35 protein-coding genes, 3 pseudogenes and 2 riboswitches are annotated in these 53998 nt (G+C 39.9%); of the genes and pseudogenes, 27 read left to right on the forward strand and 11 right to left on the reverse strand.

The window, feature by feature from the left end:
- The coding region (locus N9I19_RS14355) for a nitroreductase family protein (RefSeq protein WP_317778168.1) at nucleotides 1–486 on the forward strand (486 nt) is incomplete at its 5' end.
- Between the two features lie 297 nt (nucleotides 487–783).
- On the forward strand, nucleotides 784–933 hold the full coding sequence (locus N9I19_RS14360; RefSeq protein ID WP_167555960.1) for a hypothetical protein: 150 nt from the start codon (nucleotides 784–786) through the stop codon (nucleotides 931–933).
- A gap of 299 nt (nucleotides 934–1232) precedes the next feature.
- On the opposite strand, the gene N9I19_RS14365 is transcribed toward N9I19_RS14360, so the two are convergent.
- Nucleotides 1233–2627 carry a glycerophosphodiester phosphodiesterase family protein gene (locus tag N9I19_RS14365; protein ID WP_317778169.1) on the reverse strand — a complete coding sequence of 465 codons (1395 nt, stop codon included), beginning with the start codon at nucleotides 2625–2627 and terminating at the stop codon, nucleotides 1233–1235.
- A gap of 511 nt (nucleotides 2628–3138) precedes the next feature.
- Here N9I19_RS14365 and N9I19_RS14370 point away from each other — a divergent pair.
- Nucleotides 3139–3267 (forward strand): annotated as a pseudogene (locus N9I19_RS14370) (VOC family protein); the annotation flags it as partial.
- A gap of 938 nt (nucleotides 3268–4205) precedes the next feature.
- Here N9I19_RS14370 and N9I19_RS14375 read toward each other — a convergent pair.
- The 3 genes from N9I19_RS14375 to N9I19_RS14385 are packed head-to-tail and all read right to left on the reverse strand — an operon-like array spanning nucleotide 4206 to nucleotide 8101.
- A complete protein-coding gene (locus N9I19_RS14375; protein WP_317778170.1) occupies nucleotides 4206–5420 on the reverse strand; it encodes a Ger(x)C family spore germination protein in 1215 nt (404 codons plus the stop codon).
- Nucleotides 5404–6507 carry a spore germination protein gene (locus N9I19_RS14380; RefSeq protein WP_317778172.1) on the reverse strand — a complete coding sequence of 368 codons (1104 nt, stop codon included), beginning with the start codon at nucleotides 6505–6507 and terminating at the stop codon, nucleotides 5404–5406. The genes N9I19_RS14375 and N9I19_RS14380 overlap by 17 nt, the downstream gene beginning before the upstream one ends.
- A gap of 25 nt (nucleotides 6508–6532) precedes the next feature.
- Nucleotides 6533–8101, reverse strand: coding sequence for a spore germination protein (locus N9I19_RS14385; RefSeq protein ID WP_411730448.1), 1569 nt, complete (start codon nucleotides 8099–8101; stop codon nucleotides 6533–6535).
- Nucleotides 8102–8865: 764 nt separating this feature from the next.
- Here N9I19_RS14385 and pbp4b point away from each other — a divergent pair.
- The 5 genes from pbp4b to N9I19_RS14410 all read left to right on the forward strand — a co-directional run bounded on the left by pbp4b (nucleotide 8866) and on the right by N9I19_RS14410 (nucleotide 15111).
- On the forward strand, nucleotides 8866–10239 hold the full coding sequence (pbp4b, locus tag N9I19_RS14390; protein ID WP_317778174.1) for a penicillin binding protein PBP4B: 1374 nt from the start codon (nucleotides 8866–8868) through the stop codon (nucleotides 10237–10239).
- Between the two features lie 115 nt (nucleotides 10240–10354).
- The gene (locus N9I19_RS14395; protein ID WP_317778175.1) at nucleotides 10355–10867 is read left to right on the forward strand and encodes a GNAT family N-acetyltransferase; all 513 of its coding nucleotides are present in this window, start codon (nucleotides 10355–10357) and stop codon (nucleotides 10865–10867) included.
- Nucleotides 10868–11278: 411 nt separating this feature from the next.
- A complete protein-coding gene (hutP, locus tag N9I19_RS14400) occupies nucleotides 11279–11728 on the forward strand; it encodes a histidine utilization transcription antiterminator HutP (RefSeq protein ID WP_317778176.1) in 450 nt (149 codons plus the stop codon).
- Between the two features lie 114 nt (nucleotides 11729–11842).
- On the forward strand, nucleotides 11843–13360 hold the full coding sequence (gene hutH / locus N9I19_RS14405; protein WP_061461238.1) for a histidine ammonia-lyase: 1518 nt from the start codon (nucleotides 11843–11845) through the stop codon (nucleotides 13358–13360).
- Nucleotides 13361–13713: 353 nt separating this feature from the next.
- Nucleotides 13714–15111: an amino acid permease gene (locus N9I19_RS14410; protein ID WP_317778190.1), complete on the forward strand. Its 1398-nt coding sequence runs from the start codon at nucleotides 13714–13716 to the stop codon at nucleotides 15109–15111.
- 569 nt (nucleotides 15112–15680) lie between these two features.
- Here N9I19_RS14410 and N9I19_RS14415 read toward each other — a convergent pair.
- Together N9I19_RS14415 and accD are read right to left on the reverse strand one after the other, a co-directional pair.
- Nucleotides 15681–16634, reverse strand: a complete 954-nt coding sequence (locus N9I19_RS14415; protein WP_317778177.1) for an acetyl-CoA carboxylase carboxyltransferase subunit alpha — start codon at nucleotides 16632–16634, stop codon at nucleotides 15681–15683.
- Nucleotides 16631–17485, reverse strand: coding sequence for an acetyl-CoA carboxylase, carboxyltransferase subunit beta (accD, locus tag N9I19_RS14420; protein WP_289319113.1), 855 nt, complete (start codon nucleotides 17483–17485; stop codon nucleotides 16631–16633). The genes N9I19_RS14415 and accD overlap by 4 nt, the downstream gene beginning before the upstream one ends.
- A 599-nt stretch (nucleotides 17486–18084) precedes the next feature.
- Here accD and N9I19_RS14425 point away from each other — a divergent pair.
- Both N9I19_RS14425 and N9I19_RS14430 read left to right on the forward strand, forming a co-directional pair.
- Nucleotides 18085–19056, forward strand: a complete 972-nt coding sequence (locus N9I19_RS14425; RefSeq protein ID WP_061461242.1) for a sporulation protein — start codon at nucleotides 18085–18087, stop codon at nucleotides 19054–19056.
- Nucleotides 19057–19118: 62 nt separating this feature from the next.
- Nucleotides 19119–19526 carry a sporulation protein gene (locus N9I19_RS14430; RefSeq protein ID WP_317778178.1) on the forward strand — a complete coding sequence of 136 codons (408 nt, stop codon included), beginning with the start codon at nucleotides 19119–19121 and terminating at the stop codon, nucleotides 19524–19526.
- A gap of 418 nt (nucleotides 19527–19944) precedes the next feature.
- Here the strand turns inward: N9I19_RS14430 and N9I19_RS14435 are convergent, their stop codons facing one another.
- From N9I19_RS14435 to N9I19_RS14445, 3 genes are all read right to left on the reverse strand, one after another.
- Entirely contained in the window at nucleotides 19945–20097 is a 153-nt protein-coding gene (locus tag N9I19_RS14435; RefSeq protein ID WP_317778179.1) for a hypothetical protein, read from the reverse strand.
- Nucleotides 20098–20218: 121 nt separating this feature from the next.
- Nucleotides 20219–21391 (reverse strand): beta-aspartyl-peptidase, encoded by a 1173-nt coding sequence (iadA, locus tag N9I19_RS14440; RefSeq protein ID WP_317778180.1) that lies wholly within the window; start codon nucleotides 21389–21391, stop codon nucleotides 20219–20221.
- Between the two features lie 28 nt (nucleotides 21392–21419).
- Entirely contained in the window at nucleotides 21420–22841 is a 1422-nt protein-coding gene (locus N9I19_RS14445; RefSeq protein ID WP_317778181.1) for a YfcC family protein, read from the reverse strand.
- 275 nt (nucleotides 22842–23116) lie between these two features.
- Between N9I19_RS14445 and N9I19_RS14450 the strand changes: the two genes are divergently transcribed.
- The 3 genes from N9I19_RS14450 to N9I19_RS14460 all read left to right on the forward strand — a co-directional run bounded on the left by N9I19_RS14450 (nucleotide 23117) and on the right by N9I19_RS14460 (nucleotide 29452).
- Nucleotides 23117–25150, forward strand: a complete 2034-nt coding sequence (locus tag N9I19_RS14450) for a sigma-54 interaction domain-containing protein (protein WP_061461246.1) — start codon at nucleotides 23117–23119, stop codon at nucleotides 25148–25150.
- A gap of 1364 nt (nucleotides 25151–26514) precedes the next feature.
- Nucleotides 26515–27720, forward strand: coding sequence for a quaternary amine ABC transporter ATP-binding protein (locus N9I19_RS14455; RefSeq protein ID WP_061461247.1), 1206 nt, complete (start codon nucleotides 26515–26517; stop codon nucleotides 27718–27720).
- A 4-nt stretch (nucleotides 27721–27724) separates the two neighbouring features.
- Nucleotides 27725–29452 carry a glycine betaine ABC transporter substrate-binding protein gene (locus N9I19_RS14460; RefSeq protein ID WP_317778182.1) on the forward strand — a complete coding sequence of 576 codons (1728 nt, stop codon included), beginning with the start codon at nucleotides 27725–27727 and terminating at the stop codon, nucleotides 29450–29452.
- Nucleotides 29453–29509: 57 nt separating this feature from the next.
- Here the strand turns inward: N9I19_RS14460 and N9I19_RS14465 are convergent, their stop codons facing one another.
- Complete coding sequence (locus N9I19_RS14465) at nucleotides 29510–29692, reverse strand: hypothetical protein (protein ID WP_317778183.1); 183 nt, start codon at nucleotides 29690–29692, stop codon at nucleotides 29510–29512.
- 386 nt (nucleotides 29693–30078) lie between these two features.
- Here N9I19_RS14465 and N9I19_RS14470 point away from each other — a divergent pair, with 386 nt between their 5' ends.
- The 7 genes from N9I19_RS14470 (at nucleotide 30079) to essA (ending at nucleotide 41342) form a co-directional block, all read left to right on the forward strand.
- Nucleotides 30079–30993, forward strand: a complete 915-nt coding sequence (locus N9I19_RS14470; protein WP_317778184.1) for a nucleoside hydrolase — start codon at nucleotides 30079–30081, stop codon at nucleotides 30991–30993.
- 432 nt (nucleotides 30994–31425) lie between these two features.
- Entirely contained in the window at nucleotides 31426–31716 is a 291-nt protein-coding gene (locus N9I19_RS14475) for a WXG100 family type VII secretion target (protein ID WP_089364189.1), read from the forward strand.
- A 97-nt stretch (nucleotides 31717–31813) separates the two neighbouring features.
- A complete protein-coding gene (yukD, locus tag N9I19_RS14480) occupies nucleotides 31814–32053 on the forward strand; it encodes an ESX secretion system protein YukD (RefSeq protein WP_061465940.1) in 240 nt (79 codons plus the stop codon).
- Between the two features lie 71 nt (nucleotides 32054–32124).
- Complete coding sequence (gene essB, locus N9I19_RS14485) at nucleotides 32125–33441, forward strand: type VII secretion protein EssB (protein WP_317778185.1); 1317 nt, start codon at nucleotides 32125–32127, stop codon at nucleotides 33439–33441.
- A gap of 30 nt (nucleotides 33442–33471) precedes the next feature.
- Nucleotides 33472–37953, forward strand: coding sequence for a type VII secretion protein EssC (gene essC, locus N9I19_RS14490; protein ID WP_317778186.1), 4482 nt, complete (start codon nucleotides 33472–33474; stop codon nucleotides 37951–37953).
- Nucleotides 37946–40873: a type VII secretion protein EsaA gene (gene esaA / locus N9I19_RS14495; RefSeq protein WP_317778187.1), complete on the forward strand. Its 2928-nt coding sequence runs from the start codon at nucleotides 37946–37948 to the stop codon at nucleotides 40871–40873. The genes essC and esaA overlap by 8 nt, the downstream gene beginning before the upstream one ends.
- Nucleotides 40860–41342, forward strand: a complete 483-nt coding sequence (gene essA, locus N9I19_RS14500; protein WP_289319123.1) for a type VII secretion protein EssA — start codon at nucleotides 40860–40862, stop codon at nucleotides 41340–41342. The genes esaA and essA overlap by 14 nt, the downstream gene beginning before the upstream one ends.
- 242 nt (nucleotides 41343–41584) lie before the next feature.
- On the opposite strand, the pseudogene N9I19_RS14505 reads toward essA, so the two are convergent.
- A pseudogene (locus N9I19_RS14505) lies at nucleotides 41585–41929 on the reverse strand (ABC transporter substrate-binding protein); the annotation flags it as partial.
- 453 nt (nucleotides 41930–42382) lie between these two features.
- On the opposite strand from N9I19_RS14505, the pseudogene N9I19_RS14510 reads away from it, so the two are divergent.
- The 7 genes and pseudogenes from N9I19_RS14510 (at nucleotide 42383) to ptsG (ending at nucleotide 53603) form a co-directional block, all read left to right on the forward strand.
- Nucleotides 42383–43335 (forward strand): annotated as a pseudogene (locus tag N9I19_RS14510) (AAA family ATPase).
- Nucleotides 43335–44528 carry a DUF58 domain-containing protein gene (locus N9I19_RS14515; protein WP_317778188.1) on the forward strand — a complete coding sequence of 398 codons (1194 nt, stop codon included), beginning with the start codon at nucleotides 43335–43337 and terminating at the stop codon, nucleotides 44526–44528. Before N9I19_RS14510 ends, N9I19_RS14515 begins: the two are co-directional and overlap by 1 nt.
- On the forward strand, nucleotides 44525–46720 hold the full coding sequence (locus N9I19_RS14520; protein ID WP_317778189.1) for a DUF4129 domain-containing transglutaminase family protein: 2196 nt from the start codon (nucleotides 44525–44527) through the stop codon (nucleotides 46718–46720). Before N9I19_RS14515 ends, N9I19_RS14520 begins: the two co-directional genes overlap by 4 nt.
- 36 nt (nucleotides 46721–46756) lie before the next feature.
- A riboswitch (purine riboswitch) is annotated at nucleotides 46757–46858 on the forward strand.
- A gap of 142 nt (nucleotides 46859–47000) precedes the next feature.
- A complete protein-coding gene (guaA, locus tag N9I19_RS14525; protein ID WP_061461258.1) occupies nucleotides 47001–48557 on the forward strand; it encodes a glutamine-hydrolyzing GMP synthase in 1557 nt (518 codons plus the stop codon).
- A 225-nt stretch (nucleotides 48558–48782) separates the two neighbouring features.
- Nucleotides 48783–48884, forward strand: a riboswitch (purine riboswitch).
- A gap of 107 nt (nucleotides 48885–48991) precedes the next feature.
- On the forward strand, nucleotides 48992–50323 hold the full coding sequence (locus tag N9I19_RS14530; RefSeq protein WP_284468952.1) for an NCS2 family permease: 1332 nt from the start codon (nucleotides 48992–48994) through the stop codon (nucleotides 50321–50323).
- Nucleotides 50324–50476: 153 nt separating this feature from the next.
- Nucleotides 50477–51319: a glucose PTS transporter transcription antiterminator GlcT gene (gene glcT, locus N9I19_RS14535; protein ID WP_284468951.1), complete on the forward strand. Its 843-nt coding sequence runs from the start codon at nucleotides 50477–50479 to the stop codon at nucleotides 51317–51319.
- Nucleotides 51320–51533: 214 nt separating this feature from the next.
- Nucleotides 51534–53603, forward strand: coding sequence for a glucose-specific PTS transporter subunit IIBC (gene ptsG / locus N9I19_RS14540; RefSeq protein WP_284468950.1), 2070 nt, complete (start codon nucleotides 51534–51536; stop codon nucleotides 53601–53603).
- The last annotated feature ends 395 nt before the right edge of the window (nucleotides 53604–53998 follow it).

A 53998-nucleotide genomic window follows, 5' to 3' on the forward strand; every position in this document is an offset into this window, starting at 1 on the left:
TACTTAATTATTGATGAACCAGACTTAAAAAATTTATTGCTACCTATAGCTTTTAATCAACATCAAGTGGTAGAAGCCTCAACTTTAATTGTTATGTTGGGTGATTATCAAGCATTTGATAAAGATAATATTTTTAAGATACATGAAGAAGGCTTTCAAGCAGGTTTTTTTGATGAATCGCTAAGAGATTATCTAGCGAATGCTGCAATAAAATATTATGAAAATAAATCAACTGAAGATCTAAAGTTAGAATTAACTAGAGATGTAAGTCTTGCGTCAATGTCATTAATTTTGTTAGCAAATGAAGCAGGTTTTGAAACAATTACTATGTCAGGCTATGATTCTAAGAAATTAAAAGCAATCTTAAATATTTCTGATAGGTATTTAGATGTTATGCTTATAGCTATTGGTAAAGGTACTAAAGCCGGTCATAATACCGTAAGGCATAATGTAAATAAGGTAATGTATAGAAACAAAATAATTTAGTGTTCTTATCTAATTATGTGAAATAGGTATACAAATAACTGTGCTATTCTTATTTCTCAATATCAGTTAATAGAAGATTTGTTGATTATTCAAGAATCGCTTTTCTTAATGAACTCTAACGGGTGCGTTAGCTTAGGAACGGAGCTATCTTTAAGGCAGATTTTTCTTTATTCAAACTATGGGGGCAGAATAGTTCAAGTACCATAGTTTATTCGAACTGTGCAACATAATCATTTGAAAGTTACTTTGGAATATTTTTTGATTTACTACGAATCCTAATTTTAGGAGGCGAAAAAAATGAAAAAACAAGAAAAATCAAAAAATCTTGGCCAAAAAGCCGATTCAATGAATGCCTTGGATCAAGGATTAAACTTGTTTCCACAAATAGTTAATAACGCTACTGGTATTGATAAGGGGAACGACGGTAAAATAAATAAAAATGATTAAACTGAACGCCTTTTTTGGGGCGTTTTTCTATCTTTTCTAATGATCTTCTCCATCCTACTCCCTCCTTCACTTGTCAACTCAACAATGAGTCTTATAGAACTATCAGGAGCGTTAGTTGATTAAGGAACACAAAAATGACTAATCCAATTAAATAGTAGAAGGGCATGTTTTGAACAATCTTTATTTCAAAACATGCCCTTCTATAAAAGCTACACCTAACTCCAAAAACCGAATGAATTTTGCCTTCTAGTATTTAAAAATTATCAAAAAGCTTAGACTTAATGGTATACAGGCTACAGTTAATCCTGCAAATCAAACTGAATATAATCAAGGTTGTAGGAACCTGGCCTTGTGACCTTTACTGTAAATACGTGAGTACCTTTTTTTAGGTAGCGGTACTCCAAATTCTGAAGTTTGAATGCACGTTTGTGTGTTGTATTTTTCAGCTCGATCTCCCCGCTTGTTTCGCCAGCCCAATCCAAGTTGATGGTGCCAGCCGGGGTAGATGCTGCAGAAACTCTGCCGGAGATTTTATATGTTCCTGACTTCTTAATATTCACTTTGTATTTCGCCCACTCTCCATCCATGTTATGGCTTACTGCAATAGCTCCATCGATTTCGCAAACATCAATTGAATCTTGATCGGCTGTATTACAGCGGTTGGCGTCCTGATCAAAATATCCGGTACCTTGTCCACCGCCAAGAGGGTCCTCAGCTTGAACCCGAACTGTACGGTTTCCGGTATCGTACTTCCAGTTTCGCATGTTGCCTCCATTACGCCAGTAATCAATAGCTCCAATATTGTCAGTTTGCATCATATTAACTCCAAGCTTTGTTACTGCTTTCCATCCAAGATTTACATCTCTTAGTGAAGCCTCATCTGTGTATTTTGCAGCAAGGCCATACCACATTACATTCACTAAGACCCTGCTATTTTTCTTGATTTGTTTCACCTTCTCTGGCTGAATCTGCGGATCTGCAAGATCATCAAAGACAATTTCATAACCGACCGGCTGACGGCCCGGGAACGTTCCTACAGTGTTGGCGCTGTCATCAAGGATAATGTGCATATATAGGATTTCTGGATCTTTTGCCATGAATTCGGCTGCTTCTTCAACATTTGGGCTGCCTTTAAACAGACCGTGATCTACTGTGTCGGTTTTAACGAGAACCTCGTACATTTTATCCCGGATCTCCCAGCCCTTATCCAGGTTTACGATTGCACGGTCCTTTACTGCAAGCATGACCTCTTTAAGCGTTGGAATTTTGTGCTTGGTGAGCGCTGCCGTCTTACCTCCGAGACCTTCCTTAAGGCGAAGATTCTTAATTTGAGCCAGTGTGAGGTCAGAAACCTTTCCCTTGCCATTGGTAGTACGATCAACGGTCGTATCGTGCATTAATACAGGTACACCATCAGCCGTTAGCTGGACATCTATTTCTACAATTTCGGCGCCATCTTCAATAGCCTCATTGATTGCTGCAAGCGAGTTCTCGGGATATTCACGCCATTGGCCCCGGTGAGCCAGGATCATGAGTGGTGCATCTTCACTATGGTCGAGCAATTCTGCGTGAATCTGTTCAAAGGACTTGCCTTCTCGGACAGCAATCGGATTAGAAGCGGTTGCTCCTGCTTGCTGTACCGGTACTAAGACAGACGCTATTAACCCTAATAAAAATAATTTTTTTAGCTTCATTATTGTTAATGCTCCTTTCAATTTTTAATCAATTAAAGATTGTTTTAATATTTTCAACCTCCCGACATAGTTATTGGATGCATCCACTTTTACAGTTTCATTATACTTTCACTATGTAATTAAATATTATAATTAGACAATTTTTTACAAATATTCACATAGGTTTTACAAAGTTGCCATTTGCTATCCTTGTTGGTTTAGTCAAAGGATTTAGGAAAACCGAGAGATGGTGCAAAAACTATAAAATTTCTAGTGAGCGATGAAACAGATTGAATTACATGTCAGATTATTCATTTTAGAAGGTGGATTTAAAAGGTAAATTAAACTAAAAAACGTTTTTGTTCTAGAACCTTTTTGTTGTATTAAATTCCAAGGATTGCACTTAAAACTAACAGGTTATGATCGGAGCTGTCTTTAAGGCAGATTTTTCTTTATTCCTAATAGAGTTTCAAAGGACAGAGATATATAAGTGGAGAATATTTTATTTATCAAATAAATGGAGACTAATTTGATGAATGGAAAATTATTAAGGGGACGTATTACTTATATACCAGTTACTGATGTAGAACTTACTTCGGAATGGTATGTAAGTAAATTGGGTGCGGAGTTAAGCTATAGAGATGAAGACAAAGCAATTCTTAAGGTACAATAGGTATCAATGAAGATATTCCTCAAAATATATGGAAGAATACAATATTAATAAATTACAAGTACAATTAACAAGTAAGACATAATCAAATTGTTATTAATGAGGATCAGTTAAAAACAAAAAAAAACGATTCAAACAAGAGCAGCTCAAAATGAAAAATTCAAAGATACTGGTGGGGAGATAAAAACTGGTATAACAATTCTCATACTGCAGCCAGTGTTTAGCACAGCGTAATATAGCTGCTGGTGGAGCAATAACTGCATTGGGAATGCTTGGATTTGGACCGGGTGTATTTACAGGTGTTGTAAGTGGACCTATGGGGGGACTCGGTTAGAGAATGGATGCACATAATGAAGGTAAAGGTGGAACACTTTTTAGTTAATTGGGTATAAGTCTTTACTGTAGTATCAAGATAAGGAGTATTTATGACATATACACAACAAATTTTTTTAATAATGATGATTATATTAAGCATATTTTATTCTCTAAAGTATGCTAAAAAAGATGCTCCTAAGAGGTCAATGTCTATTATGTTATTGTTCTTATTAGTAACGGTTACTTTAATATCTATTATAACTTTCACTATACTTTTATAGATTGAAAGAAAGTAAGTTTAGGATTGTTGAGCCGAAGGAACTTCAAAGTGACATTTTGCTATGGGGGTCGGATGCTTAGGCATCATATGAACATTTGGATGCAAAACTGGTTAACACAACACCTATTTCCAAACACCACCAAGTTAGTGAAAACCAGAATTCGACCAAAATCGTCAAGTTCTGGTTTTTTTGTTTGAGAAAGGGGGGATCCGAAATGGGAAAAAATAAAAGGACAAATACTGATGATTTGCAAGCATTTGTCCTCTTGTTTTTAAATTGTTTATTTTTCTCATTTAATGAAGGCTATAAGATTCAATGTGTTTATCCGAGGGCTCACTTTTTTGTTCCTCCTGATGTTCCATAATCTTTAATTGTTAATTTTACATTGTAGTTGATGGGGATTTCACTAAATGTTTGGTCCCAATCCTTTTTGACCTTCATCCATAATTTGGGGTTCTCGATTCTCAAGCGATTTCCGAAGCCAGCGACGTCCACTCGATATTCTTTTTGCATTTTTTCTAATGAATTCCTTACCAAACGTTTCACTTCTTTTTCCGCTGATTTTTCCGCTTTTTTTAGAAATTCATTTTTAAAGGGATCTCCCGAAACCACCCAATTTTCAGCTAGCCTTCCCTCTGATTCAATGTTTACATCAAAAGATATGTTGTTTCCTTTAACTCGAGGTTTAATAGTGCTTTTCATGGTCTCTACTTCATACACCATCAGCTGACCAGTCTTCTTATCAAAGCTCTTTACAACACCGCCTTTACCCTTTCCTGTAATCCATGTTACGCCTTCTAGTTCTTCCTCATTCAAAAAGCCCTTCATTTTATGTGTTTTTCCATCGATCACGGAAGCTCCCGCAAATTTGACTTCCCCATTAACTGAGTCTACATTTTGTAGCAAAAAACTGGATTCTGAATGAAGCTTGCTCTCTAATTTAAAAAGCGGCATAGGAGGCAAAATCCTCGATGTTCGAAAGGTATTATCTAAAATGCCAACCAGCCGAAACGCTGGAATTTCTCCTGCAGTCTTTGTTTCCAGTGTGCTCTTTGCTCTTCCTTTACTAATGAGCACAACACAGCTTGGTCTAAAATCGTTATCACGAAGATTTTCATCGAGTAATTGTTCCAAATCATACGATTTTGCAAGACTTTCACTGATAACAATCACTTTCATGTGGTGACTGGTTAATGCCTGTTCCCTTTCTAATGAAAATTCACGAATCATTTGAAGGACGGAATCCCCAGTTTGAGAAATATTAATATAAGATTTTTGTGAGGGTCCTGATTGTTTTGTGCTGGAACTTGCTACTTGTGGAGTGATGATTTGAAAGGTTGAGGTAATCAGGTCCTTTTTTGTATAACCCTCTCCTTTTTTGCTTAACTCTTTCTCAATTTTGGACTTCAAGCCTTTATCAAATGCCAAACCTATGCCTAAACTTTGCTCTTCAATTTCATGACTGCTCCAACATCCTGTAAGGGATACGAACAATAGAACGGAGAGGGAAATGAAGAGGGGCCGTATTTTGCTATGTGGTTGTTTCATATTTTCCTCCCTTTACTTTTTGAATAATAAGCAGGAGAAGCGGGAGTAAACCAAATAAATACAATGCGTAATTGCCGACGAAATCTCCAAGTTTAAAGATGTCATTCATATTTTTTGGAATCATGGAAATGATGTATAAAACCGGAAGCAAGGCAACCATAAAAGGGTGAATGTTCTTTTTTGAAAGTTGAGCAAACCCTAAAGCAGCAGCATAGTATGTGATGGTGAATGTGGCAAATATTTGCATGATCCATACCACAAGCAATAAAGATTCAAACCGTTCAAAGATCAAACCGGAGATCTCAAAACTGCGTATAAGATCAAGTGTCGGCCATGTTCTTGTGACCACTCCTTCAACAGATAATGCTCCGATAACCATTACGACCGTTAACACGTAAAAAATCAATGGAATGAAAATTCCAACAAGTATGGCTTTTACTGCTTTTTTGGGCTGATTCATAAACGGAATAAGCAGTAACATGATTTCAGGTCCTGTAAAAGCTAGAGCCGTCGTTTTTACTCCTTTTAGTGCAGGGATGACTCCTTCCCCTAATACCGGACGCAGATTATCAATCTCAAATATTTTAATGCTCATGAAGGCAACGGCCAAAAAAAGGATAACCGTCAAAGGTAATATAATTTCAAAAAGACGGGCAATCGGGTTAAGGCCGCCGATGACCAGATAGAGACTTACCCACATGAAAATCATCGAAATTGCCCATGTAGGGGTGCCTTCAAGAAGCAAATACTTTATTACTTCCGCCATAGAACGGAGCTGAAACCCGCAAGTAATAAGGAAATAACATATTAAAGCTAAACTGAGTAATTTGCCTAACCATTTTCCCACAATTTCATTGCTGTATTGATAAAAGGTTTTTTCGGGAAACTGTTGGCTTAATTTGACGATGATCACCCCCGCGATTATGGCAATAACCCCGCCTAAAATAACGCTTATCCATGCATCTGGTGTCTGTATCTTCTCCGTGGCTGCTCTGGGCAGGGTGAGTAATCCTGTACCAAGTATAAAGTTGATGACTATGACCGCTACTTGAGGAGTTGTAATTTGGTCTTTCGGACTGAGATTCATTCTTTAATCACCCTTTCACCGTATGTTATCTTTTACGCATAGGATTTTTCGTATGCATCATCTTTGGCCGGCTTTTCATCATCATAATTGGCATGCGAACCATCAAGTCTTTCCACTCACTTAAGCGATAAGGAACGGCTGGACTCAAATAAGGCACGCCAAAGCTTTTTAATTTCACTAAATGGCTGGCCATGAAAAGAAAAAAGAGAATGACTCCGTATAATCCCAATGTGGCAGCACACAACATAGCTGGAAAACGAAGTATCCGAAATGTAAACCCTGTACTATATTGAGGAATAGCAAATGATGAAATGGCAGTTAACGAGACTACAATCACCAAAACAGGGCTAACAATTCCTGCCTGTACAGCAGCTTCCCCAATGATTAATCCGCCGACAATCCCCATTGCAGGACCAATTGGCTTAGGTAAGCGCAGGCCTGCTTCCCTCAAAATTTCGATGGATATTTCCATAAATAATGCTTCGATAAGTGCCGGAAAAGGAACGGTTGCTCTCGTTCCTATAATAGATATGGCCAGTTTGGTCGGAATTAACCCTGAATGAAATGAGATGAAAGCTATATACATAGACGGTGTAAACAGGGCTAGAAAGGCTGCGAGATAACGAAGCATACGCATGAATGTGCCAGGAATCCATCTTTCATAATAGTCTTCCGGTGATTGTAACATCATGCTTAAGGTAACTGGAGCAATCAAAGCAAATGGCGTCCCATCCAATAAGATGGCCACCCGGCCTTCCAACAAAGCAGCGATTACGCGATCAGGACGTTCTGTATTCTGTATCTGCGGAAAAGGACTTAGGTAATTATCTTCGATGAGTTGCTCTACATAACCTGATTCTGGCACATTGTCAATATTAATTCTCTTAATTCGATTTTCTACTTCTTGAACTAATTCGGGATCAACAATATCTTTTATGTAAGCGACAACCAAGTCTTTTTTCGAACGCTTTCCTACTTGGAATTTTACTAACGATAAATTTTCGTTTTCACCACTTCCCCTTAAAAAAGATGTATTATCACTCAAAGATTCAGTGAAACCGACCCGTGGACCCCTGACTAATGCCTCTGATACCGGCTCTTCAATCGTCCTTGTTTTAGGTTTTGTTGTTCCGAGGATTAGCGGTTCAGGCAATCCATCAATTAAAAGAGCGGTAGAACCTGTTAATACTTTTGATGCTAACTCTTTAATGGAATCGACCACTTCTACTTCACTGATAGTTAACACTTCATTTTTTATAAATTCTTTTGACATGCTTCCTTTGATGTAAGGAAGGCCCTGTTTGTATTCTGCTGAGAAATCAACCATTAATGATGGCATGATATTTTTATCAATGAGTTCTTTATCTGATAGTCCATCCACAAAAATGATAATTGACCGAATACCGGTACGTCCTATATTAAATTCTCGAAAATGCACATCCCAATTATGGCCAATTTCTTGCTTAACTAGTTCTAGATTTAATACAAAATTATCTGTAAAATGATCAGTTGAATCTTGGGAGGTACATTCTTTTTGTTTGTCATTATTAGTAACTTTTCCTTTTTTACTGATCTTTGATATCCACTCTTTCATTATCATCACTCATCCTTTGAGTTGCGAAGCCGATTTAACAATTTGGAGAATAAATACGGAATAAAAAACACTATAAAAGCTTGTATAAAAACCTGCCATTCTGGCAGGTAGGAAACAATCGTTTTCCACATTATCATCACCCTATACTTGCCTCATATCAGCAGCTGAATTCTTTGAAATTCCTTTATTTCTCAAATAGTATGATGTTCTTACACGTTTCTTATGCAAGAAAGTTAAAAGCAAAGCTCTAGCCCCTTTATATTTGGTACTAGCCTTGATGTATTTAACTCTGACATTTGCCCGTGTATCGATGGGAAGGCCCGAGTGTAGAAATGATGTGGATAATTTTGGTCAATTATTGCTTTTCCTCCTACATTGGGCTTATGCTCATAATTGAAATATAATTTTAAAGATTCAGATACCAAATTGAAATTATGTTTGAAATAATATATACTGAAAATTGGGAATTGTTAGTAAGTATTATCCTTAACCATTAACGACTACGTGATAAAAAAAATTACAAAATAAAGACGTTCAAGAATAAAATAATTCAATCGCAACCCTTGTACCGGAACGGAAAGGAAAAGTAATTACCGTTTTGTGGGAATGTGAATCCTGGTAATAGAACGGAAGTAAAGAATTCTCCCTCATTAATCGAAATATTCCTTAAACTTATTAAATCCAGTTTATTTCTTTCGACATTAGTCAAAGGGTAAAGTTGTTCGTTTCTTGTTTTCTAAGTACGATTACAAAGGGGGAAAAGGATGAATATATGGACAAGCTGCACACTAAGTTCAATCCTGGCACTCTCATTACTTGCACCTTCCGTGTCATTTGCTAAAGAAAATGCAAATCAGGAAGTTCCTGTGAGTAAGGAAACTGCCAGCCAGTATCCTGTGTTAACGAAAGCAAAAAAACCAGAAGAAGCGGGCTTTTCATCTGAAAAGCTGGAAAAGGTGGATCGGCTGATTGAAATGGAAGTGGCTGCCGGTTTCCCTGGTGCTGCCCTGATTGTCATAAAGGACGGTAAGATCGTTAAAAATGAAAGCTATGGGTACAAACAGAAATTTAATGGATATACGCCACTTAAGAAGTTTCAGAAAATGGACAAGGACACTTTATTTGACCTTGCTTCAAACACGAAAATGTATGCAACTAATTTTGCTATTCAGAAATTAGTCAGTGAAGGCAAGTTGAATATCCATGCAAGAGTTCAGCAATACATTCCTGAATTCAAAGACATGGAAGCGGATGTGATCAAAGGAAAGGATACTCTGAGGATTATTGATGTGCTTCATCATACAGCGGGTTTTAGACCAGATCCGCAATACCATAATCCAAAGGTTTCGAAAGACCTTTTTTCACAGGAACGGGATAAGACCATTGAGTTCATATCTAAAACACCGCTGACATATGTACCTGGAACACAGAATGTATACAGTGATGTCGACTATATGCTGCTCGGAGCGATTGTTGAAAAAATCACGGGTCAGCAGCTTGACACCTATGTTGAAAATGAATTGTACAGGCCGCTTAATTTGAAAAATACAAAGTTCAACCCCCTTCAAAAAGGCTTTAAGCCAAAGGATGTTGCTGCAACTGAATTGCTTGGGAACACGCGGGATGGCGTGATTGATTTTCCTAACGTTCGCACATACACACTTCAAGGTGAAGTTCATGATGAAAAAGCCTTTTATTCGATGGGAGGCATTTCGGGTCATGCAGGTCTGTTCTCGACTACAAGCGATCTCGCTGTCCTCCTGCAAGTGATGCTGAATGGCGGGGGCTACGGTAAACATAAGTTGTTTGATCAAGAAACAATCGATGAATTCGTCGCACCTTCCGAAATGAATCCTACTTACGGACTTGGGTGGAGGCGAAATGGCGATGCTAGCATGGAGTGGATGTTCAGCCCTTATGCGAGTGACAGTGCTTACGGACATACTGGATGGACTGGGACGGTCACGATCATAGATCCTGAATTAGATTTAGGGATTGTTCTACTTACAAATAAAAAGCATTCTCCGCTCGTTAACCCTGTAGCCAATTCCAATCAGTTTTTCGGTGACCTCTTCAAAACAGGAAGCTATGGAAGTGTTGTAACTGCCATTTATGATGCATTGGAAACAAAGGAATAAGAGGCAATATATTTCGTAGGGAAGTCAATTTGGCAGTCGGGATATCAGGGTCATCAAGTTGACTATGTATGTGGTACACAGTCTTAAATCTTAAATAATATTTTGGGGGGACATAATGAAAGTCAGGCTACTAACTCCATCTGATGCTGAAAGTTATTGGGCATTAAGAATAGAAGGATTAAAAAACTATCCAGAAGCATTCGCAACAAGCTACGAGGAAGCTATAAATAAGGAGAACCCAATAGAGCAGGTTGCTAATAATTTAAAAACCAAAGGGAATTTTACCTTTGGGGCATTTGATGAATATGAGGAACTCATTGGTGTAGTTACCTTAATTCAGGAACAGCACAAAAAACTGCAACATAGGGCAAATATTTTCGCTATGTATGTAACTTCGAAGAAAAGTGGATTGGGTGTTGGAAAAACATTATTAACAGAAGCTATAAATAAAGCGAAAGAAATAGATGATGTCGAGAAAATAAATCTGACTGTAGTAACAAGTAATCAAAAAGCCAAAAACCTTTACGCAAACTTAGGTTTCAAGGTTTTTGGCTTTGAGGAAAAAGCTTTAAAAGTAAATGGTGTCTATTATGACGAAGAACATATGGTTCTATGTTTAGAAAAATAAAGTGTCATCTTCAACTGCGGGTGAGTTAGTAACAAGACTTATTTTTTCCACCGTTCACTCTGAATTGTGATTTTTAGTTTTTATAAATGTGGCCAAGTGCGACACATTGGCGCCTGTCAACGGTACCGGACCGAAGGGAGGATAAGGAGTACTCACTTCATCAAGATCCTCTTGGTGTCCTCAAAAGGCAAGTGGGGAACCACCGTTTGATGCTGTACTACCACCGCCTAAAAGCGCTTATCAAAGCTAGCATTTTCGATATGATGAGCAGGTAATTAGGGATGATGAACATTAGCCCCAAAAAGAAATGTTAAAACAAATGAAAAAATATGTTGACCGAACAGACTGTATCCGCTTACAATAATATTTAGTTATTAGTCTATTTAGAAAATTATAAAAAGAGGTACCTGCATGACAAAGGAATTCGACAAAAGAATCGGGCGCCATGCAATCATGTACGCGTTTGCGGACGAAGAGGAAGAAGTCATATTGACGAATGATCTAAAGCAGATGGATTGGCTTTATGGAAAAGGTAAAGTCGGTTCAATGGAGTTGCAGAAAATAGTTGCGGCCATTGAGACATCAGCTAAAAGACTTGGATTAGTCAATCCCGATATGTATCGGGAAATGCATGCGCTGTATCATGCTATCATCGAAGCACTCCAAGGCGTGACACGGGGCCAAGTCGAGCTTGGCGGTCTTTTGAGGACTGCGGGCCTTCGGTTTGCAATCGTTCGGGGCAGGCCGTTTAAAAGCGGGGACGAAGGTGAATGGATTGCTGTCGCCGTGTATGGAACGATTGGAGCACCGGTTCGGGGATTTGAACATGAAGCCGTTGGCTTGGGAATTAACCACATTTAAATAATTAAAAGCCTATAGTTATTTAGTGAAATAGGGGGCTGTATTGAAAGACTGGATAAGTCTGTCAATATGGCCTCCTTTTGTTTGTTTAAAAAAAGAATAGGGGTGCAGGAAATGATTATGTTAACGGGCCAAACTTTAACGATTGAAGAAGCGAAAAAAGTATTATATGGGGAAGCATTTGTCTCTGCTTCAGCCGAGAGTGTTAAGAAAGTGGAAAAAAGCCGGGAAGCGGTTGAGAATATCGTGAAACAAAAGAAAGTCGTCTACGGTATTACAACAGGATTCGGGAAGTTCAGCGATGTTTTGATTGATGCAGAGGACGCAGAGCAGCTACAGTGGAATTTGATTCATTCTCATGCATGCGGAGTCGGGGAACCGTTTCCTGAGGTGGTTTCGAGAGCTATGGTCCTTCTCCGTGCCAATGCACTATTGAAAGGGTTTTCAGGCGTCCGTCCTGTTGTCATTGAACGTCTGATCGATCTTTTGAATGCTCATATCCATCCGGTCATCCCTCAGCAAGGTTCTCTTGGAGCAAGTGGGGACTTGGCGCCTCTTTCCCATTTGGCGCTAGTATTGATGGGAGAAGGGGAAGTGTTTTATAAAGGAGAGCGAATGGAGGCCATCGTAGCTTTATCGAAAGAAGGCATTCTTCCGGTGACACTTAAAGCAAAAGAAGGTCTTGCATTAATTAACGGAACACAGGCCATGACGGGGATGGGGCTCGTCAATTACATTGAAGCCGAACAGCTGGCCCATCAAACTGAAGCGATTGCTTCACTGACTTTAGAAGGATTACGCGGTATTGAAGATGCCTTTGATCGGGATGTTCATCTAGCACGCGGTTACCGCCAGCAAACAGAGGTCGCGGAAAGGATTAGCCGCATGATCAACGGCAGCCAGCTCATCACCAAGCAAGGAGAACTGCGGGTACAGGATGCTTATTCGCTTCGCTGCATTCCGCAAGTGCATGGTGCTTCATGGCAAACTCTTGATTATGTAAAAGAAAAATTGGAGATCGAAATGAATGCTGCGACGGATAATCCGCTTATTTTTGACGATGGGGAAAAGGTTATTTCAGGGGGGAACTTCCATGGCCAGCCGATAGCATTTGCGATGGACTTCATGAAAATCGCTGTTGCCGAGCTTGCGAATATTTCAGAGCGCCGCATTGAGAGACTCGTCAATCCTCAGCTGAATGACTTACCGCCATTCTTAAGTCCGTCACCTGGCTTGCAGTCTGGAGCGATGATCATGCAATATTGTGCAGCTTCACTCGTCTCTGAAAATAAAACACTTGCACATCCTGCAAGCGTGGATTCCATTCCATCTTCAGCGAACCAGGAAGATCATGTAAGCATGGGAACGATTGGATCCCGACACGCACATCAAATCATTCAAAACGTTCGCCGCGTTTTGGCGATTGAGCTCATTTGTGCCCTGCAAGCGGTGGAATACCGTGGAATAGAAAAGATGGCTCCGTTTACAAAAGAGTTCTATACGGAAGCAAGAAAGCTCATTCCAAGCATTACGCAAGACCGTATCTTTTCAAAAGATATTGAAGCAACGGCAAGCTGGTTACATCAAATCGATTGGAATTCATTTATTAATAGGAGTTTACCTACAACATAATATGATGATGCTAAATCACCGAATCTTTAAAAATTCGGTGATTCTTTTAAAAAACGTTAGGCATATAAGCCCTTTGACTTGAGTTTTTAAGCCTAACATAGTTGCGGAAATGCTACTTAGATCCCTGAATTCCAAAAAAGGTCTTAGCATAAGAAAAAATGACTTTGAAAAAGTAAAAATTGCAAAAAGTAACTATTGAGAATGATCCACTTTACTTATTCGTGCTAGATTAAATATGCATTTTTGGAGGGGAACCCAATTTGGAAAATAGGCAATTGCAGCCGTTTGATAAAAATGAGCAAAACCAGCCGTCAAATACTTTACAAAGAAAGCTAAAAGCGCGCCACCTTACGATGATTTCGTTGGGCGGTGCAATTGGAACAGGGCTTTTTCTCGGCAGCGGGCCGGCGATTCACTCTGCAGGACCTGGCGGGGCTTTGGTAGCTTATACCGTTATCGGTATCATGGTTTATTTTATTATGACAAGTCTCGGAGAACTTGCATCATTTATGCCAATCAGCGGAGCCTTCAGTACCTATGCTACGCGTTTCATCGATCCGGCACTAGGGTTTGCACTTGGTTGGAACTATTGGTTCACCTGGGCGATGACGCTTGCGGCGGAACTATCTGCCGCAACGATGGTTATGAAGTTTTGGTTTCCTCACAGCCCGTCATTCTTATGGAGTTCTTTGTTTTTAGTTTTGATATTCTTATTGAATTACGTATCAGTTAAAGGATATGGAGAAGGGGAATATTGGTTTTCGCTCATTAAAGTGGCGACCATCATCATTTTTATCGTTGTCGGAGTATTGATGATATTCGGGATCATGAACGGAGAGGCGATTGGTTTTAAAAACTTCACAGTTGGTGACGCTCCGTTTGCCGGTGGCTTTTTGGCAACATTGGGTATTTTCATTGCTGCTGGTTTCTCTTTTCAAGGGACAGAAATAGTCGGTGTGGCAGCCGGTGAAAGTGAAGACCCGGCAAAAAATGTACCTCGTGCAGTTCGTAGCATCTTTTGGAGGATCTTCCTTTTTTACATCCTAGCGATACTTGTTATTGGACTGATCGTTCCTTATACGAATGGCAGCCTGCAGGGACACACGATCATGGTTAGCCCGTTTACGATGGTGTTTGAAAAAGTGGGACTGGCATTTGCTGCTTCCGTTATGAATGCTATCATCTTAACGGCTGTATTATCTGCTGGTAATTCAAGTCTTTACGTGACAAGCCGAATGTTGTACTCAATGGCAAATGAAGGGCTGGCACCGCGGATTTTTGGGAAGCTCAACAAGCGCGGCGTTCCCATTTGGGGACTGATTGTGACCTCATTTGTTGGGATGCTTGCATTTTTTGCTTCCATATTCGGTGATGGAGTTATCTATATTTGGCTGATGAATGCAGTTGGGGTCACTGGATTTATATTCTGGCTAGGTATAGCGGCGAGCCATTACCGGTTTAGAAAAGCATACATTGCTCAAGGGTATTCACTGGACGATCTTCCCTATCTATCAAAATGGTTTCCTTTTGGACCGATATTTTCCTTTGCCCTTTGTTTTTTCGTTTTAATGGCGCAAAACTATCAAGCCTTTCTTGGAGATACCATTAATTGGGCAAGTGTGGTTGCTACCTATATTGGCATCCCATTTTTTCTGGTATTGTGGCTTGGGTATAAGTTAATTAAGAAAACAAAAGTAATTCCGCTAGAGGAATGCCAGATTGATTTTGATGAACACAGGAATGCAAAATAAACATAAGACTTCTTTAATAATTCAACTTTCTTTGTTAAGAATTTAGCAGCCTTGAAATGACAAGGTTCCTTACCGCCAAATAAACAAAATTTGAATGATGCCAGTTGATTGAGCCGAGGTAACTGTTGGAGATGATTGAATCAATACGGACAATATCAATTTCATTTAAATGATATCCCTTTTTTATCCCCTACAGGTAGATTATTAAGTACATTTAATAATCTACCTGTAGGGGAATTTTTTTTATTGGCGAAAAGGGACAAACATTTTAAACGTGAAGTGGTTCGATTAAATTTTGGGGAGGTTCATTGAGTTTATGCTTTATTAAGTAGGCAAGAGATTTCCATATAGCCTAATTAACGGTTTTGTAAAACAGAGATAAGCCATGCCAAAAGGGTTTGGAGGGTTATTTGGCATGGCCATGAATAATGTAACAAAAAGATAAGAAATAATTCAGGTGTAATTGGGGAGGAAAGACATGGGCACTATAATTTACATTACAAAATGTTGAGTCTAACAATCTATATCAAATGTTCTATTAACATGTTGGGAAATAAATGTTCATCTTCTTATTTAAATGTCCTTTCTTCCATAAACTCACCGATTTTTCGGAACTTATCAAAACGTTGTTGGCGTAGATTGCCTTTATCTAATTGACCAAGTTCTTGTAATGCTTTTCGTAAGGTTTCTTTGATAAAGTGCGATTGAAGTGGGATGTCAATATGTGCTCCTCCTACAGGTTCTTTGATGATCTCATCAATCACCCCTAGTTCCATCAAGTCCTTAGCCGTAATTTTCAATGCCTCAGCTGCTCGTTTTGCTTGTGTGGCATCCTTCCATAACAATGCTGCAGCTCCTTCAGGTGAAATAACCGAATAAAATGTGTTTTCTAGCATGAAGATTCGATTGCCAATTCCAAGAGCCAATGCACCACCACTCCCGCCTTCACCAACTACAAAACAGATGATAGGCACTCCAAAACTTGCCATTTCACGAAGATTGAGGGCGATAGCTTGTGATTGTCCGCGTTCTTCGGCTTCACGACCTGGGAAGGCCCCTGCCGTATTGATAAATGTTACGATGGGGCGATTGAACTTATTGGCTTGTTGCATAATTCTTAGGGCTTTTCTGTAGCCTTCAGGTTGCGACATGCCAAAACGACGATAGATATTGTCCTTAGTATTTTTACCTTTTTGATTTCCTAAAACAGTTATAGGCATTCCTTCGAAGGTAGCTATTCCTGAAATCAATGCAGGATCTTCCCCATAAAGTCTGTCACCATGAAGTTCAATAAAGTCTTCAAAAATATGGTGGATAAAATCTAAAGTAGTAGGGCGTTGTTGAATTCTTGACAGTTGAATTTTATCCCAAACTTCCATATTCTCGTTAAGATGGATTTTGATTTCATTGACTCTTTGCTCAAGATTATTTATTACTTCGTTAAGGTCAAGATTATGCTTTGTAGACACCTCTTTCAATTCAGCAATTTGATTTTCCAGTTGTTTTAATACTTGCAAATTCATCGTTTAAAACACTCCCTGAAATCGAGATGATGGATTTTTAAAATGGTTGTTAATGTTTGTTTTAATTCACTCCTATTTACAACCATATCCAGTTGCCCATGTTCTAATAAAAATTCAGAGGTTTGGAAATTTTCTGGAAGTTCTTCTCTTATCGTCTGTTCAATTATGCGTCTTCCTGCAAAGCCAATTAAAGCTTGTGGCTCGGCAATATTGATATCACCTAATGAAGCGAAGCTAGCAGAAACTCCACCCGTTGTAGGATTCGTTAAAACGGATACGAAAAGGATTTTTTCGTAGTTTAGTTGTTCTAAAGCAACACTCGTTTTTGCCATCTGCATGAGACTAAGAATTCCTTCTTGCATTCGAGCTCCGCCGCTTGCCGAAAACAATATAAATGGTTTTCGTGTTTTTAATGATTCCTCAATGGCTCTTGTGATTTTTTCACCGACTGCTGAGCCCATACTTCCCATACGGAAACGAGAATCCATGACACCAATCACAACCGGATAACCACCAATGGAAGCTTCCCCGGTAATAACCGCATCATTTAATGCAGTCTTATTCTTATCAGAAATTAATTTATCTTTATATTCAGGGAAGTTCAGCGGGTCAACGGAAATTAAACTTTTATTGAATTCCGAAAATGAACCACTATCTGTAACCATTGAAATGCGGTCATAAGCTGTAACCGGGTAGTGATATTGGCATTTCGGACATACATTCAATTCTACTTTCATAAGAGATTCATCATAAGTTTCCCCGCATGATTTACAAGTAAAAGGGATTGGAGTAAGGCTTTTGTCTATTTCATTTGATTCTATTTTTTCTCTCTTTAATGGGTAAATCTCCATCAATCCTCCTTTGGTAAGACAGCTTTATTACAAGTTACGCTCACCGTTGTGTTTTTTAGCTTTTCATTAAAAAGTTTTATACAATCAGCAATCACCCTAGAGTGGGACTTCATTATAAAAAATTATCTATTCCTGTATGAATGCATGTTTACTTGGAAAATCAAAAACTTACGATTTTATCGGCGGGAAATACATAGGCTTGTATACAAACCGAGTATACAAACATTAAAAACTACTTATTATCTTCTATATAGTGAATATTGATCCAGTTCTTAGAAAGAACGATTTACCAAATAGCAAAGCGTCATTTAATCCCATTAATTGGTGTAAGCTCATAATATGCAATTACTAATATAATTGAATGGGTCATTCTTCCATGGATAATATTTTATTGGTTATTCAGATTGTTAAAAAGATAAAGATTAATAGTTTTTTTCTTAATTTAAAGGGGCAGATTAGGAACACATAATATTCAAGAGGGCAATCTTAGAATGTAAATGAAACTTTAAGAGCTATATATTCGTATAAATTGATAGGGTTTCAAGCGAAAGTGAAATGATCATAACAGACTAATGGAAATTAAAGGAGAAATGAACCGAATGTTTAAGAAGTTTATGGCTAAGTTAGGGAAAGGTGCAGCAACTGTTGATTTACGCTACGAAAACCGTTCTTATTATGCTGGTGAGACACTAAAAGGGGAAGTAATTTTACATGGCGGAGAAGTGGAACAACAAATTAACCAGTTAGCAGTTGGCTTCATGATTAAAGTGAGGACAAAACGTGGGGAAACTGTCACGAAAAAAGTGTCATCTGTACCTTTAAGCGGTCCGTTTACAATTAAGGAAAAGGAAGAGAAACATTTTGATTTCACTTACAAAATCCCGCAAGATCTTCCTTTAACAAGAGGTTCGATTTCTTACTTTTTCGATACTCACCTAGATATTCAAGGTGGATTGGATCACATTGATGTAGATGCATTGGTCCTTAAGGCTCCAAAGGAACTAGAAGCCATTTTCAACTCACTAAGTAAGCTCGGTTTTCGAGAACAACCTACTTCAGGAAAAGTGGATGCCTATGGACAGGAATTTTCATTCTTTCCAACAGCGCAATTTGCCGGCCAGATCAATGAATTGGAGATACGGATTTCTTCAAAAGAAGCTGTAGAGCAGGTGTTTATGGAAATCGATTGTCAAAATGGGAATCGAGAAATTGAAGCCAAACGGGAATTTGTTATTGATCATAGACTGTTAGAGGAACATCAAGAGCTTACCCATTTTTTACAGCAACAAATTGCAGAGGTAGTGGAACAGCCTCAATTGTTCACGCGTCCATTTTCTTATCATGATCAATATTCACCTACAGGAAATAAATTCAGTGGTGTTGGGGGAATGGTTGGAGGATTAGCCGCAGGAGTATTGGGTGGCATGCTGCTTAGCGAAATGATAGATGGTTTAGATATGGATGGGGTGCTAGAAGGGGCTACTGATGCCCTTGGAATAGAAGAAGATATGTTTGATGTGGAAGAACAGTTTGAAGATTTTGGTGGCTTTTTCGGTGATGGGGATGAGTAACTTAGATACCAAACATTAATCATTTTTAATTGTTGTAGTAAAATTCCAGGAGGGAAAACAACTTGTTGTTGAGAAGATATCTGTCACAATTAGGAATAGGAAAAGCTGTAATCGATCTTAAATTGCCTAAGGTAAAGTATGGGTTGGGAGAACGGATAACAGGTGAATTCTACATAATAGGAGGAATCTGTGAGCAAAAAATAAAACGGTTGGAGTGTGACTTAGTGCAATTAGACAAGGTGAATAATGTGCAACGGATTTTTGATACCACAACCATACTGACAACAAAATTTATAGAGGAGGAGCAGGAAATCCTTATTCCATTTTCATTCCAGTTGCCGATTTCCGCTGCCTTGTCATCAGAGCACATATCCTACCGATTTAACACGAGGTTGTTTTTTGATAAAGGAGTAATAAGCGAGGATCAGGACATCATTCAAATAGTAGACCAAATTAGTCAAGAAATTTGAAGTTGACAATAATATATAAATTTAGTTTGGATTATGATTTTCATGTTTTCCAAGTTTACGAAGGATGATATTAATAGTCATCATTAAACTAAGTGCTAGGGTATAAAGACAGCAACTTCACCAGGGGTGAAGTTGCAAAAAAAGGAATGTACTCATAATTGTTTGATTAGCTGCATAATCTCCAAGTTAACAGGAAATCTCTATTTTATATTTCTTAACAAACCCTAAAGTACTTTCAAATACTTGCTGTATCTTATGTTCTGGACAATGGATGCACACCTGCAAATCTCGGGATGCGTCATTTCATAAGAATTCATAATGACATCCAGTTCCTCTTTTTCGAGAACCCTAGCTTCATACACAGCTCACGGACTTTTCTTTTGCCGAAGGTAGCTTCGCGAGACTACGGAAAGCTGACTCATAGCCGATATGAAGACTGATTGCCGTGATGATACCAACGCAGCAGTTTTCCACGGATCTCTTCATTTGCAGCAATAGCTTCAATATAGTATTTACTCAATATAGATAGAGCTGTACATAATGCTGGTAGATTGAAGCGGGCTGAAGACAAGAACAGGCTCCATGACATACAACTCAAGTTGTATGTCATTACCGATTACCTAAAAAGTCCACTTTGTTGATAACCTCCGCCATGACAGTGATGACTTTTCCCAGGCATAAAAGTCACTCCCTCATTCAAACGTTCCTTTTATAAGTGGAACCATCTTTTCTACCATCACTTGTCCTCTTGCAATTACAGTATCAATTGTCAATGTATCCTTTTGCAACAATACAATATCAGCATCCTTCCCGGTTTGGATGCTGCCCTTGCTCGAAAGCTTTAGTACTTGTGCGGGATTGGTTGTGATGACCTTCAGTGCCGTTTCCAGCGGGATGCCTTCTTTTAAAACAGAATCACGGACTTCGTGATATAGCGAGGATACTTTTCCAACTTGTAGGCCTGCATACTCCCCATGGTTGTTAAAGAAGGGAAGGCTTGCTTGTCCGTCTGAAGAGAAGGTTATGTGCCCGACTGGAACCCCTTCTTCAAGCATCAGGCGCAAGCCTTTGCTGCACTTCACTTCGCCTTCTTCCAAAAACAAAGGAATGGTACTTGTGGTAAAGTCTACGTATCCGCCTCTCTTCGCGTAATCAATTCCCGCCCTGAATAATTCCCCATTTCGATTGATATGTGTCGGATGGAGCTGCCTAATCGGAATGTTGGTTTTATCTACAATTTCATGCAGCAAGGAAAGCTTTCCATCTCCGTCCCCTACATGAACTTCTAATATCCCAGCTTTTCCTGACAGGATACCGCCATTGCGTGCCGCTGAGGCGACTTTAGTCAATTCCTCAAATGTGGGTTCTGATGATCTATGGTCGGATATTGCAATCTCTCCAACACCGATAATTTTATCGATTAAAATAATATCGTCCTCGATTTTTCCCGTCAATGTTTTTACTGGTACTTGATAGGAGCCAGTATGAATGAAGCAGGAAATACCCTCTTCTTCAAGCGCCCGCGCCTTGGCAAGAAGACTTTCCATTCTACGCGTAGTTCCGTCCGTACCAAGTAAGCCGACCAGCGTTGTAATACCTGAAGTTGTAATATCAGTGAGCATCAGCTCGGGGGTGCGGGTTTTGAATCCTCCCTCGCCGCCTCCACCAATAATATGAACATGTGAATCTATAAAACCCGGAACAACGAAAAGATTAGCCGCATCAATGATTTGAATAGGGGCAAAGTTGTCAGGAATCTCGATTCTGACATCTATAAATGCGATTTTATCGTTTGTAATCAATATGTCCTTCCGTCCTAAGTAATTGGGTGAGTATATCTCGCCATTTTTAATTAAAGTAAGCAATTCGTTTCTCCTCCTGTAAATACTGCTATCAGAATGGACCATACCCGATGAAGTGGGCTATGATAACAGCTACTAATCCGATGAGATATTGAATGAGCACCAGCGGCAAAATCCACTTCGCCCACTTTGTCCAAGAAATGCCTGCGATTGCTAAGCCCGCCATTAAGGTGGTAGCGGTCGGGAAAATCATATTCCCGATTCCGTCCGCGAAAGAGAAAGACAACACTGCAGTTTGGCGTGTAATATCCAATAAGTCTGCGAGCGGCACCATAATTGGCATTGTCAGCATCGCATGACCGGTGCCGGACGCTAGAATAAAATGGATAAGAGTTTGGAAGCTGTACATGCCAGCAACGCTTAACAAGGCAGGGATATGCTGGATAGATTCAGCTACTTGATGCAGCATAGGGTCGACGATATGGCCCTCATTCAATACAACAAGAATGGCGCGTGATACGCCGATTATCAAAGCGCCGCCGAGCAAGGCTGCAGATCCATTAGTAAAGGAGTTGACAATGTGATCTGCAGAAAGTTTTCCGATGATTCCAATTACGATTGTCAATACAATGAATAAGGCAGCAATTTCTGTCATGTACCATTGGAACTTGATGACTCCAAACGCCAAGACGATATAGTTAATTAAAAAAGCTACTAAGATGAACTTGTGTCTCGCTGTTAATTTCGCACCTGATTGCAGCAGGTTTTTCGCTTCTTCTTTTGTATATTTTCCGTAGATTCCTATATAAGGATTTTTCTTTACCTTCATTGCGTAAAGATAGATATAAAGAACGGAAACCAGATAGACAATAACAAATAAAATAAGGCGGAACCCCATTCCTGAGAACATCGGCAATTCTGCGATTCCTTGGGCAAGTCCTACTGTGAATGGATTCATGACGGCTGTCGTAAACCCTGACATTACCCCTACTATAACAATGGCGGTTCCTGTAATTGTATCGAATCCCAGAGCCAACGCCAGGGGAATGATAAGAGGAAGATATGCCAGTGTTTCTTCTGCCATCCCCATTAAGGAGCCGCCTACTGCGAAAAACAGCATCACGACAGGAATCAATAGCTTTTCACGCTTCGCCAACTTCCGAGCCATTGTCCCGATAAGTACATCAACCGTACCTGTTGCTCTTAAAACACCGAAAAACCCTCCGATAATCAATAAGAAAAAGATAATATTTCCGGCTTCTACCATTCCTGTGTGAATTGCTTTTATCATATCGAACAATCCGACTGGTGCAGATTCTATCCATTTAAAAGAATTGGCGTCTACAGTTGTCCGTCCATCCGCTTCAATTCGTGCATATTCCCCGGCCGGCAAAATGTAAGTGAATAGCGTTGCTATTGCGAGAATGCAGAGCAGCAGTACAAAAACATTGATTTTTCTCTCTTTTTTCCCTGATGTTCCAAGCGAAACAACCTTCTCTTCAATTTGGCTCATAAGTGTCTCTCCTTTGTATTTAAAATAAAAGCATGGAACTAAACCGCTTACAAAATTATGCCGGCCCCATAGACTATCATCTGTTTTTCTCGTATTCTGCTGTTTCCCTCCTTTTCAAATCCATAGGCACATCAATGCTTTATATATGCAAAATCTGTGCCAATATTTCTAGATTGATTATTATGAAAACTTTAGAATTAGATTAGAGTTTAAGGTCATTATTGGTTCTTTTTGGTGATATAATAGAACCAATTTAAAGACAGGTAGGTGCTTTTATGTCAAAATCCTCACTTACGCTTATAGCGGGAAGTGCAAAAACAAAGCAAGCCTTGCAGGAACAGCTGGAACAATTGCTTGGAGACTATGTTCATATTAAAAGCCATTCTGCCGATGAGGGATTACCGGAGTCTCTGGAAGATACAATAATCTTGTATTCATCAGATGCTGCTTATGATAAAACAAACGACATTTATAGCATAAATGCCGAGAAAATAATTGTGGGAAAGAGAACGGTTCATCATGAATACATTGATAAACTATTAAGAATACCTGAAGGCTTAACAGTTCTGGTGGTCAATGATGTTGATGAGGCAACAATAAGTCTTATTGAATCCTTATATCAGCTTGGTGTCGATCATGTTCAATTCATCCCTTTTCGGAAGGGGAGTTTGTTTTATGAGGATGTTCATATTGCAGTTACACCAGGAGAAACAAATCTTTGTCCCTCATACATAAAAGAAGTAATCGATATAGGTGTGCGACTTTTTGACATGACAACAATTTTAGAAGTTGTAGAACGCTGCGGTTTGAACAAGGATATATCCTCGAGGATTTCGGAAAGGTACATTAGGAATATCATTGAATTACAACGTAGGCTGTTATATGCAGAGCGGGATGCCAAGCGGATGAGCGAGCACATCCAAAATGTGCTGGGAACTGTCGATGATGGAATATTGGTCGTTAACGAGGAAGGGCAGATTACAGTATTCAATAATAGGCTTGCGGCATTGTTTCATGTTGATCCACAAGATGTAGTTAAAAAGTATATGAAGGAAGTAATGCATAGCCGGGATATTACCGATTTCATCATGAACGGTAGGGATGCAAGCAAGTTCTTCGATATAGATGGCATGGATGTCGTCATTTTTCGATTACAAATGGAGAAAGAAAATACAATTGTCGCAACCTTCAAGAGTGTACATCAAGCCGTTGAAATTGAAAAGACGGCACAAAGGGAAATGCGAAATAAGGGGTTTTATACGAAATACAGCTTTCATGATATTATCGGCGAGCATGAAGTAATGAAAGAACGTAAGCAGATCGCCAAGAAGCTTGCCTTGTCGGGGCATCCGATTTTGATTCAGGGTGATACAGGAACAGGAAAGGAACTGTTTGCGCATGCTATTCATGAGCATTCAATGCGAAAAAACGGGCCGTTTCTCGCTGTGAACTGCAGCGCATTAACAGAAACTTTGCTTGAAAGTGAATTGTTCGGCTATGAAGAAGGGACATTTACAGGAGCGCAAAGGGGAGGCAGGAAAGGTTTGTTTGAATTGGCGGATAACGGGACTATCTTCTTGGATGAAATTGGCGACATAAGTCTCACAGTTCAATCACATCTGCTGCGAGTTCTGCAGGAGGGGGAAATTCGAAGGATTGGCGGCAGAAGAATCATACCCATTAATGTTCGGTTGATTACAGCAACGAATAAGGATCTTCAAGGAAAGATGCGGGACGGTTCGTTCAGAACAGACTTATTTTACCGGCTGAATGTACTTAATCTCCGCATTCCGCCACTCAATGAGAGAAGAGCGGATATTCCACTTTTGATTAAGCATCTCATCACAAAGAGTGGGAAGTGGGTAAAGGTAGAGCAAGACGTACTGGAATATTTCATGCAATATGAGTGGCCCGGCAATATAAGAGAGCTGAAAAGTACTATTGATTACATGCTGACGGTCTGTGAGGGAAATGTATTGATGAAAAGGGACCTTCCGTTCATGCACGGACAAGCGGGAGAAAGTGTGATTTCGAAATACTCCGCGTGTGAAAGTATGCTGGAAATGCAAGAGCGCACTTTTATTTTGGAAGTAATCAAGCAATGTAACGATAAAGGAAAAGCGGCGAGCAGAGAGCTTATATCAAGTCAAAGCATAGATTCGGACATTGTCTTGTCCACGCAGCAGATCCGCCGCCGCTTGGATATTTTAGCGGGCGAAGGATTTGTGATCAAAGGCAGAGGACGGGCCGGCACAAAGATAACTGCTGCTGGAATAGAGTATTTATATTTTCTAAAGTCAAATCGCTGAGGGTATAGCTGAAATAAGTTATTAAATTCTCAACAAAAAAAACCGATTGGTAAATCAATTGGTTTTTTTACATATCTGCATGTGAAAAAAATTATAGAAAGAATCTATACAGTATATAGAAATTATGAATTGATAAGTGAAGATGAGAATTTTATTTAACAAGAAATCTAGTGACGTTAGGGATATTGATTTTGGGGAAATGGTTGTTATCTGCCCGACAACGTCATAAAAAGTATTTTAAAATAACAAAAAAACGATTGAATATAAAATCTTGATAATGAACAGCAAGGCAATAGAAGTGTAGCGATTGTTCACGCTGGGTGTAGTTATAAATGCACGGTCTGTATTTTTTATTATTTAATATCCTTTGCAGCAATGGAAAACTTGTACAGCCGATGAAGCTATGAATGGATTAATTGAAAGAAGGCAATCCACTAACTAAAGTAGCCATATTTTTTGTATTGGTTTTATCCGTGAAGAGTATTCAATTGTGAGTTAATTTCACATTTGAAAAAAATGATAAATCGTGTGTCCGAAAATTTGTTTTCGACGTCCGAGTTTTTGCTATGAACGTTGATAAGTCAATGTTTATAGAAGAATGGTGTCACTTTCATATGATGCACACTCTTAGCATAAATACTCAACAATTCCGCCGCACATCATTTGAATTTATATTCATTGTTTGTTAAGGTAATAAAGTACTTTAGGGAGAACGGTTTATTCCGTGTGATGGAACTGACCAAAAAACTCTAAAATAAAAACCAATATATTTCAGTTGATATATGCTGTGCCTGTTAGTTTCCTCAGTTGTATTGCACCTCTTTTCCCTACTTGAAATGCTCAAATTAGACACATTGGGAATCCCATAATCATTTTCAATGCGTATGGTGTCATACTGCAAGTATCATTCCACCTGGTTAAGGAAAATGAAGTACTTAAGAGGGTAATCTTTAGTCCAACGACTGGACAGAAAACTCTAAGTGGAAATCGTTTATATTAAAGTTGGTATATGCTGTGCCTGCTTGTTTCCTCAATTGTGATTGCACCTCCTTTTCCTACTTGAAATGCTCAATTAATCACACATATATAATCCAAGTAAAGAATGCCTTCTTGGGAACAATAAAAATAGGTAATTTCTTTGTTCATTAGGTCCTGTGCAAGAAGGTGCCACTCACATATGTGTCAATTCCGCTTTTTTTACCTCAATATGGTATAGAACAGAAGAAAAAAGTGTATGGGTAGAATCGTTTTTAAAAATTTCGATTATTTCAAGGTACTTGTGTATTAATAATCATCACTCGCATAAAACGGGGAAATTCAGCAAAACTGAATCATATGGGCAACTATTAGAATGAGGTGACTTGATGAAGCCGTATGTAGAAGTCAGAAATGTTTCGAAAATTTTTGGCAAATCTCCAAAAGCAGCAACAGATTTATTGATGCAAGGCAAAACAAAAAAAGAAATCTTGAAAGAAACGGGACAAACGGTCGGAGTTAATAATGTGAATTTCGAGATTTATCCTGGCGAAATTTTTGTCATCATGGGTCTATCCGGAAGTGGGAAATCCACTTTAATCCGCATGTTCAATCGTTTGATCGATCCTACATTGGGAGAAATCTTAATTGGGGGAGAAGATATCGTGAAGATGAACGCGGCGCGCCTAAGGGAAGTCAGGCAAAAGAAAATAAGCATGGTTTTTCAGAACTTTGCTTTATTTCCGCATAAAACGATATTGGAAAACGCTGAATTTGGGCTCGAAATTCAAAAAGTGGATCCAACAAAACGCCATGAAAAAGCGATGAAGGCTCTAGAGGCCGTTGGATTGAAAGGCTACGAAAATCAGCTGCCGTCACAGCTTAGCGGTGGTATGCAGCAAAGGGTTGGGTTAGCTCGGGCACTTGCTAGTGATACGGACATATTATTGATGGATGAAGCCTTCAGTGCTCTTGATCCATTAATACGTAAGGATATGCAGGATGAGTTGATTGAAATTCAAGATCAGTACAAAAAAACGATCATTTTCATTACCCATGATCTTGATGAAGCATTAAGAATAGGGGATAGAATTGCTCTTATGAAAGATGGAAGTGTAATTCAATTGGGAACTCCTGAACAAATCATGATGAATCCAGCTAATGAATTTGTCGAGAAGTTTGTTGAAGATGTTGATCTATCAAAAGTACTGACAGCTTCTCATGTGATGATACGCCCAGAGAAGATTGCAGTTGACAGAGGTCCGAGGGTTGCATTGGAAATCATGCGCAAACAAGGGTATTCCAGCATTTTTGTTGTGGATAGAAAGCAGAAATTATTGGGGGCAGTGACTGCAGAACAGGCTCGTCAGGCAATGAGCAATAACCAATCGATTTCTGAAGTGATGTCAACCGATATCCCAACTGTAAAAGAGGATGAATTACTTGGTAACCTCATGGATGTGATGGCAACTTCAAGCTTGCCAATCTCAGTGATTGATGAACAGAAAAGAATAAAAGGAATTCTGCTTCGCGGTGCCGTGATTGGTGCTTTAGCAGGAAATAAAGATTCCTTGAATGAAATGGAGAGTGAATAATTCAATGAATATGACAAAAATACCACTAGGAGCTTGGGTCGATTCTTTAGTGGATTGGATAACTATTGTATTTGCTGGATTATTTACACATATTACGAATGTGATTGAGGGTCTACTGAATATCCTGGTCGATGTAATGAGTGCTGGACCTTCAATCGTGTTAATTATAGTCCTAACCCTTCTGGTTACCTATACAAGCAGATGGCCATTGGGAATATTTACTTTCATTAGCTTACTTTTGATTGATAATCTTGGTTATTGGGAATCAAGCATCCAAACACTTGCTATCGTTATATTGTCAGGATTCCTAACCATACTGATCGGGATACCGATCGGAATATGGTGTGCCCAAAATAAAACGGTGCGCAAGATCGTAACCCCAATTTTGGATTTCATGCAAACGATGCCTGCATTCGTTTATTTGATTCCTTCAATATTATTCTTTGGAATAGGGGTAGTGCCGGGAATCATTGCGTCATTCATTTTCGCAATCGCACCGACAATCCGTATGACCAATCTTGGGATTCAGGAAGTGCCTAATGATTTAATTGAAGCATCGGATGCTTTTGGTTCAACAAGCAGCCAAAAGTTATTCAAGGTACAAATACCATTGGCTACTCCAACGATTATGGCAGGAGTTAACCAAAGCATCATGCTTGCATTATCCATGGTTGTTACAGCTTCATTGGTTGGAGCACCCGGGCTTGGGGCAGATGTCTACCGGGCTGTCAGCCAAATTAATGTAGGACAAGGATTTGAAGCAGGATTATCCATCGTAATCATTGCAATCATTCTAGATCGTATCACGCAAAACCTTCGTAAGCCAGCTTACGAGCATATCGTTAGCAGGAAAATCATTTTTACAATATTAGCTTTACTTGTTGTAGGGACTGCACTGTTCGGTACTTTTACAAAAGAAAAAGCTGTGAACGGGGATAAAAACAGTTTTGCTGCCAAAACCAATTATGAAATCATCGGAATTGAACCTGGAGCAGGATTGATGAAGTTGACTAAAACGGCTATAGATGATTATAAGTTGGATGATTGGAAGTTGGTTGAAGGATCTTCGGCGGCAATGGTTGCTGAATTGAAAAAAGCAATTGATAAAAAAGAACCGATCATCGTTACTGGATGGTCACCGCATTGGATGTTCTCGAAATATGACTTGAAATATCTCAAAGATCCGAAAAAATCCTTTGGCGGGGCTGAAAATATTAATTCGATTGCCAGAAAAGGCCTCGAACAGGATGCGCCCGGCGCTTATAAAATTATTGATCAATTCTTCTGGAAAACTGATGATATGGAAGATGTAATGGTCAAAGTCACTGAAGGGATGTCTCCTTCAGAAGCGGCAGAAAAATGGATAAGCGAAAATCCGGACAAAGTGTCCAAGTGGACTAAAGGTGCTAAATCAGGAAATGGTGAAAAAATCAAACTGGTTTATGTTGCATGGGACACTGAAATTGCCAGTACAAATGTAATTGGCAAGGTTCTGGAACATAATGGTTATGATGTAACATTAAGTCAAGTTGAAGTGGGACCAATGTTTGCCGGCGTTGCAAACGGAAGTGCGGACGCAATGGTGGCTGCATGGCTTCCTGGTACACATCTTGAATACTATAATAAGTATAAAGATGATATGGTTGACCTTGGACCAAACTTAAAAGGAACAAAGAATGGACTGGTTGTACCGGATTACGTCGATATTGATTCGATTGAAGATTTAAAATAAGAAAAACGAGGGGATTTCAGAAATGAAATTCCCTCGTTTTTTCAGTTAAACGAAAGATCAATGTATGGAAACGAATTTACTCTTCAATTCTTCTTCCGTTACTTCGATCTTTCCTTTCAAATCTTCAGCTAGTAATACATAACTTTTCACACCAATGAATTCTGAATGCGATATTAAAAAAAAATTTGTCCCCTTTTTATACGTAGAAGGATCATCTTCGATTAACTTAAACATTTTCATCCTTTATCCACCTTCGTCAACCGCAGGTAATATAACTACATTTAGAGAACACTCTCTAGTTTGGGTAATAGCATTGAACAAGTTAAAAAGGAATAAGGGCCCTACTTCTTCATTTCCCTTTTTTATATCATTGATATTTATAAGCGGTCAACTATTTTTACTAGTAGATACATGAACTGGCAGGCTTTTTCATTGTTTGTAAATTATGAGTATTCTTAAAATTCTGTGGAACTGCCTATAATTGAATGTTAAAATTCAGTTGGAAAATAGTGATTCCTGATACATAAGAAAAGATATGAAACGTGTAGAAAGCTATTTATTCTCTATTGAGAAAGGACATTAATATTTAGTGGCACAAAAATGTAATTCTGGAAGGTGTGGAAATATTGAAACCAATCATATTTGATGTTGATACTGGGATTGATGATGCCATGGCGATGGCATATGCATTAAATTCACCAGAATTGGAAGTGCTGGGGTTTACCACTTGCTTTGGTAACGTACCCGTTGTTGAATCGACCCGTAATACACTGGCCGTTTTGGAAAAATTAAATAGGCGCATTCCGGTTTTTGAAGGAGCCGGTCAAACATTGGTACGCGGAAAGAAGAAGAAATATCCCAAGCATGTCCATGGGGAAGACGGATTAGGAAATACCCTTCAGTTTGAACCAACTATTAAAGCATCAAAAGGGAATGCATCAGATTTCATTATCGAACAAGTGAAAAGCCGGCCGCATGAAATTACGATTATTGCAGTAGGGCCACTGACTAACATCGCAATGGCGATTAAAAAAGCCCCGAAAATCATGTCCTTAGTAAAAGAGGTGGTTATTATGGGCGGTGCTGTAAACGTACAAGGAAATGTAACGCCTTATGCTGAAGCGAACATAGTATCCGATCCTGAAGCGGCTGATCATGTATTTTCATCCGGACTGCCAATCACCCTAGTGGGACTTGATGTGACACTGCAAACATATCTTTTGAAATCGAAGCTTGATGAATGGCGGGCAACTGGTAAGGAGAGCGCCCGATTTTTAGCGGAAATGACCGATTATTATATGAAAGCTTATGAAACCTCCCATCCAGGTTTGGGCGGCTGCGCCCTTCATGATCCACTTGCAGTCGGGGTTGCGATTGATTCAAGTTTTGTAAGTGCAGAAATGATGAACGTCAAGGGTGTGACCGAAGGCGAAGAAACGGGCAGGACAATAGGCCAACAGATTAGCGGTCCTGGAATCCGCGTCTGTACGAAAGTGGAAGCGGATCGGTTCGTGAAACACTTTTTGGAACGGGTTATATGAGGACTTGATCATGTGATAAGGATCTCCATTAACTAAGTCGCACAGCTGAAATCCATGTATTAAAAATAGTTTATTTTGCTTTGGAAAAAGGATCTTCGTATATTTGGATATCCTTTCGATTGGTTTTTCAAATATTAATCAATCGTTTGATTAATTTCATAGAGATTTGATGGAATCCCTATATTTTAGTAATGGTCCAAAAAAATGGGCATAAGGAACTTTTTTTTTACCATGAAAAGGTAAAAAAATAAAATTCATTCAAAGAAATGTTTAATGATTCGGAAAAACAGGTACATAGACTTTCATAATCCCATATTTAGGTTTTTTCTATAATCATAATTTACCATTTTTCGACTTTGTTTTTATTTATATGGCAGAAAATGTATGGTTCTATTAAAATGTACTATATAAGATTAAAGGAGGAGTTTTTCTATGTCACAAATTCGCGTAACACCTTCGGAACTGAAAGATGTAGCTAGGCAATATGATAATGAGAGCCAACAGGTAACGGATATCATTGGTCGTTTAGATAAAATGAGAGATCATTTAACAGGTATTTGGGAAGGTTCTTCGAGTGAGGCTTTCATCGGGCAATATGAAGAATTGAAGCCTTCATTCATGGATATGGCACGCTTGTTGAATGAAGTTTCTCAACAATTGAATAAATCAGCTCAAATCCTTGAAGATACAGATAATCAGATTGCCAGTCAAATTCGCGGATAATCATTAGGTCAAAGAGATAAAGAATTTTCTAGGAAAAAGCGCTGCGACTCTTAATGAAGATCGTGGTGCTTTTTTGCTTTTAAAAGAGGTGGTTTCCATATATATTCAACTTACGATCGATTTAAACAGGTATACAGGGGAAGTATTTGACTTGCAAGTCTCGAATTACCGCTCCATCAAGAAGGTTGTTGAAATTGTATGGCAGGTAAAGGATATTGCCACTGCACCTAAAGATGGATATTGGGTGCGGGTCAAGAATAAAGAGTTTGTATGTTCAGGTTATGATACCCTGCTTGATAGCGGAATTACGTCGGGGGACCGCCTTGAGATCCTCTAATGGATTAAGTGTGGGCCCGTTATAGGAATAAAGTCTAAAGCCCTTTTAGCAGGGGTAAAGGAGTACATAGAATGGATGAGAAACCATATCTGGAGAAAAAAACAGAAGCTGCAATGGTGAAGGATGATAATGGGTATCTGTTCGTTTTCCAACGGGCAAAACTATCGATGCAAGACCCACTGGAATTACAGCTTATTCATGAAGCGGATGATGCTCTCCAGAAACATATAGAAGTGACAGAGGACGAGGTGCAGATCAGAGTAAATCCACCAGCCTCTTTTTTTGTTTTTTCCAAAGCTAAAGATAGAAACCTGTTAGGTCGATGGGTATCGTCTTATCAAATCGTGAAGAAAATCAGAAATCATGAATTGACTCGGCTGCAACTAGTCGTCTGTCCAGAAAATATCGTTTTTGATCCAAGCTTGACCCCATATTTCCTACATTATGGTGTAAAAGACAGTATGCCTCCATATGAGCATAATCATGATGAGCTATTTCAAGAAACGAAGGCAACGATTTCGGCATTCGTGGATGGTCAGTATACTTTCGAAGAGTATCTGCTTTATTATAAAACATTAAAACTATCGAACGAATCAAAAAGTATACTGGCAGCGGGGACTTGGGATGAACTATCCACGGTCGTTCAAAAACGGATAGATGCTTTAGAGAAGGAAGAAAAGGCATTTGTGCATATCCCTGAAAAAAAATGGAGAATGGGCCGCTATACACTTTTGGGTACGATGATCATTCTAGTGCCACTGATGTTCTTTACGATTTACACACTATTCTTCTCCCAACCTAGGCAGGATGCATATGTAGAAAGCGGTGAAAGCTTCTTAAAACAAAAATACAGTGAAGTCATTGACCGTTTGGAAAACTACGACCCAAAAAATATGCCGTATGTCGTTCAATATGAACTGGCGAAGTCCTATGTCACTTACGAACCGTTGGAGGGAGTCGCTAAGAAAAATGTGGAAAATGCAATCACTTTGCAAACCGATAGCCAGTATCTCCTATATTGGATATATATAGGCAGGGGCATGAACGAGAACGCGATCGATTTGGCGAGAATCATGGAGGATCGCGAATTGATTATGTATGGTTTGGTAAATCAGAAAGAACAGATTAAGTTAGACGATAAACTTTCCGGGGAAGAAAAGGAAACGCAAATTAAAGAAGTCGATACTGAGTTGTCCCAATATAGAAAGGAAAAAGAGGAATTGGATAAGCAAATGGAGGAAAACGGGGGACAGCAAGAACAGAACCAGCCTGCAAAAAATTCCAATGCGGAAGATAAAGGTGAAGCGGAAGCAAAGCCTGCTGTAAAAGAAGAAGGTAAGGATTCCTCGAAAAAATCAATTGAAGAAAAAGAGAAAAGCAAAGAGTGAGCATTGGGCCTTTTGCGGAGGTGAGATTTAATGAGTTTATTATGGATTTATTCTAAGGGGACCTACCAGTCCTATAAGATCAAGGATAATCATAACGGTCCATTTACGATAGGGCCATCAAAACAGGATACGATCACCGTCTATTCCCTTCCCTTTGAACATGGATCCATCAAGCTGAGAAAGCATGATGGGCTTAATGAATATGAGGTGTTTAGGGAGGGGAAGAAGCTTGGCGATGTAAAACCATTCCAAAGCTTCACCTTTCATGAAGGAGAAGAAACGGTCGAGATTTTTTATACGGCAGGGGAATTGGAAGAAAGCCTCTATTATATTGGCAACTTGAAAGAAATCACTATATCGGCCAAGGAGGGAGCGACCTTCCGTAAAGAAGGACCCGTTCCCGGCAATGGCTTTTCCTTTGTTCTTCATAAAGGGCAGTGGCTTCTCATACCTAAAGAAAAAAGTAGGATTTTCCTGAATGGTGAAAAGGTAACGAAGGCTGCTCCCGTTCAAAATGGTGATCTGATTTGCTGGCCAAACATGTTGCTTAGGTTGATTGAAGGCGACTTATTGATGATTCATAGTGCGGAGAGTTATGAAACAACTTTATCTAAAATGAAGAAGCCAATCTCTGAAATGAAGAAAAGCTATCCACAATATCGCCGGACACCAAGGATGATCTACGAATTGCCGGATGAGAAAGTGACGATATCATTTCCAAGCCAAGAATCGGAAGATAATAATAGAGGGTTATGGTTAATCCTGATGCCGCCGTTAATGATGCTTATTGTCATGGGGGTCATCACGATCGTTCAGCCTCGGGGCATTTTCATCATCATATCGATTGTGATGTTCACAACGACTTTAGTAACCTCGACGGTTCAATACTTTAAAGACAAAAAGAAGCAAAAATTCAGAGATGAGAAACGTCAACGTGTGTATACCAGGTATCTAGACCAGAAGAGGGAAGAACTGCAAGAGCTGTCTGAAAAGCAAAAGAAAGTGCTGTTCTATCATTACCCTTCTTTTGAAAGGATGAAGCATCTAACTGATAGTATTAGCGACCGTATTTGGGAGAGAACGTTGGAGAGTGAAGACGCTCTCCACTTTAAGATCGGAACGGCGACCGTACCCTCAAGTTATGAGGTTTCGGCAAATAGTAACGATATGTCCAATCGGGATATAGATGATTTACTTGAGCAGTCGCAGGAACTAGTGGATGTATACAAAAACCTGGATAATCTTCCGTTATCCATCGATTTATCAAGCGGATCGATGGGCCTTGTCGGAAAGGAATCGATTGTTAAACGCGAACTGCAACAATTGATTGGACAGCTGTCCTTTTTTCATAGTTATCATGATGTTCGTTTTGTGGCCATTTTTCCTGAAAAGGATTACCAAGAATGGGAATGGATGAAATGGCTCCCTCATTTTCAACTGCCACATGCCTATGCAAAAGGCTTTATATACAATGAGCAATCACGCGATCAGCTGCTGACTTCGATTTATCAGCTATTGAGGGAAAGAGATATGGATGAGAACAAAGGGAATGCGAGATTCACTCCCCATTTTGTCTTTATTGTCACGGATCGTAATTTAATTGCAGAGCATGTCATATTGGAATATTTAGAAGGTAAAACAGACGATTTAGGTATCTCGACGATTTTTGCTGCGGATGCAAAAGAGAGTTTGACGGAAAATGTCCATACACTTGTGAAGTATATAAATGATCGCGAAGGTGAGATTCTCATCCAGCAAACGAAGGCTGTTCATACTCCTTTTACACTTGATGCACATACATCAGAAGGAAATGAGCGATATGCACGTACGCTGCGTTCACTAGATCATCAAAAGGGCATGAGCAATTCAATACCAGAAACGGTTTCATTTCTGGAATTATTGAAAGTTCGTGAAGTGGAAGATCTGCCCATTAGCCAAAACTGGCGGACCAATCAGTCTTCCAAATCCTTGGCAGTTCCCATAGGATTGAAAGGGAAAACGGATAGGGTTGAATTGAACTTGCATGAAAAGGCGCATGGCCCCCATGGATTGGTTGCTGGAACGACAGGGTCGGGGAAGAGTGAATTGCTGCAAACTTACATCCTATCATTAGCCGTTCATTATCATCCACATGAAGTTGCCTTTTTGCTCATTGATTATAAAGGCGGGGGAATGGCACAGCCATTCAGGCAGATTCCGCATCTGCTCGGAGTCATTACGAATATTGAGGGAAGCAAGAACTTCAGTGCCAGGGCACTAGCCTCCATCAATAGCGAATTGAAGAAACGCCAGCGCTTGTTCGATCGATACGAAGTTAATCATATCAACGATTACACGGACTTATACAAAGAAGGCAAAGCGGATGAACCGTTACCGCGTTTATTTTTGATATCAGATGAGTTTGCGGAACTTAAAAACGAAGAACCTGATTTCATCCGCGAATTAGTGAGTACGGCAAGAATTGGACGGAGCTTGGGTGTTCATTTAATTCTTGCCACACAAAAGCCAGGCGGTGTTATTGATAACCAGATTTGGAGCAATGCCCGTTTTAAAATTTCTTTAAAAGTGCAGGATGCCAATGATAGTAAGGAAATTCTTAAAAATAGTGATGCCGCAAATATTACTGTCACCGGTCGGGGATATTTGCAGGTAGGAAATAATGAGGTGTATGAACTGTTTCAGTCAGCTTGGAGCGGTGCACCATATTTAGAGGATACGGTTGGATCTGAGGATGAAGTGGCATTCGTCACAGACCTTGGTCTTGTCCAAATCTCAAATGTATCGGAACAAATTACTAATAAGAGGAAAGAAAAGATAAGTGAAATTGAAGCCGTTGCGGATCATATTGTGAAGACGCAGGAAGAAATGAAGATTAAGAAGTTGGCAAGCCCATGGCTTCAGCCTCTTCAAGACCGTCTATCGAGAAATGCTGAGACAAGCCTGGCGATGTATCAATTCCATCTAGGAATGAAGGATGAGCCCGAATTGCAGAGCCAGACAAATTATATCTATAACTGGATTGAGGATGGGAATGTTGGGATTTTTGGTTCTTCCGGATACGGCAAGTCAACCACCGTTTTGACCCTTCTCTTTAGTTTTGCAGATCAATTCACTCCTGAAGAACTGCATTATTACATTTTCGATTTCGGGAATAGCGCTTTACTGCCATTGCGCCAGCTGCCTCACACAGGGGATTACTTTCGATTCGATGAGTTAAGGAAAATTGAAAAATTCATGTTGTTCATGAAAGCGCAAATGGAAAGGCGTAAGCAGCTTTTTTCAGAAAGGGAGCTTAGTAACATAAAGCTTTATAACGCATTAGTGGAGGATAAATTGCCGATCATTTTTATTGTGGTCGACAATTTCGATTTAGTGAAGGATGAAATGCAGGACCAGGAAGCACAGCTCATTCAGTTTGCACGTGATGGGCAATCACTTGGAATTTTCATGATTTTAACGGCAACGAGAATCAATGCGATTCGCCAGCCGTTAATGAATAGTCTTAAGACGAAGGTCGTCCATTACTTAATGGACAGTTCGGAACAATATTCTGTTCTGGGGAGGACCCTCTATGAAAATGAACCTGTTCCGGGAAGGGCGTTGGTGAAGAAGGACCAAACCTATCTCACGCAGGTTTATTTACCAGCCGGTGGAGCGGATGATATAGCCGTTTTGGAAGAAATGAAACAGGCCGTGGCAGATCATAAGGTTAAATATAAGGAAATGGCCAAACCGCCGGCGATTCCGATGTTACCGGCACGTCTTGATTCCAGCAGCTTCAAGAGTTACTGCTCACAAGCCATTAAGAAGGATTCAATTCCAATCGGGCTGTCAGAGGAGAGCGTTACGCCTGTTTCCGTGGAGTTGAATTCCAATCCATTCTTGCTTGTCGTGGGGCAGTCACGTAAAGGGAAAACGAATGTCCTTAAAGTGCTATTGGAATCGTTGCTTACACAGACAATTGGAGAAATTGGTTTGTTTGACGGAGTCGATCGTGGACTATCTTCATATGCTTTATTTGAGACTGTACGTTATGTGGAAACGAAAGATCAGATATCCGAATGGCTCGATCATATCACTGAAATCTTTGAAGATCGTGAACGACAATATCTAGCGGCATTGGAAATGAAACCGATGAAGCAGCTGGAATTCCCATCCATCATATTTGTCATAGATAGCCTTTCAAGGATTCAACAAACGATCGACGGCAGGATTCAGGATAGGATCAGTGGCCTGATGAAACAGTACAGCCATTTAGGATTTAGTCTGATCGTCGCTGGAAATGCTAACGACTTCACCAAGGGATATGATTCGTTGACAACTGAATTGAAACAAGTCAGACAGGCTGTTTTGCTTCTTAAAAAATCAGACCAAAGCTTGTATACGCTCTCCTATTCGAGAAAAGAAGAAGAAATTCAGCCTGGTTACGGATATTTTGTACTAAACGGTCAGGAAAGTAAAATCCAAATTCCTCTAAGTGAATATAGAAGGAGAGTGCAAGAGAGTGTCTGAAAAATTAAAACCGATGTTATTAATCGGTAAAATACTGGTGATCTTAGCGCTGCCCATCCTGTTTTTTTCTTATATTGGCCAAAATCCAATGAAAAAGACAGAAACGGCTTCTCGTGAAATCGCGATTGTCAATGAAGATAATGGCACTGAATTTAACAACAATCCCATATACGTGGGTTCAGAGCTAGTTACTACCTTGGACAAGGATTCTGAATATGAGTGGACTGTGGTTAACAGAAGTACGGCGGAAAGTGGACTTGAAAATGAAAAGTATGATGCAGTTATATATTTCCCATCCGATTTTTCAGAGAATATTTATACGTTCGATGATGAGCAGCCTGTTAAGGCGGGAATTAAGTACAAGGTACAAACAAGTTTGAATGCAGAGAACATGGAGAAGGTACAAAAGGAATTAGAAAAGACAAAGAATAAAATGAATAAGCATATTTCAACACAGTATTGGAGCTATGTTTCCCAATCGGTCGAGGACATCCGTAAGAAGTTCGATAATGTCCTTGCTAAAGAAATCGCTTTTCAAAACACGATGTATGAGTTTTATACTCCAAGCTCGGAAAGCCTTGCTGGGGAAATCAAACAGCATAAGGAAATGCTTGAAGGAGTCTTTGCCCAAACGAAGGATGCTGGCAAAACGAGTAATGAAACAATGGATGAAATAGGGGACACCAAGACTCAAATGGCTTCCTTTGTAGAAGATGTAGTTTCTTTTGAGGAATATCAAAAAGCTCAAAGTATCCTTTTTGAGAAGACTTCGGCTCAAAATCAGCAACTTGTCAACGAGAGTGTTCAATCATATGGCAAGGTGCTGAATGAGGGGAACCAGTCGATACCGGAGATTCAGCAAGGGATGAATACGAAATACAGCCTTAATGATCAAGGCATTAGTGAGAATGTTGGAATCATGCAGCAGAAGCTCGATTCCAGCAGTAATGAATTGGAACAATTTTCAACAAGCATGAAAGACAAGCAAGTAGAACAAATTACGAAAATCACCCAAGATCAACAAAGCTCGATTGATCAATTGAAACAATCGGAAGAGGCGGGTCTTGAAAACCTTCAGTCTACCTTGCTTATGCAAAGAGGAAATCTTGCAAGCGGCTCTGGTGATGGGGGAATTATTGGTGAAGGAACGACATCTATAGAAGATATTGAAACGGAAACGGGTAAAGGTGAATCGGAGGCTGCTCCTTCAAAGAAGGACCCGATTGATGAACTGTCGCTAAAGGGACTGCTGGATCAAATAAATGGCATCAACACAGCACTTGAAAGTTTGGTGCCGGCAGAGGGGAGTGAAGGAACTGCTGAACAAATCAATATTCTTACAGCAGAACTCCAAACTGAAATCAATAATCTTAGCGGAACGGTAAACGGCAGAACGGGAAATTATAATGAAGTGATAACGGAATTTAATACACTGGTAGATTCATATAATGATCTGCTTGCACAGTTTACGCAATTACAGACTGATTATAATGAGCTTGGCACGAATTATAAGGATTTAGGTGATCAGTGGAAAAAGTCACAGGAAGATATTCAAAAATTACAGGATATCCAGAGTATGACAATTGACGAGACCATCACAGAGATCAAGAATCTCGAACAGGCACTCCTTGAAAAAGTGGGGGGAGAAAGGCGGGCAATGTTGGTGAAGGCCTTTGAAAAACCTATCACTAACCGGGATTCAACTACCCTCCTTGCCTATTATGGTTCACTCTCATCTTATGGAGAATTGGCTGAAAGAGTCACGGAAGCAAATGTAGAAAAGGTTTTTGCAGCCAATATAAAAGAATTGGAAAACTTGAAAAATGGGGTTTCCGGAAATGTAGATGAAGAAGCAAAACTCGTCAAAGCGAGTTTAGCGGGAGTCAATGAGAACTTCGGGATGTTCTCAGATTCGATTATGGATTATATGAAAGAATATGATGCTAACGTTGAAACGGGGCAGAAAGCCACTTTAGCCGAATTAGCGGCAATTACGGGGAAGGCTCAAGAAGTGTCTGCCAATTTGTCAGATCATATGGAAGTTCCTGAAATGGAGGACGAACCTCCAGTGAACCTTGATGGTGAAATGTTTGTCTCACTTCAAGACAATACGGCAACAACTGTCGGCTTCATTTCCGACCTTGTCAATTCTGTAGCGGAACGACAGGACACGGTCACGAAGGATACAGCGGACCTGCAAGCGAAAGTGGGGTCCGTACAGGAAAGGGCCGATCAGCTTAATGATAATTGGTCCCAAAATGTAGACTCAACCGAAAGAATCAAGACGGACGTATATAGTGTCTTGAACAACACTCTAGTCGATGATCAGCAGAACGGGTATGTGTATGAATATTTGGCGAATCCCGTTCAAATCAGCGGGGAAGTCCTTCATCAGGAAAAGGTCAATATCCCGCCAATTGTCATGTTGGTGATCATACTCATTTCTGGGTTATTGATCGGTTTCTTCCTGCATCATTATGAAACCATGCCAATGATGGTCCATGCGGCCTTGTTTACCTTATTGAATCTGAGCGTAGGTTTAATAATCAGCATATATGGTTTAAAGATTTATCCACTGGGAGATATGCAGGAGATTAAATGGACCGTTTTCACTGTCCTGCTTTTATTCTTCTGTTCAGCGTTTACCCGGCTTGCCTTCTCAATTGGTCCGTTTGTCGGTTCTATCCTTGTGATTGGTTTGATCAGTTTCTTTACCATTCCATTATTGGATTTAATCATGCCTAATTTCAATGTCGACCACCCGGTTGCAGACGTATACATGTCCATTCAATTTGGTAATCAGTCGGCATTCATTCCGGCTATTATCATTTTGATTGTACTGACGCTTATTGGAACGGTCATTCCATATATAGTGAAGCGTCTTATAGAAAGAAGAGAAATGGCCCATGAAGTGGATTAAATACGTAATGGCAGTCTTATTCTTCATGTTCTTTAGCCATACACCGCATGGCGGTGCAGAAGAGGAACCCATGGTGGAGCCCAATGAATATCAAGAAAATGATATTGATATTCAAACGGAATATTTCCATGAGGAAGGATTGTTGGAACAGAAGCGGAGATTGCCTGAAGAACAAAAGGACCTTACTTTTGAAAGAGGGAAATATGATGTCATGGACTCGGTGAAGGATTCACTGTTTCTTTCTCCGGTAACGAAGAATCAAAATAATACCATCGCTTCAAAATCAGAACAGCTTGGATTATTCTCGGAAGTCAGCATTCGAACGAGAAGCGAAGAAGAAACAGAGCCTTCCCTTAATTTTGACCTGACGATATTGCTCGGCATCGTTTTGGCACTATCTGTTGTTTGTTTGTTTTTTATCCTTATCCCGAAAATGGGGAAGCTTAATGGAGAGGTTAAACGAAAATGAAAACAGCCCGAGTCCTGACTAATGTCAGGACTCGGGCTGTTTTTGCTACATATCCGTAATGGTTTTAATAAGCCCTAAAAGAAGGGCGGCTGCGAAGATCAAAATGAAGAATTTTTTATACATGTTCATCAGTTCCTCTTATATCTTATGAGTGGATTGCATTTATTTTAGCATAAACAAGAAAGAAAGGAAGTTGGTGCATTTTTAATTCCTTAAGATAAATAGATCATGTGATCGTAGATTTATTGCCTAATGACCGGAGTATCCTTTCTTTCTGAGTTATTTGACCAGGTCGGGATAAGCGGTTTTTGCTGCGGGTTCAGCAGCTTCCCCGATCCTTGGTCCAGGACGTGATATGATATTTCATCAAGTAAATGGGTGTCATCATTTTTTTCGGCATCGATATTTTCCCAGCCTGTACACGATTTAATTTCATCAACAGCATCTTCTGCAAACGTGGCAGTGGTAATGATGGATTTATGGTTCCTCTTGACGATTTCTTCATCGGATACTTTAACCCAGCCTTTTTGGTCAGCAAAGATGTTTTTAATGCCAGCAGTGTCCAAGATTTCTTGTTGGAAGGTTTCCCTCCTGTTGTATGGATTTCCGGAGCAGGACTAATTTCAAATTATGTTTGTTCCTAACGCCCATGACTTTTGCGATCTGCCCGATATCTCCATACACTTCATCTAGTTGGGTGAATGACCTCCGTATCGCTTTTTGCAGCAAAACAAAAATCCGACCAAGAGGTTTGGCCGGCATCGGGCATCTATGTATCTTTAGTAGAAAAAATTGCGGAAACAGCTTCGGTTTTAAACCGAATTCCCTAATAAGCTGACAAGGCAGCACCTATTAGCAACAGTTTGCCAAACCTTATTCATTAAGCGGTATTAATATATTTAGAGAAATTCGTTTATGGATTACTGAATATCTAGTAAACTTACAATGTAAGGTTTAATTGGATCTTAATGTAAACAGCGTGTTGGCATTGATATAGAAAAGATATGAAATGGTGATAGGGAAATCTCAGGAGGTAGAGAATGAGTTATAAGCAGGTCAATCAGAAACTTGAAATGGTTCTGGGTAATATCGAAAAGGTGATTGTCGGAAAACGGGATATAGCAGAATTAAGCATCGTGGCACTTCTTTCCGGTGGACATGTCTTATTGGAGGATGTTCCGGGTGTGGGAAAGACAGTCATGGTAAGGGCACTGGCAAAATCAATTGGTGCAAGCTTTAAGCGTATACAATTCACGCCTGATTTACTGCCTTCTGATGTAACGGGTGTTTCAATCTTTAATCCTAAGGAACAAGAATTCATTTTTAGGCCAGGACCGATAATGGGCCATATTATTTTAGCCGATGAAATTAACCGGACCTCGCCTAAAACGCAGTCTGCCTTGCTTGAAGCCATGGAAGAGGCAAGTGTGACGATTGATGGTATCACAAGAGGATTGGATAAGCCCTTTTTCGTAATGGCGACACAAAATCCCATTGAGTACGAGGGAACATATCCGCTTCCAGAGGCCCAATTGGATTCCTATTAAAAATGAACATTGGCTATCCAGGTGTGGAAGAAGAGATAGAGGTACTTCATAGGGCTCAATATATGGCACCTCTTGAAGAGCTGGAATCCGTCATCACCATAGATGAATTGATATCATTACAGGCAGAGGTAAAAGCGGTGATAGTGGATGATACAATAAAACGTTATATTGTTGAATTGGCGAATCAAACCCGTACGCATGAAGGGGTTTATTTAGGGGTAAGCCCGCGTGGATCGATAGCGTTGATGAAGGCAGCCCAAGCATACGCTTTGATCCAGGGCAGGGACTATGTTCTACCGGATGATGTTCAATATTTAGTTCCATTCGTATTCTCCCACCGGCTTATTTTGAAACCTGAAGCGAATTATGATGGATTCGATGCCGGGATGGTGATACATGAAATTGTCGCGATGACTCAAGTGCCTGTAAAGCGGGTTGTGACTTAATGGGTAAATTCATCAGCATTTCAAGGGGAAATATGAGTGTGATCGGACTGGTATCACTCATGGCCGTTACCTTTTGCTTTGCAATGTTTCAAGGTGGTTTTGTCAGTTGGTTTATTTTTTATTCGTTTTTGCCATTTTCTACTTACGCTGCGATTCTGCTGTTTTATCCGCTGCATGCCTTTACCGTTGAGAGAAAGAGCAATAAACGGGAATGCTATCCAGGCGATTCTGTTGAAATAGTCTTGACATTTACCCGTAAAAACCTAATGCCCCTATTATTTATGTTGGTAGAGGAGGAATTGCCTCAGAGGATGGAAGATAGCGGATTCCAAAGGAAAATAATGATCTTTCCGGGGTTCAAGCGTACCTTCAGTATGTCATATACATTGGAAAACTTGCCACGCGGAGAACATTCGTTTCAATCGATCCGCTTCAGGATAGGGGATTTTTTCGGGCTCTTTGAAAAGGAGGCGATATATAGCTCACCTTTGAAAATAACTGTTTTCCCTCCATATCATGAGCTTGCCTACAATGATCTTGATCGAGTGTTCAATCAGGGGGCGGTGGGTTCAACAAAGAAAACACAACGGGAACATTCAGTGGTCTCCGGGGTAAGGAAGTATCAGCCAGGCGATCAGTTGTCATGGATTAACTGGAAGGCGACGGCTAGAACGAGTGAAATCATGACGAAGGAATTCGAAGTGCAGAAAAACCGGGATTTATTCATCATGCTTGATAATAAGCCTTCGGATTTATTTGAAGAATCCATTGTAATGACGGCTTCCATTGCACATGCCATGTTAAAAAAAGGCATGGAAATCGGGTATGCAAGTATGGGATCGAGGGTAATCATACCGACAGGAGCAGGCAATAACCATAGACGAAAGATTTTTTACCGACTTGCTAAAGAAGAACCAAGTGAGGTAAACGCATTGGACGAAAAGATATGGAAGGGGATCCTTCCGGCAAACGCTGCTGTGATATTCATTGTTGCAGACTTAACCTTAGAAAAGGTGGACATGTTGAGTGCTTCCCTTGCTAATAATGGATTGATGTTATGTGTGAAGAAACCGGCAGATCTTACTGATGAGGAAAAAGTGTCAAGATCTACAGCAGTCTCGAGGGGGATAAAGGTTAGCTTTTTTGAACATGGCCAACTAAAGGTTGATTTTTCAGAGGTGATGGCGGAATGAAAGTCACTACCGAAAAGTTGGAAAGGTTCATGCATGTCCTCCTATATATATTTGGTCTGTTGTTGATCACTGAGTGGTTAAGGCCTGTCGATAAACTCACAGATACAGGGAATATCATCATTTTTGTTCTATTTTTGATTTTTTCCTTACTGCTGCACTATTTCCGCGTGCATTGGTCAATCCGGTTTATTCTCATTAGTGCTTATATAATGATTTCTTTACAGTTCCTTCATTCGAAAACCGCTTTATTTCAATTATCATGGTTGAAAGGATTTCTAGTGGATTTTTCGGGAAACCTAGGGTATATATACGATGGGAATTGGGAATTGATAACAAATCCATTTCGGACGTTTCTGTTTTTTACCCTTCTTTGGCTTGTATCGTATTTGATCCATTACTGGGTGATGGTGAGGCAAAGCATCTTTTTCTTTTTTATGTTAACGGTGATTTTCATTTCTGTACTAGATACATTCACTCCCTATGTGGGGGATAAGGCAATGATAAGAATCATCAGCATCGGGTTCTTGATGCTCGGTTTGTTGTCCCTGCTGCGTCTAGCGATACAGGAGATGATTAGGTTTCCGATGGTTTCCATAAATAAATGGATCTTGATGCTGACCGGAATGATATCGGTAAGTGTCCTTGTTGGTTTCGGTGCCCCAAAACTCTCTCCGCAGTGGCCGGACCCAGTGCCTTATATTACTTCTTATTCTGATAAAGCCCTGAAAGAAGACGGTAGTTCGAAGGGGAAAAGTGTCGGATATGATGAAGACGATTCGGATCTTGGCGGTTCGATAGAGCCAGATAGTTCCACCGTTTTTTATAATAATGCACCTGCAGGACATTATTGGAAAGTGGAGAACAAGGATGTTTATACCGGGAAAGGATGGGTTTCCATACTGGAAAAGGACTTTCACTCTTTTTCCAACGGTCAGGATATGGCATCTTTAAATATTTATGACGTTCCTAAAGTGGTTAAAACAGAAGAAATGACAGCAAAACTGTCCATGTCGGAATCATATTCCCATATAATTCATCCGCAGTCCGGGTATTTAAAAAAGATTGAGGCCAAAAGCGGAATCGATTTCAAATATTATCAGGGTATGGACAAGGTCATTTCTGAACGGGAAAATGGCGAAAGACTGGTCATGAAAGAGTATGAGCTGGTCTATGATATGCCGAGTTTTGATATAGCTGAGTTAAGGAAAACCACAGAACCTGACGAATCGATGGATTTGTTAATGGAAAAAAACACACAGCTTCCAGAGGGATTGCCAAACCGGATCTACGAATTGGGATCCCGACTTACAAAAAATGAATCGAATTGGTACGATAAAGCAAAAGCAATAGAGGATTATTTTGACGGACCTGAATTCATTTATTCAAAGGACGATATTCCGTATCCAGAGACAAATCAAGATTATGTCGATCAATTTTTATTCGAGACGCAGATAGGGTATTGTGATAATTATTCAAGTGCAATGGTCGTTTTACTTCGTGCCGCCAATATACCTGCCAGGTGGGTAAAGGGCTATACGGAAGGGGAAAAATCAATCCATGATGGTGAATCTGTTTATAAGGTGACCAATAATAATGCACATTCCTGGGCCGAGGTTTATTTTTCAGGGATAGGCTGGGTCCCCTTTGAGCCGACAAAGGGTTTCGATGGGGAAGTTGAATTTTACGATTCGGAATTGAAACAGGAAGAGATCAAGAACTCTGGCCCAACTAAGGAAGGACAAACAAAGAAAGAGATCAGGGAACGCCAGAATACACCCGATAGGGAAACTCAATCATCAGGCAAAATGGGTATTGGGGGCATGGAAGGGCTCTTAAAATGGACTGCCATCACACTGTTAAGTGTAATGATTCTTGCTTCAATAGGTTATTTTTCCAGAAGGAAGTGGATTCCATATCTGCAGATTCTTCATTATAGAAACAAATCAGGTGCTCGTTTTACGACAGCATATTTAATATTACTGAAACAATTAAAGCGAGCAGGTTTAGTTCGACCGGAGGGGCAAACTTTAAGGGAGTATGCCGCCTATGTGGATGTAGTGTACGATACAGATGAGATGAGTGAATTGACGGCTGCATACGAGTTAATGATATATCGTGGAGACGTGGAAGATGGCGAATGGAAACACTTTCAAAAGGGTTGGGAAAGCTTAATGAGAAAAACTAGCTCTTGACCAGGTTTTTATTATATTGATACAATAACAAAAACTAACTTAAACTAATATATCCTTCATATATCCTCGATAATATGGATCGAAAGTTTCTACCGAATCACCGTAAATGATTTGACTATGAAGGCGGATTTTAACAGGAAAGCTGAAAATCTGCCTTCGTCTATACTTTTTGTGTATTTTTGAGGGTGGATTTTTAGTTTTTCTTTTTTTATGATAATATTTTTTATAAGAAAGTATCACTCGATTTTATGAGTGAATTACATTAATAGAGGTGACGTTTGTGCCGGGGAAAACAGAATTGCAAAAGAACCAGGAAATGATCGTAGTACTTGATTTCGGAAGCCAATATAACCAATTGATCACTCGTCGTATCCGTGAATTTGGTGTGTACAGTGAGCTTCATCCTCATACAATTACTGTAGAGGAAATCGAGAAAATGAACCCAACGGGAATAATATTCTCAGGGGGCCCGAATAGTGTTTATGATGCAACTGCATTTGGTTGTGATGAACGCATATTCGAAATGGGCCTACCGATTTTCGGTATTTGTTATGGCATGCAGCTTATGACTAAACATTTTGGCGGAAAAGTGGAACCAGCGAAAAACCGTGAATACGGAAAAGCGGCACTTGCCATCCAAAATGAGTCCAAGTTATTCAGTGATCTGCCGAAAGAACAAATCGTCTGGATGAGCCATGGTGATTTAGTGGTGGAAACGCCTGAAGGTTTCAAGATTGATGGAACGAACCCATCTTGCCCAATTTCGGCCATGAGTGACGAGTCACGTAAATTGTATGCCGTACAATTCCATCCGGAAGTCCGTCATTCAGTTTATGGAAATGACATTTTGAAAAATTTCGTATTCGGCGTTTGTGGTTGCAAAGGTGACTGGTCAATGGAGAACTTCATTGAAGTCGAGATGGAGAAAATCCGTCAAACTGTCGGAAATAAAAAAGTGTTATGCGCATTGAGCGGCGGAGTGGATTCATCCGTTGTTGCTGTTTTGATTCATAAAGCGATTGGCGATCAGTTAACATGTATTTTCGTTGATCATGGGTTACTACGTAAAGGAGAAGCCGAAGGTGTAATGGAAACATTCAGTGAGGGCTTCAATATGAACGTAATCAAGGTCGATGCATCAGAACGTTTCCTATCGAAACTTGCTGGCGTTTCAGATCCGGAACAAAAACGGAAAATCATCGGCAACGAATTCATCTACGTATTCGATGACGAAGCAACGAAGCTCGAAGGCATTGATTTCCTTGCTCAGGGAACACTTTACACAGACATTATTGAAAGTGGTACGGCTACTGCACAAACAATTAAATCGCATCACAACGTTGGCGGTTTGCCGGAAGATATGCAATTTAAATTGATCGAGCCATTGAACACTTTATTCAAGGATGAAGTGCGTGCACTTGGAAGTGAAATGGGCATTCCAGATGAAATCGTTTGGCGTCAACCATTCCCAGGTCCTGGTTTAGGCATTCGTGTATTAGGCGAAATTTCAGATGAAAAACTTGAAATCGTTCGTGAGTCTGACCATATCTTACGTGAAGAAATTAAAAAGAATGGTTTGGAACGTGAAATTTGGCAGTACTTTACAGTGCTTCCTAACATCCGTAGTGTAGGAGTAATGGGCGACGCCCGTACGTACGATTACACAATCGGGATCCGAGCGGTTACATCCATTGACGGAATGACTTCCGATTGGGCGAGAATCCCATGGGATGTACTTGAAATCATCTCGACGAGAATCGTTAATGAAGTAAACCATGTAAATCGCGTCGTGTATGACATTACGTCTAAGCCGCCTGCAACTATCGAGTGGGAATAGAAGATTGATCATCCAATCAGTGAAGGAATTTTCCTTCACTGATTTTTTTTTGGTTAAAATAATATTTGAATATGTAGATTAATTACATTTCCCGTATGTTGGCGAATATATAGCCATAATAAGTAAGGGATATATAGCAAAAAGCGAACATTGCCTAAAATTACATAAAAGATATTCGTTTGGTATATTGACGATTATTTTAGTGATTGGTACACTATACCTATAATAATAAAAAAACATAATTGTCGTATAATATTGGGGATATGGCCCAAAAGTTTCTACCAAGCTGCCGTGAACGGCTTGACTACGATGTGTATGGATTGGCGAGTTATGGATAAACCGCCACTTCTTTACATGACCGCAGTCAAGCCCCGTTCAAAAGTGAATGGGGCATTTTCTGTTGGCTTATGATTTTATGATAGGGGAGACTCATAATGAAAAACTATTTTCGGTTTAATGAGCTGGGAACTAATTATCGCCGTGAAATACTTGGCGGACTAACTACGTTCCTTTCAATGGCATATATCCTGGTTGTTAACCCTGTGATGCTGACTTTACAAAGCATTGAGGACTATCCGGATGAATTGAGAATGGACTACGGAGCGGTTTTTGCCGCTACCGCCTTAGCTGCCGCAATTGGCTCGATATTGATGGGAATTATAGCCAGGTATCCAATCTCGCTTGCCCCGGGCATGGGATTGAATGCTTTCTTCGCTTTTACCGTTGTACTTGGTTTTGGGATTCCTTGGCAGACAGCTTTAACGGGGGTATTGATTTCAGGTATAATCTTCGTTTTGCTTTCCCTATCGGGAATACGTGAGAAAATCATTAATGCAATTCCGGTCGAATTGAAATACGCTGTCGGAGCCGGTATCGGTTTATTCATTACTTTTGTAGGGTTTCAGAATGCTGGAATCATCACGAATGATGACAGTGTACTTGTCGGACTGGGCGACTTGACATCAGGAAATACTTTATTGGCTGTGTTCGGAATTGTCGTAACCGTCATTTTGATGACGAAAGGCGTCAAAAGCGGCGTGTTCATAGGAATGGTCATTACGGCCATTGCAGGAATGATCTTTGGACAAGTTCCGGTGCCGGAGAAAATAATCGGTGCCGTTCCTAGCATAGCGCCAACATTCGGGGTTGCGTTCGATGCCCTCGGAAATCCCGGTGATCTCTTCACTGGTCAAATGTTAATCGTGATATTGACTTTCTTGTTCGTAGCTTTCTTTGATACAGCCGGTACGTTAGTGGCTGTTGCGCAACAAGCTGGACTGATGAAGGATAATGTACTTCCTAGAGTGGGAAAAGGATTACTAGCTGATTCATTATCCATCGTTTCAGGTGCAATTCTTGGTACATCCACCACTACATCATATGTAGAGTCTACATCAGGTGTTGCTGCTGGTGCTCGAAGTGGATTTGCTGCTGTAGTAACAGGTTTACTGTTTGTCCTATCCCTTTTCTTCTTCCCGCTTCTTTCAGTGGTGACATCTGCGGTGACTGCGCCGGCATTGGTTATAGTCGGAGTATTAATGGCATCTTCACTTAAAAACATTGACTGGCAGAAGTTTGAAATTGCGGTTCCAGCCTTCTTTACCGTTATCATGATGCCTATGACATATTCAATTGCGACAGGGATAGCTTGTGGATTCATCTTCTATCCTATCACCATGTCGATGAAAGGAAGGGCTAAAGAAGTTCACCCAATCATGTGGGGACTTGGAGTCGTCTTCCTTCTATATTTCATTTTCTTGAAGTAATAATGCGAGTAAGTTAGAAGAGCCCTGATTTTGGGGCTCTTCTTTCATGTTGTAAGAGAAAGGTCTTATCGTGTATAGTAAAAGGACTAAGTACTAAGTACTTTATCCTGTATGGGGCATTGGGATGACTTTGGGAAAAAATGAGGGAGAAAAATGAATGGTTTTATCGTTGAAAAGGTTTTGAACAATAATGTGGTGATTGCCACGCATCCGTCGTATGGTGAAGTAGTTTCTATTGGAAAGGGCTTAGGCTTTAACCGAAAGAAAGGCGAAGAATTAAGTCCGGAACTTGCGGAAAAAACATTCGTTCTAAAAAATGTTAAGGAACAGGAAAGTTATAAAAAACTTTTACCGCAGATCGATCAAAGTCTTCAAGCTGCCATCATAGAATCCATTCATCTCATTAACGATCGAGTAACTGGAAAACTCAATGAACATATACATGTCGGTTTAACTGATCATTTACTGTTCGCCCTTCAGCGTGTTTCACAAGGAATGACAATCAAAAATCCATTCTTGAAAGAAACGATAACCCTTTATCCGTTTGAACATGATATTGCTGTTGATGTAATCGACTTAATTCAGGATAAGACAGGCATAGGCCTTCCCCAAGGGGAAATCGGTTTTATTACGCTTCATATTCATAGTGCAATAGCAAATAAAGACTTATCGGAAGTCAATCAACACTCACAATTAATCTACCATCTTATCCAAGTCGTTGAGGAACAGCTCAACGTACAAATTAATAAGGAAAGCATTGACTATACACGTTTGGTCCGTCATTTAAGATTCATGATAAACAGGGTGTTGGCTGGGGAAAAAGTAGATGAACCTGAAAAAATTGCATTGCTATTGAAAGAAGAATATCCCTTGTGTTACAATATCTCATGGAAGCTAATAAAAATTATGCAACAGAAATTAGGCGAACCGGTTTGTGATGCGGAAGCTGTCTATCTAACGATGCATATCCAACGATTACAAAAGAAAATAAAATAAAAATACATTAACTTACGTGTTACTGATTCGATCAGGCATAAGTGAGGAGAATGATTGTTATGAAAGAGGGTATTATATACCTGAATTTTCATTTCAATCCTATCTTTGCTTATGCCTTTTTTGTATTAGAACTCTGTTGCGTGGGAAGATGAATTCCATCATTAAATGTAACCGTTTTATTAGCATGGAAAAACAGTAAAGAGGAGGAAAACCTATGTTTAAGAAGTTGTTTGGTGTTTTGCAAAAAATCGGAAAAGCCTTGATGCTTCCAGTAGCCATTTTACCAGCGGCCGGAATATTGCTTGCGTTTGGTAATGCATTGCAAAACGAGACTTTATTGGATATCGCCCCGTTTCTTGCGAGTGGCGGAGTTGAAATGATCGCATCGGTCATGGAGAATGCCGGAAATATTATTTTTGGGAATCTTCCCTTGTTGTTTGCTGTGGGGGTCGCGATTGGGCTAGCTGGTGGAGAGGGTGTTGCCGGGCTGGCGGCGATTATCGGGTTCTTGATTATGAATGTGACGATGGGAACTGTCCTTGGAATTGACGCTGCCGACATTGAGAATAATGGTGCGGTGTACAGCAATGTTCTGGGTATCCCGACGTTGGGAACTGGCGTGTTCGGCGGTATTATTGTCGGTGTCATGGCTGCTGTTATGTATAATAAATTTTATGAAATTGAACTGCCTTCATATTTAGGATTTTTTGCAGGTAAACGTTTTGTACCCATTGTAACAGCTGCAAGCGCAGTTATTCTTGGGTTGTTGATGATTTTGATTTGGCCAACGATTCAATCGGGATTAAATGCATTTTCCGAAAATATGTTAGGTGCTAACCTGACACTGGGAGCTTTCGTGTTCGGGGTTGTGGAACGTGCGTTAATTCCGTTTGGGTTGCATCATATCTTCTATTCGCCATTCTGGTTTGAATTTGGCAGCTATATCCCTCAAGGCGGGGGAACGCCAGTCAGAGGTGACCAGGCCATCTTCATGGCGCAAATTAAAGATGGCGTACAGAATTTAACGGCAGGTACTTTCATGACTGGTAAGTATCCATTCATGATGTTCGGGTTGCCGGCTGCAGCTTTGGCCATTTATCATGAAGCAAGACCGGAACGAAAGAAAATAGTCGGCGGCTTGATGGCTTCGGCGGCACTTACATCTTTCTTGACTGGGATTACTGAGCCACTTGAATTTGCTTTCTTATTTGTTGCACCTGTACTTTTCGGAATCCACTGTCTGTTTGCAGGTCTATCTTTCATGACCATGCATTTACTGAATGTGAAAATCGGGATGACGTTCTCGGGTGGTTTGATCGATTACGTACTGTTTGGTTTAATTAATCCTCAAACCAATGCTTGGATTGTTATCCCGGTTGGTTTAGTCTTTGCACTTATCTATTACTTTGGATTCAGATTTGCAATAAGGAAGTTTAACCTTAAAACTCCTGGTCGTGAAGTGGAAGAGGACGATGAAACGGGGGGATCTGCAAGTACAGCCGGAAGTCTACCTGGGGATATCTTGGATGCTATGGGTGGAAAAGAAAATATTTCTCACTTAGATGCTTGCATTACCCGTCTTCGTGTATCGGTGAATGACATCGGTAACGTTGATAAAAATAGGTTGAAGAAACTTGGAGCTGCTGGAGTGCTGGAAGTTGGCAATAACATCCAAGCGATCTTCGGACCTCGTTCAGAAACGATCAAAGGGCAAATGAAGGATATTATCGATGGAAAAAGGCCTCGTAAAGTAGAAGCGTCTCCTGAAGAGGGCGTGGAAAAACAAATCGAGGATATCGTCCCGAAACCTTTACGGACGGAAGAAGTTTCCGAGCGCTTTATTTCACCTATTAAAGGCGAATTAAAACCGATTACGGAAGTGCCTGATGCAGTCTTTGCTGAAAAAATGATGGGTGATGGGTTTGCTATTTTGCCGGAGGAAGGATTGGTTGTTTCTCCTGTTGATGGTACGATCGTTAACCTATTCCCGACTATGCACGCAATAGGTATCGTTTCCGATGCTGGACGTGAAATCTTAATACATGTCGGGATCGATACAGTTAAGTTGGAAGGCAAAGGCTTCGAAGCACTTGTCGCTCAAGGAGACAAAGTGACAAGCGGACAGCCGTTGCTTAAAGTTGATTTAGAATATGTCAAAAACAATGCAACTTCTATAATTACGCCAATCGTCTTTACCAACCTTTCGGAGGGTGAAAGTGTGAAGATTGAAAAGGCGGGGAATGTAGACAGGGAAGAAGTGGACGTAATTTCTATCGACAAATAAACATTCAAGAACAGGAGGGTGGCTATAATTAGCTGCCCTTCTGTTTTTGTTTATTTATTAGCAGGGCTGGGCATTTGGGATATTAAAATCTTTATGCTTCAAAATAAAATGAAACAGTGTTTATATAGAAGGAGGTGGTAGTTCTTGAAAAAACAAAGAATTTTTAAAGATTTAATTGACTTGTCTACATGCAGGTGCTAATATATTAAATACACCGCTTGAGACAGTGAAGGCAAGCAAGAGAAATTAAAACTTGTTGTTGACATGAAGTTCGAAAGGTGTTACACTAATTAAGTCGCTGAATAAGCGATGGAAAATATTGCTCTTTGAAAACTGAACAAAACAAAGCGCCAACGTTAAATTTTAAGTGAGCACACACTATTAAAAAAGCAAAA

Source organism: Peribacillus sp. CSMR9, assembly GCF_033141925.1.
In the GTDB taxonomy this organism is placed as follows: Bacteria; Bacillota; Bacilli; order Bacillales; family DSM-1321; genus Peribacillus; species Peribacillus simplex_A.

What these genes read in the sequence shown, in the direction of transcription:
- N9I19_RS14360 (WP_167555960.1), top strand. Translation starts at nt 784, where the DNA reads ATGAAAAAACAAGAAAAATCAAAAAATCTTGGCCAAAAAGCCGATTCA.
- N9I19_RS14365 (WP_317778169.1), bottom strand. Translation starts at nt 2,627, where the DNA reads ATGAAGCTAAAAAAATTATTTTTATTAGGGTTAATAGCGTCTGTCTTA.
- N9I19_RS14375 (WP_317778170.1), bottom strand. Translation starts at nt 5,420, where the DNA reads ATGAAACAACCACATAGCAAAATACGGCCCCTCTTCATTTCCCTCTCC.
- N9I19_RS14380 (WP_317778172.1), bottom strand. Translation starts at nt 6,507, where the DNA reads ATGAATCTCAGTCCGAAAGACCAAATTACAACTCCTCAAGTAGCGGTC.
- N9I19_RS14385 (WP_411730448.1), bottom strand. Translation starts at nt 8,101, where the DNA reads ATGAAAGAGTGGATATCAAAGATCAGTAAAAAAGGAAAAGTTACTAAT.
- pbp4b (WP_317778174.1), top strand. Translation starts at nt 8,866, where the DNA reads ATGAATATATGGACAAGCTGCACACTAAGTTCAATCCTGGCACTCTCA.
- N9I19_RS14395 (WP_317778175.1), top strand. Translation starts at nt 10,355, where the DNA reads ATGAAAGTCAGGCTACTAACTCCATCTGATGCTGAAAGTTATTGGGCA.
- hutP (WP_317778176.1), top strand. Translation starts at nt 11,279, where the DNA reads ATGACAAAGGAATTCGACAAAAGAATCGGGCGCCATGCAATCATGTAC.
- hutH (WP_061461238.1), top strand. Translation starts at nt 11,843, where the DNA reads ATGATTATGTTAACGGGCCAAACTTTAACGATTGAAGAAGCGAAAAAA.
- N9I19_RS14410 (WP_317778190.1), top strand. Translation starts at nt 13,714, where the DNA reads ATGATTTCGTTGGGCGGTGCAATTGGAACAGGGCTTTTTCTCGGCAGC.
- N9I19_RS14415 (WP_317778177.1), bottom strand. Translation starts at nt 16,634, where the DNA reads ATGAATTTGCAAGTATTAAAACAACTGGAAAATCAAATTGCTGAATTG.
- accD (WP_289319113.1), bottom strand. Translation starts at nt 17,485, where the DNA reads ATGGAGATTTACCCATTAAAGAGAGAAAAAATAGAATCAAATGAAATA.
- N9I19_RS14425 (WP_061461242.1), top strand. Translation starts at nt 18,085, where the DNA reads ATGTTTAAGAAGTTTATGGCTAAGTTAGGGAAAGGTGCAGCAACTGTT.
- N9I19_RS14445 (WP_317778181.1), bottom strand. Translation starts at nt 22,841, where the DNA reads ATGAGCCAAATTGAAGAGAAGGTTGTTTCGCTTGGAACATCAGGGAAA.
- N9I19_RS14450 (WP_061461246.1), top strand. Translation starts at nt 23,117, where the DNA reads ATGTCAAAATCCTCACTTACGCTTATAGCGGGAAGTGCAAAAACAAAG.
- N9I19_RS14455 (WP_061461247.1), top strand. Translation starts at nt 26,515, where the DNA reads ATGAAGCCGTATGTAGAAGTCAGAAATGTTTCGAAAATTTTTGGCAAA.
- N9I19_RS14460 (WP_317778182.1), top strand. Translation starts at nt 27,725, where the DNA reads ATGAATATGACAAAAATACCACTAGGAGCTTGGGTCGATTCTTTAGTG.
- N9I19_RS14465 (WP_317778183.1), bottom strand. Translation starts at nt 29,692, where the DNA reads ATGAAAATGTTTAAGTTAATCGAAGATGATCCTTCTACGTATAAAAAG.
- N9I19_RS14475 (WP_089364189.1), top strand. Translation starts at nt 31,426, where the DNA reads ATGTCACAAATTCGCGTAACACCTTCGGAACTGAAAGATGTAGCTAGG.
- essB (WP_317778185.1), top strand. Translation starts at nt 32,125, where the DNA reads ATGGATGAGAAACCATATCTGGAGAAAAAAACAGAAGCTGCAATGGTG.
- essC (WP_317778186.1), top strand. Translation starts at nt 33,472, where the DNA reads ATGAGTTTATTATGGATTTATTCTAAGGGGACCTACCAGTCCTATAAG.
- essA (WP_289319123.1), top strand. Translation starts at nt 40,860, where the DNA reads ATGAAGTGGATTAAATACGTAATGGCAGTCTTATTCTTCATGTTCTTT.
- N9I19_RS14515 (WP_317778188.1), top strand. Translation starts at nt 43,335, where the DNA reads ATGGGTAAATTCATCAGCATTTCAAGGGGAAATATGAGTGTGATCGGA.
- N9I19_RS14520 (WP_317778189.1), top strand. Translation starts at nt 44,525, where the DNA reads ATGAAAGTCACTACCGAAAAGTTGGAAAGGTTCATGCATGTCCTCCTA.
- N9I19_RS14530 (WP_284468952.1), top strand. Translation starts at nt 48,992, where the DNA reads ATGAAAAACTATTTTCGGTTTAATGAGCTGGGAACTAATTATCGCCGT.
- glcT (WP_284468951.1), top strand. Translation starts at nt 50,477, where the DNA reads ATGAATGGTTTTATCGTTGAAAAGGTTTTGAACAATAATGTGGTGATT.
- ptsG (WP_284468950.1), top strand. Translation starts at nt 51,534, where the DNA reads ATGTTTAAGAAGTTGTTTGGTGTTTTGCAAAAAATCGGAAAAGCCTTG.